Origin of the sequence: Vibrio sp. B1FIG11, assembly GCF_905175335.1 — a bacterium.
GTDB classification, from domain to species: Bacteria; Pseudomonadota; Gammaproteobacteria; order Enterobacterales; family Vibrionaceae; genus Vibrio; species Vibrio campbellii.
The window spans coordinates 692,058-749,313 of sequence record NZ_HG992752.1 but is presented as its reverse complement, the minus strand read 5'-3'; the positions used below and the strand labels follow the sequence as shown (position 1 = coordinate 749,313).

Below are 57,256 nucleotides of genomic sequence, written 5' to 3'. Positions count from 1 at the left end.
CACACTAGCCCTATCATTTTTGCCAATCGTTTGCGTAATAAATGAATCATTTCCAATCTGTTGATTTAATGTTGCACTAAATCACTGTGCAACAAGACTAGCATCACATTTTCATCCTTAAAGGTACCTCTAAGGGGGTAATCTTGTTCTAGATCAATCTCAACCAAGAATGGAGTATGCAAGAGTAAATGACAGATTAAGAAAGATTATTAAAAATAACGACGGAGCAATCCAATATGACAAGTGCATTTTTTATCCCTACCGTAAACCTAATGGGCGCTGGTTGTTTGAAAGACGCAACAGACAGCATCCAATCTCAAGGCTTTAAAAAAGGTTTGATTGTTACGGATAAGATTCTTAACCAAATCGGTGTAGTAAAGCAGGTTCAAGATCTACTGGCAGAACGCGACGTGGAAACCGTTGTATTCGATGGTACTCAACCAAACCCTACTATCAGCAACGTTAATGACGGCTTAGCACTTCTTACTGATAACGAATGTGACTTCGTTATCTCTCTTGGCGGTGGTTCACCACACGACTGTGCGAAAGGTATCGCACTTGTTGCTTCTAACGGCGGCAAAATCGCAGATTACGAAGGCGTAGACCAGTCTGCAAAACCAATGATGCCACTTATCGCAATCAACACGACTGCAGGTACTGCATCTGAAATGACGCGTTTTTGCATCATCACTGACGAAGAGCGTCACATCAAGATGGCTATCGTTGATAAGCACACAACACCGCTTATCTCAGTAAACGATCCAGAGCTAATGCTAGCTAAACCTGCTTCGCTAACTGCGGCAACAGGTATGGATGCCCTAACTCACGCGATTGAAGCTTACGTATCTATCGCGGCAACACCAATCACTGATGCGGTAGCAATCAAAGCGATTGAACTTATCCAAGCGTACCTACGCACAGCAGTGAAAAATGGTGAAGATCTAGAAGCTCGTGAGCAAATGGCATACGCACAGTTCATGGCGGGTATGGCGTTCAACAACGCGTCTCTAGGTTACGTGCACGCAATGGCACACCAGCTAGGTGGTTTCTACGACCTTCCACACGGTGTTTGTAACGCGATTCTTCTGCCTCACGTACAGCGTTACAACGCGCAAGTATGTCCTGAGCGTCTACGTGATGTAGCAAAAGCAATGGGTGTAAACGTAGAAGGCATGTCTGCTGAAGCAGGTGCAGCGGCAGCAATCGACGCTATCGTTACTCTAGCGAAAGATGTGGGTATCCCAGCAGGTATCAAAGAGCTTGGTGCGAAACTAGAAGACATCCCAACGCTAGCAGACAACGCACTCAAAGACGCTTGTGGTTTCACTAACCCTAAACAAGCAACTCACGAAGAAATCTCTAAGATCTTCGAAGAAGCGATGTAATCTCGCTAACTAAGCAATTCTCTATTGCCTTAATTCACTCCCCGATCTCGTATCGGGGATTTTTTACATTCTGATACTACTCATGCTCTGACAAACGTTCTCTTTTAGTGTTAGCTTTTAAGCAATAATACGATTCATATTGGAAGGAACCATGAGAACGATTGCTGCTGCCCTACTCGCTTGTTTATCCTTTTCTGCCAACGCTGCCGAATACCGCGCTAACGAAGTGGCGAATGGATTTCAGATCCCTTGGGGGATCGAGTTCTTAGATAGCCAACGCGTTATCGTCAATGAAAAGAGCGGCACGGTTTCGCTGCTGGATATCACCACAGGCAAACCTCAAAAGCTGTTTAACGTTCCCAATCTGAACGCCAGTGGACAAGCTGGCTTATTGGATGTCGCGCTAGCACCGAATGCCGATAAGCAAAACCCACAACTCTTCTTTACCTACAGCAAGCGCACGAGCAACGGCAATACGGTGGCGTTAGCGACGGCGCAATTGCAAAACAATCAGCTTCTGGGTTGGAAAGATCTCTTTATTGCTGATGCCATCACCGATACAGGTCGCCACTACGGCAGTCGAATTTCATTTATTGACGACAAAGTTTACTTCTCAATTGGTGACCGTGGCGAACGTGATAATGGGCAAGACACTCAAACCCATGCTGGCAGTATTCTTCGTCTCAACCTTGATGGTTCGGTTCCACAAGACAACCCATTCAAACCTTCCGAAGCTCATCCTGAGATATGGAGTTACGGGCACCGCAACCCACAAGGTATGTTTTACGATGAAGCAACAAAACAGCTGTGGTCGATTGAGCATGGACCACGCGGCGGCGATGAAATAAACCTAATCAAGAAAGGCGCGAACTACGGCTGGGCAAAAGTCTCTCATGGCAAAGAATATTGGGGACCATTGGACGTCGGGGAAGCCAAATCGCTTCCCGGAATGGAAGATCCCAAGCTGGTTTACATCCCTTCTATCGCACCCAGTAATATGATTTTGTACCGTGGCGATAAATACCCAGAGCTGGACGGAAAAATCCTCGCCGGTGCATTAAAACTGGCGCACATCAACGTGGTTTCTATTGAGAATGGCAAGCTCACCGAATCAAAAAGATTGATGGAGAATCTTGGTGAGCGAGTAAGAGATATAACCATCAGCCCCGATGGTTATATCTACTTTTCTACCGACAGCGGCAAAATCTTTCGTCTTGAGGAGAAATAGTTTTGTCTGAAGGGATAGCCAAAAAAGCTAGCTCTTTAAACTCACTGCCACTGTTTCATTGTCAAAATCGAGCGTCATGGTCGATCCCAATGGAACGGTGAGCATTGGGTGAGTATGGCAGCTATCAAAGTCATACAAAATCGGTAGTGGTTGACCGTTAAGCACTTCTAGCAACACGTCTATAGATGCTCGTCCTGTGCCTTTATCGTTGAACTTTTCATGCTTGCCAAGAACAACCGCACTGACTTTATCAAACACACCAGAAAGCTTAAGCAACGCAAAAGAGCGTTCGACCGTTTCAATGCCCTGCAAACAATCTTCCACCAGCAAGATATCGCCTTGTTCGATACCCGGCATAAACTCACTTGCCCAGATGCCTGTCATGGTATTGAGGTTGCCACCAATCAAACGCCCAGTGATCTTGCCTTCGCCTTTGAAATGCCAATGGTTTTGCAAGGTTTGCTTTGCGCGGTCTTGCTCGCCCCACTCTATCCAATCATCCGTCCAACCTTGTGGCATTGTGTATTGATGCTCCAAGCCAACTAATGTATTCACTATCGATTCGAACGAAGCGAAGGTCTCGTCCACCAATGGCGGGAATTCCCCCAGAGAGGCCACCAAAGCAGGACCATAGAAAGTAACGATGCCGGTTTGTGCATAAATGCCCATGAGCAGAGCCGTCACATCCGAATAACCAACAATGATCTTGGGATCTTGCTTCAGCGCCTCGTAATCAATGTAAGGTAGCAATGAGTTACTGTTATAACCACCAATGGTAGACATAATACAGCGCACTTCAGGATCACGAATCAGCGCATTCAATTCTTCTACTCGCTCTTGAATAGAACCCGAGCGATATTGGTCAGTTTTACCCGTTAAGCAGCCTGCTTTTAGCTGGTAACCATGTGCTTCCACATACGCTTTGGCGCGCTCAAAACGTTCTGGAGCAAATACCGTGGCAGGAGAAGACGGAGAGAAAAAGCCGATGGTGTCGCCTTTTTGTAATGGTTTAGGAATGATCATGGCTCGTCCTTGTTTTGTGATACATGGTTGATTTATTTTCGTACAATCTAAGCAGAACAATCTAAACTTAACAATAACCTTTTGTTTTTTAAAACGATAGTTCGGTTAAGTTGTACGAGGTCATTATGAATCCATTCCCTTTACAACTCGATAAAATTAAAGCCGTGGTGTTCGATTTAGACAACACCTTGGTGAGTTCTGATATGAACTTCGGTGAACTGCGTCGACAGCTCGGTTGTCCGCAGAGTGAAGATCTATTAGATTTTGTCGAAGCACTTGAGCACCCTCATCATCGAGAGCACGCTCATAACGTAATATTTGATTACGAGATTTCTGATGCTGAGCAGTCCGCCCCCATGCTCGGCTGTCATGAATTGCTCGCTCACTTGCATCAAAATGAAATCAAAACCGCTATCGTGACGCGCAACTGTCAAATCGCCACGCAACGCAAGCTAGAACACAACCAAATCTCAGTGGAACGAGTCATCACTCGCGAGTGTTTCCCGCCCAAGCCAGACCCTTTGTCTCTGCAGGTATTGGCGAAGGAGTGGCGCTTAATGCCAGATGAAGTGCTTTATGTTGGCGATTATCTTTATGACTTACAGGCTGCGTACAACGCGCGGATGCCCTCTTGCCTTGTTCATCACGGTAATCAAGAAACCTTCAATGACTCAGCCTCGTTGGCGCTTAGCGAACTCAGCGATTTGTTGAGCCATTTCCAATCCTTACCACGAACATAAACGGGCACATAAAACACGCAAACAAAAAAAGGGGCACCAACGTGCCCCTTATGACTTATTCCCGATTGTTTCATGCATTCCCAAAGATTGCTTGGGTGATGCGTCGCTTAGCCTTGTAGGTAAGCGTTAAGCATCCACATAAGTTTTTCTTGCTCACGGATGTAGTCACCCATCAATGCCGCTGTACCTTCGTCATCTGCTTCACCCGCGTTTTGTAGAATCTCACGCTGTTTTAGAAGTAGAACGCTAAAGCCTTGAACCAGACCCTGTACACACTCCTCACCAGAAGTCGCGTTTTGATGTTCTTTAATTTCACTTGCTTCCAAGTAGTTGCTGAATGCGTGTGCTGGAGTATGACCCAAGGTTAGAATACGCTCTGCAAGCTCGTCGATTTTTGTTTGTAGATCCGTGTAGATCTCTTCAAATTTTACGTGCAGTTCGAAGAATTGCTGACCTTTGATGTTCCAGTGGTAACCACGTGAGTTCATGTACAACACTTGGTAATGCGCTAGTAGCTGATTGAGTTGTTGAGCTAGTTGTGCTGATTGTTCGCTGTCTAGACCAATTAAGCTTACTTGTTTGTTCATAATCTTGCTCCTAGAAGGATGATACCAATCGTAGTAACAAACGCTTCCCTTACTGGGATTGGTATAAAGTTTAAAAATTCTTTTGCAGTATTTGCTGCCGATGGAGTCATATTACGACTCCGGCTCGGTTAAGAAAATTTGGTTTTAGCTATGATTTAAATAGCCAAATCCAATGAGCAAGTAGACGAACACCGGCGTATCATCTAACAAAAAGCCCAGTATCTTATTGCAAGGTACTGGGCTTTTGCTTTTCTAGAGAAAGTTTATGCGGTCTTGAAAGTTGCCATCTGTTGATTCAGCTCAGTAACTTGTTCTTTTACTTGCAATGACGTCTCTGATGCACGTTGGCTGTTATTCGAAACTTCGTCCACTGATTGTGTAATATCAGACATCAATCCCGTGATCGAATTGGTCGCATGCGATTGCTGCTCTGCCGCTGCCGCAAGTTCTGCCATTTGCTCATTCAAAGAACCGATTTGCTCAGTAGTAGCGAGCAAACGAGTTACCGCTTTTTCAATGTGCTCTGCGCCCTGCTCTGCAAGTGATTGGCTGTGTTCAATTTCCTCAACCACTGAATTAGTCGAACGTTGAATGGCATTGATGATGCCGTTGATTTCTGTCGTCGATTGAGTAGTGCGAGTCGCCAGCATACGCACTTCGTCCGCCACAACCGCAAAGCCTCTACCTTGATCACCTGCACGCGCCGCTTCTATCGCCGCATTCAATGCCAGTAAGTTGGTTTGCTCTGCCAAGCCTTCGATCACTTCAGTAACCCGACCAATGGCTTCGCTCTCTTTGCTTAACTGTGTTACTTGCGTGCTCGCGGTTTCAATGCTGCCGTGCAAGCTTTCCATGGTAACTTTGTTTTGCTCTAAAGCATCACGACCTTGTTCAATCTCGCCTTTTGAATCAGAAAGCTTTTGCACCGATTGGTTGGCTTGATCTAGGGTGTTACGTGCGACTAAAGTGATTTCATCCAATTGGCTTCCCATTTCAACAATGCTGGTCTGTTGCTGCTCTACATTCGATGAGGTGACTTGCGCCGATTCCAATAAAGCCCCCATGCTGGTATCCACTTGGTTCGCTTTCTCACTTACTCCTGCCACAATGCTCGCTAACGATTGGTTCATACGGTTAATCGAATCGGTAAGGTCTGCCAATTCATCTTTCCCCACAACAGTGAGCGGAGGCTGAGAAACGTCTCCTGAAGCGATCGTCTTTGCTCGTTCCGACAAGTTCTTCACTCGGCGCCCAATGGTATTACCCATGTATTTTGAAATCGCTATCGCGGCAAACAAAACCAACGCTGCCGCAATCAACATAGTGGTGAGTACGTTCTTGATCGACTGATTAATACCCTGTCCGCTTTGATCAGCACGACTTTGCTGAGCCAATACAATCGTCTCTAAGCTTTGGTCTAGGGCATCCGCTGCAGGCAACAGTTCGTTCGCCATCAACAAGTTTGATTCGTTCCATTCTGGTGACTGACGTAATGCAATCACCTGCTCTGCTAAAGGAAAGTACAGTTGCTGCATTTCTTTAAACAGTGACCACAGTGATTGGTCGTTATCAGTCAGTCTGTCGAGTTTGCTGTCGATTTCCGCCACAGACTGATTGTGGTACTTAATCAAGTCATGGTATTTGTCCAGATGATCTTGCTGCCCGTACAACAGGAAATCTCGCAGAGCAGACAATGCATTAGCGAGCGAGGTATAGCTGTCGGCGTAGACTTTAAACAGACGCTTTCTGTCTCCACCAAATGGGTTTCCAGACTCTTCGTTGATTAAGCTTTGAAGCTGATCAAGTGCCACTTCTGCAATAGGTGCCGCTTCGTTAATAAAGAGGTTGTGCGCGGGTAAGTTCTCATCACTGTGGCTGAGCTCAATCAGCTTGTTCAGAGAAACTTTTACCGCATCCCACTGGCTTTGAATCGCTTGAAAATCCTGTTCAGAGATCAAAGCCTGCAACGTTGGAAGTGACTCGTCTGTAGATGCCATGATATTGCGTACGTCCTCACTCAGACGTGAGCTAGCCTCTTCATCGCCACCTAGCAACATGTAGGCTCGAATAGAAGACAGCGACGCTTGAACGGACTGTTGGATACCGCGACTGGTGTCTACGGTCGGTAAGTCGGATTTAAGTAGCGAAGAGGCGTATTGCTCTACGGTAGTGACGTTGCGATACGTGAATACCGCTGATGCCATAAAAAGTACGGCTAGCAGCACAAAACTGAGCTGCAACTTCCCTGATATCGTAAGGTTCATCCATAAACTCCTGACAACGATGAGCCCTAAATATAACGAGATTAATAAGAATGTTAAATATATGTATCACAAGTTAAACAAAAAAGAATGTATGCGGGTGCTTATCGTAAAAATTGGGGAACCTATTGGCGATTTATTTTACTGATAAAGAAACAGTTAGCATCAAAAGCTGTACTTTACGTTCGCAAACAATAAAGTCGAAGGCGCTTCGCCAAACAAGCTGCCACTGCTGCCGTTAAAGCTTTGGATCACTGTAAGTAATTGCCAGTCATTAGCGAGGGAGTAGTTACTCGACATACCAAGGAAATAGGAATGGTCATCGTAGTAGCTGGCCGAGAGCGTGACACGATTTAAAGGCGTTAAATCAAAGCTCATATCGGCGTACCATGTATTTCGTGTAAAGCTCAATGTTTTTGCATCGAGAGGAAGGTTCAAATACGCCAATGCGCTCGATGCATCTTGCGGTTCGGAGATAAATAACCACGCTGCGCACCCCATCCAACTGCGTTCTCCGCCAAAGCTGTAATCCGATTCAAAACTGGCAACCGCGGTCTTTTTGGTCGGTTCACCTTCAAATTCTGGATCAATGGGATCAAACCACGTGAGTTCTCCTCGAAAACCCGCATCAAACACATCCGTTGCAAAACCAGCGCCGAGTACGTAATCCATCCGAGCTCGGCCTGCAATAAACTGGTAATCCCATCCCGATTGATTGGCGAAATAACGCAGTGAGGCACTGTTTTGCCCAGATTCACGAGCAGGCGAAAACACCAAATCGACCCCATCGGCAAAACCCAGCTTCCTGCTTAACATGACGGCATCCGTGCCTGCCCGTTCTTCATAGTCAAAATCGTAAATCGAATACGCATTGTAGATATCGTTTGGATTCCATATCGTATTCATCGACCAATTGATACGAAAGCGCCCTAGTTTCGCTCCCCAGTCATCTTGCTGCCAAGTGAGATACAAGCGATCAAGCTGACTGTTGATGACCACATCATCTTCATGCCAGTTTTTGCTTAAATCCATGTAACCAGAATCCAACGCAACCAAATCGGCATAGCCAGGAAAGTCGGTAGAATCGCCCCAGAGTACTCGATTTCGTAGCCCAACATTCACTCGCCAACTAGAAGAAAAACGGTATTCAAAGTTAAGTCGATTGTGTATTAGGTTATCAAACGTATTATCAGCGCCATCAGGAATACTGTAGGTTGCCATGTATTTGATGTAACCATCCAAATCCCATGACTTTTGTGGCTCTAATCCGGGAACCGCAGAAAAGGCGCCACCAGCCTGAAGGCTAAGCAGAGAAAGACTTAACGCCTTGATAAACACTGCACTTGTGTTCGTTCTTGGCAAGTAAGTATGCAATCGGAGAGCGTTGGTACAAATCGCAGACAAATGGGAAACAGCTCTATGCATGCGACCTCTCTGCGCGATTATCGATATTACTGAAATCACGCGCTAAACGACCGTCTTCAAACACGATAATTCGGTGTGCACGTTTTATCACCCGCGGATCGTGGGTCGAGAAGATAAACGTCGTTCCCTCTTGTTCGCTAAGTTGCTCCATAATGTCGAGCAACTCCCCGGTGCTTTTGGCGTCTAGATTGGCAGTAGGTTCGTCGGCCATGACAAAACGAGGCTTTGGTGCTAAAGCACGGGCAACCGCAACACGTTGTTGCTGCCCGCCGGACATCTTACCTGGCACCTTATTCATCTGTTCCGCTAACCCCACTTGCTCAAGTAAGGACGTCGCACGTTCACGGCACTCTCGCTCGGTTTTTCCTTGCAGTTGCATGACGAATTCCACATTCTCAAGCGCGGTTAACACAGGTAACAAGCTGTAGTCTTGGAAGATGAAACCTATATTGTCGCGGCGATAGGCAATCAGCTCTTTTTCTGACATTGATGAAATCATGCAACCGTCGATTTCCACTTTGCCAGAGCTTGGGGCATCAATACCGCCAATCATGTTCAGCAACGTCGTTTTACCCGAACCGGATGGTCCCATGATCGCAACGAACTCCCCCTGCTTAATCTCTAAGTCTACCGACTGCACTGCGTGAACAGGGTAATCACCATCGGCGTTGTAAATCTTAGTTAGGTTTTCTAGTTTGATGGTCATTAGCTTTTCTCCGCCATGGCATCCACAGGTCGATGCTTCAAAATTTGTCGTGCGGGATACAGGGCTGCGATAAGGCTAGCGACAAAAATCGCGACAATAATCATTTGGTATTCCGCTATTGATACCCGTGGATAAAGCAAGGTATCCACGCCATAAGCCCCTAGCCCTTCTGCCATACCAGCCAGCGACAATCCGGTAATACTCAGCACCTTAAGCATAATTGCACTCCCGAGTAACCCAAGCGCACAACCGCTTAATCCGAGGAACAAGGTTTCGAAAACGATCAACAAGCGTATCTTGTGTTTTTGCATCCCGACAGCCATTAACACACCGAACTCTCGCGTGCGCTCAAACACCGACATCAGCATGATATTGATGATGCCAAGGGTCATCGCCAGCACAAACACCACCAGCATCACTTGGTTGGAAACATCCATTGTGCTCATCATGGTCGAGAGCAAAGGTTGGATCTCTTGCCAAGGTCTCACACTGAGCAAGTCTTTACTTTCCGGCGGCAAAATAGAGTGAGTGAACGCCAGTAGCTGCTTGAGCTCAGTATCGTTATTAGAAGTAAGGAGTATCGCGATTTCGTGTGTGCCACTCAGCCCCGCAACCTTTTCAAGATCTGCTTTGCGGACGTAGACATTACCGTCATCAAACCCTGTCGATGGTGTTTTGAATATACCTCGAACACGAAATGCTGCGCCTGCGACTTCCCCATTGATATCAGACAGAGTAAGTACAACTTTGGACCCGACACGTAGCTTTAATCGCTCAGCTATCTTGCTCGATACTAAAATCGGATTTCTACCTTCTTCGCTCAGCCATTCTCCGTCGACAATGTGTTGTGAGAGTGGCGTGATGTTTTGCTCTTGCTCGATATTAACGCCGTTGATGCGAATACCACGTGTGCTGCGCGCCGACGCTATCATGCCATCTGCTAGAAATCGCTCAGAGATCGCTTTCACTTCTCGATTAGCCGATAACACTTTGCCTATCTTATTCGCATCGGGAACCACATCTTTTAGCTCAGGGTTGACCAAGTAGGACTTTTGCTGGATCTGAAAATGACTGGTTTGCCAAGAGATGGCGTTCTTAATCATGCTATCGACCAAGCCATTCATAAACCCCATCATGGCAACCACGCCCATCAAGCCAAATACCATAGCTCCGAGCATGATTGAGGTTCTCAACTTGTTGCGCCACAAGTTACGCCACGCCAACTTAACCAGCATGAGCACCTCCTTTTAACCCTGCCGCAATAGGCATTCGAAGCATACGAATCATTGGGTAAAGTAAACACAACAAGAGAATGAACAGCACGACGGCGATTTGATTGAGCAGTAAGTGTGGGTCGAGCGAAACAGGCACAATAGGTTCAAAACCACTTTCGCGCATAAGCTTGGCAGCATCGCCGGTAATTTCGATTGGATTAAAATAGAAATACCCCAACACAGGAGTACTCACGGTAAGCCCAATGATGATGCCAATGACGGACATAAACAGAGACTCTATCGTGAGCAGAAGGACGAGCTTGGAGCGCAGCATTCCGGTTGCTAACATAACAGCAAACTCACGTTGGCGTTCTAATGTTGTCATCAAGATAGTCGCAAACAAGCCAAAACCAACAATGCCGTAGAGAATATAAATCAAGAAAATACCGCCCACTTTATCTAAGGCGATTTGCTGTGCCATTTCTGGCGACAACTCTTTCCAATCCTTCACAGCGACATTTTTGCCATACTCGGCTTTAAGTTGTTCAACGGTATCAGGTAAGTCTCTTAGACTCTCAGTATTCAAAACCCATGCGGTAACTTGGCCATCCAATGAATACAGGTTTTGCGCAGTATCGAGCGGCATGTACACCAACTGAGAATCAAGCTGCTGCAAAGGAAAATGAAGAATGCCCGAGATTTGATACAAGCCTGCCGCGGTCTGTCCTCGATAACCGGCACCGTACAGCACCAGTTCATCGCCAACCTTGAGTTGCAAATAATTCGCCAAACCACCACCAACTAACACTGATTTTTGCCCTGATTGGATGTAGCTTCCCTCAATCAATTTGTCGCTGATATTGGAGTACCGATCTTCAGCTTCAGGCTCAACGCCTAGTACCATCACACCCTTTGAGCGTTCATCTTTTGCGGCTAAAGCAAAAGACTCTACCCGAGGTAATACCACATCAATATTGGGATTATTTTTCGCCGCCGAAATGAAGGTGTTGGTTTGCGGCAAGACATCATCAATGCTGGAAGAGTCACCAAACTCGGGGTTTTGCAGTTGAATCAGACCCGTATAAAACTTGGCGGCATTTTTGATATTGGACGTATAACTGCCTTCTTGAAACGCTCGCGTAATAAGCGAAAGAAACAGCACCAATGCCAACGCAGACGCCGTCAGTAGTGTCCTGCGTTTTTGTCGCCAGAGGTTTCGCCAAGCCAGTTTCACAAGCATTGATTCGCTTCCTTCCGTTGATGTTTGATTATCCGTTTCTTCTTTTAGCCGCTCATTTATCCAAACTTAGTCGCGCAGCGATTTCATCTGTTGCTGAGAGAAAAAGCTGTCATCGATATCGAAATCAAACTGCGCTTGGTGGGTGATGAGTACGGTTTTGTTGTCTGGCTTATCAAGCGGCTGCATTTCCATTCTGGTCGCTAATTTCCTCCCACCGAGTTCTTCCACGTCATAAGTCGTCATCACGTTCACTCGCTCATCAAACTCATCGTAGAATTCTACTTTGCGCTGTAGGTAGGTCGATTTGGAAATCCACAACGTTACTTTGCTCCAAACCACTGGGGCATCGGGCTTAGCAACGGCGTCTATCACCCAAACCTTTTCGCCATCAAACGTATCCTCGCCTTTCAATTGGTGCTGATAATCGACCACAATAGAAGACTGGTTGATCAAATCATCGTTGGTGAAGTCTGAGCCCATCCACGATTGGCTCAACATAGATGGCGCAATTTTGATGACGCGTTCAATGCTCGGTACCCAATTCCACATTTCTCTTTGTCGTTTTAGAGAAGCACTGCCCTTATCTTTGGCTGGCGCCGTAACCAACACCAAAGACAACTCTGTCCCTTTGGTCCAACTCTTCATGGTCATCGACCGAGTCCAATCAGGACGAATGATCTCCATAGTGGATTCGGTATAACTGGAATCGCCGCGCATTGCTTGATCTGACTTTTGCACGATATCAAAAGCACTTTCAGCCACAGCAGTAAATGAAATGGACCAACACAATAGAGATAACAAAGCAGTACGCATAACCGTCCTCGACACTCAAATCCAACACTATTCGCGTCAGAAATGACAATAAAAACAGGGAGTTCAAATCAGTATAGCAAGGAGAGGATGAAGGTCAGCGAGAGCTCGCTCAAAGTTTTACTGAGCTTTACGAAGTAATGGTTCCACTTTGTTTCTGTTGATGATTTGGAACACCGCGCGATTTTTACCGCTGGCTTTCCCACGATACATAAGTTGATCAGCATCTTGCAGGCTTGGTTGTTCATCAAATTTTGGATAATACGCACAGCCTAAACTGATACTCACGCTAATCGCTTGTCCATCCAAAGTCACCGGTGAGCAATGCACTTGGGTGCAAATTGTACGAGCGAGTACTTCAGCTTCTTCAGCAGAAAGCGAAGCTGTCACCAAAGCGAACTCTTCACCACCAATGCGTGCCAACGTCATTCTTTCATCGATCACGGTTCTCGCCGTATTCGCAACGGCGATAATAGCTTGATCGCCAACCACATGCCCGAATTGGTCATTGATGGATTTGAAGTCATCAATATCAAACACCATCACGGTCAAGTTTCGCCTTACGTTACTTAACGTCGCTAAACGCTCAATCAAATGACGTCGATTATAAAGCTTAGTGAGAGGGTCAGTCAGGGTGAGTTCAAAAAGCTGTTGATTCGCCATAGTGAGTTGCCGCGTGCGCAGAGCCACCGTGCGTTTGAGTGAAAAGATATGGAACATAGCCGCGATAATAAGAGCAAACACAGCAAGGGGCGCCAGATAGGCGGGATAAACCGTTTTAACGTGGATCCAACGACTTAAAATTCGATCTTTGTCGGCTTCCAACACCGTTTCAAATTTCTTGGAGATGGCTTCGATCGACTCTGAGCCCGCCTCTCCCGTCGCGATTCTCAAGCTTTTGCTATAAAGGTGTAATGCAGGCAGGAACGTCACTGCATCTGATGTCGTCGCCATATAGAAATTAGACACTTGAGTATCGACCACAAACAGAAATACCTTTTTGTCGGTAACGGCTTTTAATAATGCATCATTATTCGCAAACTGTTTGATTGCGGCATTGGGATAACGCTTACGAACGAAAGTCTCTTCGTATCCCCCTTTAACTAGCCCCACCTCCATCGCAGACTCCCCAGCCAACACCGAATCAACATCGATGCCTAAAAGGTCGCTGTTCACGTACAGTTGGGTATCAATAGGCATGATCACTGTGCCAAAATTCAGGTACTGGTTGCGCTCTTCGGAAAATATGAGCCCTGCATGAATGTCTGCTCTCCCCTCTTTCACTGCAAGCAAAGAGTCTTCCCAATCAAGCAGAAGAAACTGAACATGAACATCATTTCTAACGGCATACTCACGCCAAAAATCAATTAAGATGCCTTTAGGCTCACCATCTGGTGTGAGATAAGAGAAAGGCTTCCACGCTTTTGAATTAGCGATAACGAGAGTCTCTTTCTGGGTCTCATGACCATACGTCACAGCACTATGCAGCACGCCCACTATTAATAGAGCAATGCTAAACGTGGTGTTTTTCCAAACATAAGTACTATAACGTATGAGAGTCATTCCTACTTCTCGCCACCCTGTCCGAAAGTGTTACCTAAGACTTAAATCGAACTAAAGATATAGCAGAGCTTTTAGATATGGGAAGAGACTCTTATTGATATGAATCTAAATTAATACACTTCATCTGAAAAACGGTACTTTATTGCTAGAAGTATTTATTAATTTGTCGCGAATTATTATGACATTTATATGAATGAAAGTGCGATAGTACCAACCGTTCTCGATGCAAATCCGCGATAAACGAAACAACACCTGACACAGCCCACAAAATCACATCAAAAAAGTAATGATTATTCGCTCGATAAGAATCACTTTGTTAACTTACGCGCAATTTTTTTGTGACCCGAAATTTTCGCTTTCGCCATGCCTTCTCAATATAGAATTAACAAAATCGTCGAAATTGGCGATACCTTGCATCGCAGTGGTTGTGCGCCTTACAAAGTAGAGAAATACACTCAGTACTATGCGCAAAAACATGGCGTGGATGTGATGATTCAAGCCACACCAACCGCGATCAATTATCAGTTTCCTGATGACAACAACGCAGTGGTACTCAAACGCCTGAAACCAGCTTCCATTAACTTGAGTTTGCTGGCCAACACCATCATTCGTATCAATCAACCAAGTAGCGAACCTGTCCCTGAACCTGCGGGATATCCTTCATGGATCATCGCATTGGCAAACATGGGTATTCCACCCGCTTACTTAATGTTGGTTGGCAGTACCCTAGAGGCAGTCGGCTTTGCTTTTATTCTCGGCTTTATGGTCTGGGGATGTCAGCAAGTTTGCCGAGCGAGACGTGCAATTGCGGTTGAGTTTATCGCGGCTTTGTTCACTGGCATTATTGTCGCTTACCTATCCAGCACTGGATTGCCTATTCCAGTATGGGCGCTCTGCATCGCTACGATTGTTTTGTTTGTGCCCGGACTTTCGATCGCTAACTCGCTGGAGTGTCTCGCGTTCAACGATTTAGTTTCAGGAACCAGTTTATTGGGACAATGCGCCCTCACGCTGATCAAACTGTTTGTCGGCATCACCATGGGGCTTAATATCGGTGAAGCCATTTGGGGTCAAGCGCAATCCATCGCCTACACCAATGCAGTTCCTATTTGGATGCACATTAGTGGCTTGTTCATCATTTCAATTAGCCTTGGGGTGATCTTTAATGCCCGCCCTATCGACATTCTACTTGGCTTACCTGTGGCAATGTTGGGAATGTGGGGGCCATTTTATCTTGGTTTTGAAAGTGGCTGGGTTGTGGGCACTTGGGTTACCACTGTACTGATAACCCTATACGGGACTTGGATTGCGAAAAAGATGGAACTGACGGGCTCTATCTACATTGTTCAAGGCATTATCATATTGGTTCCGGGTAGCCGTGTATTGGTCAGTGCGAGCCAATCCGTGTTTGAGCAATCGATTTTGCCGATCCCAAGCATTGGTTTGTCTGCGCTGTTTATGTTCTCGGCGATCGTTGCAGGGCAAATCACAGCCTATTCTATTTACTCACCCAAAATCGAACGCTAAGACAGCGCATCTCCATAACCTTCAGACAAGAAAAAAGCCCTATTCAAAATCCACATTAGTGAGAACTTTGAATAGGGCTCTTTGCCTCTATGCTTCGCTTTCCGATTGAAGCTGCCTTTGCCTTTTTTCGCTTTTACAACTCGAGTTCTAAACAGTTGACTGGTGACAACGGCTTTCAATGCATTGTCTTTAATTTCGCCTCTGCCAAATTCGGTATCTTGAACCAATTCATTCGGCTGAGGATTAGATTTGTTCTTCGCCATAGATCCTCCTTAATGGTCGAACCAGATTGGACAATAATTAGGGAAAATAGTCAAATTTGTATAATAAATTTCATTTTGCCTCCCAAAAACTTCACAACAACGTCATTTATTTGAAAAAACATCAAAAATACACCGTATAAAAAGTGACTAGATACAAATATTTGCCCTTGAGAGGTCGATATATGTTGACTATACCCGTAATTAACCTAGACTCGAACACGGCTAGAAAGAAAGTTCTTTGTTTTCACATTTCGTTGGATTACTCGTAACTCCCCCGTCCTGTGGTACGCAATAGCAATTTATTTTTCCACGCTATAAGCGCCGATTAGGCGAGATTTACACAAAATTAGATATTTAGGAAATAGACATGTCTAACAAAGCTACTGGTACAGTTAAGTGGTTCAACGAAACTAAAGGCTTCGGTTTCATCCAACAAGAAAACGGTCCTGACGTTTTCGCTCACTTCTCTGCAATCCAAGGTGACGGCTTCCGTACGCTTGTTGAAGGTCAGAAAGTAGAATTCGAAATCACTCAAGGTCAAAAAGGTCCACAAGCTGAGAAAATCACTCTAGTTTAATCCTTTTAAGATTTTGATATGATAGCCAGCTTTTAGCTGGCTATTTTTTTGCCCTTCATTTATTGATACTTCCTATGGCTCTAAAACCAACAATTTACAAGTTTCGTATCGCTATCTCCGATATGAACAACGATTACTACGATTCAAAAAACCTGACTATCGCCCTTCATCCCTCTGAAAAGCCACAGCGTATGCTGGCTCGTATTTTCGCGTTCTGCTTGAATGCACAGGATGATCTCGAGTTCACTAAAGGTCTCTCTACAACAGAAGAGCCAGACTTGTGGCGTGTTGAGGACGATCAATCCATCACACATTGGATTGAGATTGGTGAGCCAGAGCCAGATCGCATCAAGAAAGCGACCCGTTTGGCTAAGAATGTGAAAGTCTACACCTACAACACCAAAGCGTCAGTTTGGTGGGACAAGATGGCTGGCAAATTTGGCATGCTTCCTGTCGACGTGGCAAGCCTAGATTACGATGCTATCGATTTGATTTCACAGCACCTTGACCGTGGCACTAGCCTATCTGTTATGATTACCGGCACCTCTATTTTCGTTGATATTAACGAACAACACGTCGAAGTGACGGTGAAGGAACTGCAAAGTAATGACGCCTCTTAATGAACTGATCCAAGAAATGGGGTTCAAAAACATTCCCTTCGTTGACGAGCATAAAGCAGCAAGGCGACGCTGGGTAAAAGAACAAGCCCCATTGTTCATTAGAGTATGTGAAAACAAGCCTGACACAGCCCCTGCGCTGCATTTACTCGGGCTTTTGACTAAGTCTCACATCGAAGCCAGTGCGCTGTATGAGCAGCACGCCACATCCACTCACAAAATGCAGCAAGTATTCAGTGATACGTTGGGCGAAGAGCATGCTGAGAAGTTCACTAACCAGTCTGCCGAAGACTTAGTATTGGTCACGCACTTATGGCTATACACTCAAGGCTACCTGAATATGGATTTCAGCCTTGCTCATGATCACGCAGAGCAAACACAAAATACCCTGCAGCATGAGCTGGTGATCAAACGTATGGACTTAGATGCATTCCGTACAGACCTGATGCAAAGCTTTTATCTCGGTAAAGAAGCGAACCCTGCAAAAGCAAGTGGACTCTTTGGTTGGGTAAAACGTCTTTTTTCCTCATAAAAAACATGGTTTTGTCCAAACCAAACACCTGATAGACTACGTCCTCTCATGCAACGGCTCTTTTCGTTAAACGATTTCGTCACGTCGGTTGTTGCATGAAAGCCAAGGACACTCATCCACTGAACATCAAGGGATCATTATGAAGTTTATCCGTTGGATTTTGGGAAAAATCATTCTACTTCTCAACGCAGTATTCTCACCTCGCGGCGTTAAACGCTCAGCAGAGGCACAGAAAAGCGTTGATGACAAAGCGAAGAACTACGCACTTTACCAATTTGAAGCTTGTCCTTTCTGCGTAAAAGTTCGTCGTGCTATGAAGCGTCAATCTGTAAACATTGAGTTGCGTGATGCGAAAAATGACCCAGTACACCGTGAAGCACTAGAGCAAGGTGGCGGTCGCGTGAAAGTTCCTTGCCTTCGCATTGAAAAAGATGGCGAAACGCAATGGCTTTACGAATCTTCAGACATTGTCGCTTACATTGAAAAAGAATTTGCCTAGTTCCCCCTAAGAACATTGGCGGATGTAAAAGAGGCACCAAACGGTGCCTCTTTTCTTTTATCTCAATGGCTTAAAATGGTGGTTACTGATCGACAATCAGCATCAGTTCCACTCGACGGTTACATGCTTTACCACTCGCCGTTGCGTTACTACACTGCGGTACGTATTCACCAAAGCCTCGAGAGAACACTCTTTGGCGTGGCAAGCTAGTCGCAAGTAGCTGCTTTTCAACTTCACGCGCACGTTTCTCAGACAACGAATCATTGAAGCTCGCCGCCCCCGTGCTGTCCGCATGGCCATCAATCACCACATCGACGTCAGTGCGTCCGGCAAGATAATGCCCAAGGCTCTGTATCCAGTCTTGAGATTGCGCCGATAACCTTGCAGAGCCAGTTTGAAAATGAACTTGCTCCTTCAAACGTATCATAAGATGTTCGCCACTGATGGTTTCATGGGCGATCTGATGTCTATTTAAGAACATCTCCAATGACATCACGCCCTGTGACTTTTTTTCCATTGAGCTCGGTACCTGAGCAACATAACGAGGCGCAGAAGAGTATGACTTCGCATAACCCCACTCTGGATGTCTAAGCTCTGAATTAGTGCGAGGAGCGGTGTCTAACATGTTGCCGCCCGGAACCATATCTGAATTAATGCTAGTGCATCCGGCTAAGAAACCACATGCAACTAAAAACCAATGCTTCATACCGTTACCAACGTAGAATGAATTCTTGTTCACTGTGTCGGCTTAAATTGCCCAAACTTTAGTGCCCATTGCTATTTATCTTCATTTAGCAAGCACCTATCGTGCCAAAGATCCCATATGCACCTTCATTTTTCTAATTCTGCGGCTTTCGGTGAATGACTGCTCTCCTTTGAAGTGGACGAGATTCGTCTTTTTCAAGCATCAGCACCTTTATTTTCTGCGTCATTGCTCTGTTTTGTCTAAACTTTCTTCGATTGTCTCACTTTAGTGTAACAAGCCGTATTAATGGTTTTCGTCGATACCGTTAACCGATAAACTAGCGATAATTCTACTATTTAGAGCTTTACCCATGTTTAAAACTATTTCTAAAGGTGCAGCACTTTTTGCCGCAGTATTTGCCCTAACGGCTTGTGATAACGGCAATAGTCAGCCACAACAAGGCAAACAATACGAAGTGTTGCCAGTCTCTCTTGCAGAGTACAACCTGGCTCCTGTTACTGAGGTGTTTTCTCTGAACTGTGGTCACTGCCGTACCATGGAACAATTTGTGCCAAAAATCGAATCTTTGACAGAACAAAAAGTCGAGAAAATGCACGTAACCTTCAATGAGAATGCACAAATCAGCGCAATCATTTTCTACACAGCAGCAATGCAGGTGAACGGTACGCCTGACAAAGCGTTTATGGAAGAACTATTCGCGGCGGTTCAAATGGGAGCAGAAGCGACTGCTGATGAGCGTCAAGCAGCGGTAGAGAAAGCATTCGAGTCTCGTAATCTAGTGAGCCCTTATCAACTAGACGATGCTCAACAAGCAAAACTGTTTGAATACATCACTAAAGCAGAGCAGATCACGACTCGTGGTCAAATCAACTCAGTGCCTGCCTTCATCGTAAATGGTAAGTACCAAGTGATCACAGGTGGTCATGAAACCGTTGAAGCAATGGCAGACACCATCAACTATCTGCTAAAACAACCAAAATAAGACAAGGAGCTATTGTGTCTAAATTTCTGTTTCCTCTTATTATTTTTGTCCTAGCGGCATTCTTTATCTACCGCACTTGGACGAACCACAAAGTGGCAGACGAAAACTTTTCGAAGAGTCAAGAATTTCTGCTAGAAAATAGCAAGAAAGAAGGCGTGATTACCACTGAGAGCGGTCTGCAATACCTTGTACTTGAAAAAGGTACTGGTGACGTTCACCCAGCTGCAAATAGCAAAGTGAAAGTGCACTACCATGGCACACTGATCGACGGTACGGTTTTCGATAGCTCTGTAGAGCGCGGCGAGCCAATCACGTTCGGTCTAAACCAAGTAATCAAAGGCTGGCAAGAAGGCCTGCAGTACATGGTTGTCGGTGAGAAGATTCGCCTATTCGTACCAAGCACACTTGGCTACGGTAAAAATGGTACGGGCCCTATCCCACCAGCAAGCGTGCTGATCTTTGACGTAGAGCTATTGGACATCCAATAATCCTCAGCAAAAATAAAGAAAAACGCCGCATCAGTTGCGGCGTTTTTTATTGGGTATGATTTTCTGGCCCGAAGTATTACGCTTTCGGATAAAACACTAACTTATTCTCTTCTACCATCACACAATCCATACCCGCGGCGTGCGCAGCTTTCTTGCCTAACTCGGTATCTTCAAACACCACACAATCTTGTGCGCTCAAACCAAGTTGTTCTGCAGCCATAAGGAACGTGTCTGGGAATGGTTTATGGTTTTCAACGTCAGTAGCCGTAACCACCGCATTAAGCTTTTTCAGGATGCCTGCTTTTGCTAGTAGACGCAGTGCGCTATCGCGCTGGCTACCTGTGCCCACGGCAATCTTCTTGTTGCCAAGATGCTCATCCAAAACGGTATTAGTGCATGAGATGATTTCACCGTGTTGCTCCATCTCAGCAAACGTGTCCATTTTGAAGCGAGAAACGGTTTTTGGATCGAGAGACAAACCATGCTGACGATTTACTTCGCCAACAATTTTGAAGCTTGGCATGCCACCTAAGCTGTGTAACCACTCTTGGTTGAAAGGGAAGTCGAAACGATCCGCCGTTGCTTGCCAGGCCGCCAAATGCGCAGGCATGGTATCAATCAAGGTGCCGTCCATGTCGAAAATTAACCCTTTATAGGGGCTTAAATCTATTGTGTTCATGTCAATTCTTCTATTTGTACATCTCTGATGGTAATTTATCAGCCATCATCCCATTCCTTATTGGCATTTAATTATCATGCTCAAAATTTCGAACTCCGTCACAATTCAAGATTGGGAAATCCAATTATTGCCTATCCGGGCTCAAGGAAATGGTGGGCAGAACGTTAATAAGGTATCGTCCGCGATACATTTGCGCTTTGACGTACGTCATTCCACATTGCCGGAATTCTATAAAGAGCGACTTCTCGCCCTTTCAGACAGTCGGATATCCAAAGATGGCGTGATCATCATTAAAGCGCAACAGTTTCGGACACAAGAGCAGAACAAAGAAGACGCACTAAATCGATTACAAGCGTTAATACAATCTGCAAGCCGACAAGAAAAGAAGCGTATTAAAACCAAACCAACTCGCGCTTCGCAACGTCGCAGACTTGATAGTAAAAACAAGCAAGCGACAAAAAAACAGCAACGCCAGAAAGTGCTGTACTAACAAACGTCAGAGCTAGCCATTGGGAGCCTTGTTGGGTTCCTTACTTTAGTCAACTATTCAGGACAAACTCTATGACTATAAGGCACAAGCTCTACTCCCTTGGAGTAATTGCCATTTTAGGTATTGTGACCCTATTGGGTACCTCGTCACACTTCGCGAACCAAAGCCAAGAGCTTAATCACGCGATTAAATTGGTTGGCGATCTCGAAATTCGTCTCCTTAACCTACGTCGCAATGAAAAAGACTTCTTGTTACGCAGCAACATCAAATACCTCGACAAATTCAATGGAAACGTCGATAAATTTGTCGGGACCGAACAAGAATTGTCTGGCATCCTAAACCGTTATGACCTCCCTTCTAGCCTCCAATTTAAACAAGACTTACTTGCCTATCAAAAAGGGTTCCAGAATTTGGTTTCCGCTTACGAGCGCTATGGTTTAAATGCCGACAGCGGTCTATTGGCAAGCTTTGAACAGGCGTTGTTGGAAGCTGAACAGAATGCAAACCACCAGCAACTGATGGCGTTAACCAAGTTCGCACAAGGCGTCAAAGCCGGGCAAATGGACGAAGGTCTGTTACAAGGTTTGTATGTTCCTTCATTAATCGAGAATGCGCGCCAACTTGCTACGCAGAAGCAGACCATTGGTGTGGCATACAACAAAGGTTTACTGGGTGACACTCGTGCCCTATCACACGCAGTTGAAGAGCAGTTTAAGACCTTCTCGTCTGCGTTGAGCCAAGCGGCAGAAGCTCGTGATGCGCAAAACACCATGGTGAAACAAGTCATCACTGCCGTCGTCTTCGTTGTTATCTTCGCCTTGATTCTGCAAATTTCACGCTCAATCAATACCCGTGTTAGCAGCCTACTTGCGACAATCAAAAATATCAGCGAAAGCAACAATATGGGCTTGCGTTCAGAGTTAGCAGGCAAAGATGAATTGGCGGACATCAGCCATCACTTAAACGATCTGTTGGATAAACTTGAGCACTTGATTCACGGCACGCAAGAGAAGTCAGCACAGCTATCAGCAAGCACCGATAATATGCATCGTGAACTTGAGGGCGTGATGGAGCAATTCCACGCTCAAGCCGATCATACTTCATCAATGGCAACTGCAGTTCAGCAAATGGTCGCCACTATTGGTGAAATCTCGGAAAGTACCTCTGTGGCAGTAGAAGGCGTTCACCAAGCTGCAAACAATGCGGAACAAGGTCGTAGCGTTGTTGAAACCACAGTAACGAATGTCGGTCAATTAACCGGTATTCTTTCGAATAGTCAGCAGTCAATCGGATCGCTTAACGAGCACGTTGCAAAGATTGGCGGTGCAGTGAATATCATTCAAGACATTGCAGAGCAAACTAACCTACTCGCGCTAAACGCGGCCATTGAAGCAGCGCGTGCGGGCGAGCAAGGTCGTGGCTTTGCCGTAGTAGCGGATGAAGTACGCGCACTAGCCAGCCGTACTCATCAATCGACAGAAGAAATCACTCGCGTGGTATCAGACATTCAATCGCAAATGTCGATGGTGGTATCAGATATCGATCAGTGTAACGACCAAGGTCAGCAAACTCTTCAAGCATCTGAGAAACTCGATTCAAGCCTTCAGCAGATCATCGCAGACATGCATGCAATTCAAGGTAACTCTGAACGCATCGCTTCTGCTATCGAAGAGCAAGGCATCGTGATGAATCAAGTCAGCGACTCGATTACTGAGCTGAACGTGATTTCTGAAAACAACATGCAATCCGCACAAGAATGTCTGCATGAAGTCGATTCTGTCTCTGCTCAAGCCCATGACATGGACGATGCAGTCGCTGAATTTAAAACCCGTAGCGCGTAAACCAAGTTCGCATATTCGGATTTAAATTAATACTAACAAAAAGCCCGAAGCACTCTCATGCTTCGGGCTTTTCTATTTAAGGTAGCTCAGCGCTTATTCGTCATCTAGAGGAACAAGCTTAGTGCTGCCGCCGTGGATCTTCTCACGTTTTCTCTGAACCAGAGCATAGAAGCCAGGGATCAGGAAGGTACCCGCTAGAAGCACACATAGCAGACCGCCAATTAGGGAAATACCCAATGAGTTCTGACTCACGTGACCCGCGCCAGCAGCGAAGATCAACGGGAAGATACCTAAGATGAACGACCAAGACGTCATGTTCACAGCACGGAAACGAAGCTTACCACCTTGTACTGCGGCACTGTCGATATCCACATCTTTTTCTTCACGCTCTTGCTTGGCGAATTCCACAATTAGGATTGCGTTCTTCGCCGCGAGCGCTATGAGCAGGACGAGACCTATCTGAGCGTACAAGTTAAGCGGCGTTCCGGTTAAGTTCAATGCAAGGAAGGAACCTAACGTTGCCACTGGCACCACTAGGATGATCGCTAGAGGAATACTCCAACTCTCGTACTGCGCCACCATGAACAAGTAGATAAAGATCAATGCCAATGCGAACGCGTAAATCGCTTGGTTACCTGCTAATACTTCTTGGTAAGCCATACCCGTCCACTCGTAAGTGTAACCTTGTGGCAGAACTTCAGCCGCGACACGTTCCATAGCTGCAATCGCGTCACCACTTGAATAACCCGGTGCAGGTTGACCTTGAATGATGGCACTACGGTACATGTTATAACGCCATGCGACATCCGGCTCAAACACCTGTTCGTAGCTCACTAATGTACTCAGTGGCACCATATCGCCGCTCGAAGAACGAACGTGGAAACGCTCAAGATCTTCCATGCTGCTGCGGTGTTCGCTGTCTGCCTGCATGGTCACACGGAAGTTCTTACCAAACATGGTGAAGTCGTTCACGTATAGCGAACCAAGGTTACCTTGCAATGTTTGGAAGATTGACGACAGTGGAATACCTAACTGTTGTGCTTTCTCGCGGTCAATGTCGACATAGTAATGCGGTACGTTTGCACGGAAGGTACTGAAGGTGTACGCGATTTCTGGCGCTTGGTTAGCAGCCTGAATCATTTCACCCATTACCATCGACAAATCCGTACGGCTACGACCTAGCGTGTCTTCCAGCACAAATTCAAAGCCAGAAGCGGCGCCCATACCCGGAACTGCCGGAGGACCCATTGCGAATACCACCGCTTGAGGAAGTTCCATTGCAGCACGACCGTTGATGCGGTTTGCGATAGCGTTAGCAGCGTGTTCACCGTCAAGCGAGTTACGCGTGTCCCAATCATGCAGTTTGATAAACAGAGACGCACCATTTGATGCTGCGGCACCCGTCATGAATGAGTAACCATTCGCAACCGTCACGCCATCAACACCCGGTTCTTGCTCAACCATCTTCATCAGTTCATTGGTCACTTCTTCGGTACGAGAAAGTGACGCAGAATCTGGAAGCTGCACGTTCACCAACAAAATGCCTTTATCTTCTTGAGGTACAAACGCCGTAGACGTTGTTTTCGCGAAGAACGTTACTGCAGAAACCGCCACGAAGAAGAAAGCAATTAGCAACATAGACTTCTTAACCAAGAAGCCCGCAATTTGACCGTAACGCGTAGTTACACGCCCTAGACCACGGTTAAACGCTTGGAACCAGTTTGCTGTGTTGCCACCACCCTGCTTCAGTACCAACGAACATAGTGCTGGAGACAGCGTTAGTGCGTTAATAGACGAGATCACTACCGAGATACAGATCGTCAGTGCGAACTGACGATACATGATGCCAGTAATACCCGGAAGCATGGCTACTGGCAGGAATACCGCCAATAAAACCAAGGTCGAGGTAATGATTGGCCCCGTTACTTCTTTCATCGCCAGCAACGTTGCTTTACGCGGTGAAATGGTTGGGTCTTTCGCCATGGTGGTATCGACGTTTTCTATAACTAGAATAGCGTCATCTACCACGATACCGATGGCGAGGATCAAACCGAACAAGGTTACCGTGTTAATGGTAAAGCCCGTCGCCTGCATGATAGCGAATGTACCGATAAGTGATACTGGAATCGCGACAACCGGAATCAAGGTTGCACGCGCACTACCCAGAAACAGGTAGGTTACTGCGATTACCAGCAAGATAGCTTCAATCAGTGTTTTTACTACGCCCTTGATCGACTCAGCAACGAACACGGTAGTATCGTAACTGGTTTCGTAAGCCATGCCCTCAGGGAAGTTAGTGCTCAAACGTTCAAGCAAGTCCATGACCGCTTTGCCACTTTCCAGTGCGTTTGCGTCCGATTGAAGTGACAGTGCAACGATAGAGGCATCTTGACCACGGAACTTACCGTTACCGTCATAGAACTTCTTGCCAAGCTCAACACGAGCGACGTCTTTTAGGTATACCGTAGAACCATCTGGGTTTGCACGAAGTACTACATCCTCAAACTCGCTCACGCTCTCTAGACGACCTTTGGTCACCAAGTTGAATTGAACTTCTTGAGGGTTGTTGTAAGGCGCAGCACCAATACGACCTGCCGCCACTTGCACGTTCTGCTCTGCCAGTGCCGAGTACACATCGGTTGTTGTGAGATTCAGGTTAGCCATTTTTTCTGGGTCTAACCAAACACGCATCGCGTATTCACCACCACCGATAACGTTAACTTCACTGATGCCTTTAACACGCGCCAGCTGGTCTTTTACGTTCAGGTTGATGTAGTTGATAAGAAACTTGTCGTCATACTTACCGTCTGGTGAGTAGAAGTTGAGAACTATCAACAAGTCAGGAGAACGCTTTTTCACCGTTACGCCTACCATGCGCACTTCTTGAGGCAGTTTTGACTCAATCTGCGATACACGGTTTTGCACGTTAACCTGTGCCATATCTGGGTCAGTACCCACATCGAAGGTGACGTTTAGGCTGTAAGAACCATCGTTAGCACTCTTTGAAGACATGTAAATCATGTTTTCAACGCCGTTCACGGAGGTTTCTATTGGGTCGGCTATCGCCTGCTCCACAACCTCAGCACTTGCACCCGTGTAGAATGCTGTCACGCTCACCGATGGTGGACTGATTTTAGGATATTCTGCAACGGGCAAAATCGCTAATGAGATGGCACCTGCCAACGTCAAGATGATCGAAATAACCAGTGCGAATTTCGGTCTTTGAATAAAGAAACGACTTAACATGGCGCCTCCTACTGTTTGTCTTCAGCAGGTGATTGAATGCGCACTTCTACACCGTTACGTACACGTTGTAGACCTTGTGTAATCACTGTATCGTCCTTGTCCAGACCGTCTTTGATGATGATACCTTGCTCGACTTGAGCACCAAGTTCAACGTTACGGCGCTCCGCAACATTACCTTCAGCCATCACCATGACAAAGTCACCTTCTAGGTCCGTTTGCACTGCGCGTCGAGGAATCACGATAACGTCTTTCGCATTCTTATCGCGAAGATTTACTTTAATGTGCTGACCAGGAAGTAGCTTCTGATCCGGGTTTGGCACCACCGCACGCATCGCGATCGTACCAGTCTGCGTGTTAATACGGTTACCCAAGAAGTCCAATTGACCTAGATGCTCAAAGTACTCGCCGTTTTCCAGTTCAAGCTGAACCTCAACACCACTCGACTCTGCACTACCGTCGCCTTTAATACCATCCATACCAAGATTTAAACGCTCACGCTCACTTACACTGAATGACGTATGCACTGGGTCTAGGCTGACTAATGTGGTCAAAATGCCAGAAGATGGTGAAAGCAGATCACCCGTACTTACTTTGCTGTCACTGATGCGGCCGCTGAATGGGGCTCGAATTTGGGTGTAAGAAAGGTTTACTTCCGCAAGCTTAAGCTGAGCGTTTGCCGCCTCTAGCTCTGCACGAGCACCCAGCAACGTCGCCGTCAACGCATCGAACTCAGATTGGGAAATACTGCCACGTGGCAACAAGTTTTTACCACGTTGGTGGTCGAGTTCTGCTTTTTTAAGCGCCGCTTTTGCTTGAGCTAGCGCCGCTTTTGCACTCGCCACTTGCGCTTCAAAAGATGAAGGCTCAATGGAGTACAACAACTGCCCTTTCTCCACCATCTGACCTTCGTCGAAATGGCGGGCTTCAAGATAGCCGGAGACTTGTGCCGTAATATTCGTATCTTCTACTGCTTCAATGCGACCGATGTAAGACTTGCTCGGTTGGTAGTCGATAATTGTGACATCCTGAGTCACAACAAGAGGAGCTGGCGCCCCCTTCTGGGCATTGCTTGCTTCTCCGCATCCCGCGAGGATAGCTGTTGCCGCCATTAGTGCGACGAGTGGTTTCTTTTGCATGTATATACCGTCTTTATAGAACAGGATTCGTTTGACAATACCCTAACCTTACAGGGTGCTTTGTCCGAAAACTTCAAGAGAAACCGGGGAAAGTGTATCAAAGTGTAAGCCGATGAAACGACTCGCAAACATGGTGATCGGCAGGATAAAATTGTTGCGATCATGTACACGAATCACGCTGAAAATCACTGTGATGTTGTGGTGAAAACATACCGATAAATTAGACAATAATTCATCAGCTTCACGTGAAAATCGACACTTCATAATTACCGCGAGTGTTTTGACTATTTTTTTAAACTGAATGCGTTATCATGCAGACAATTCAAAGCTTTCGACCGAGAGGATGAGTATGATTTCTAAATGGGAGAAACGGTTCTACCAGATGGCTGAACTTGTTGCGTCATGGAGTAAAGATCCATCCACACAAGTTGGCGCGGTAATCACCAAAAATAACCGTATTGTTTCTGTTGGCTTCAACGGCTACCCACACGGCGTATCTGACAGCGTTGATACAGATGAACGCGAACTGAAATACCTAAAAACGCTTCACGCAGAAGAGAACGCAATTTTGTTTTCGAAGCGTGACTTAGATGGTTGTGATATTTGGGTAACCCACTTCCCTTGCCCGAACTGTGCAGCAAAAATCATTCAGACAGGGATTGCAAGAGTAAGCTGCCCTGAACAATCTGAAGATTTCTTATCTCGCTGGGGCGACAAGATTCAAGTGAGCCAAGACATGTTCGACCAAGCGGGTGTGGAAGTAAACTGGCTACCAATCAACGAGATCGAAGAGAAAAGCGTTCGTTAAGACGTTACTCGGCTTTTGTGTAAATGTTCAGACAATCTAAACGTTTTCCAAAACCAACCAAAAAGCCCAGACACATGTCTGGGCTTTTGTTTATCTGAATGGTGAGGTTCACCAACTATAGGATTAACCGTGTTTCTTCGCCGTTAGCTCAGCAATCTTAACGATCACTTGAACAGACTTCTCCATCATCTCTACGGAGATAAACTCATGGATACCGTGGAAGTTATAGCCACCTGTGAAGATGTTCGGACAAGGCAAGCCCATGAACGACAAACGGGCACCGTCTGTACCACCACGAATTGGCTTAATAAGAGGTTCAACATCGCACACTTCCATCGCTTGTTTCGCCAAATCGATAATATGTGGATATGGTTCAACCATTTCACGCATGTTGTAATAGCTGTCAGTGAGCTTCAACTCAACCGAACCGTGCTTCAAGCCTGCGTTCATATCATCGACTAGCTTCTGCATAAAGGCTTTGCGATTTTCCAGACCTTCGCGGTCAAAGTCACGAATGATGTAGCCTAACTCACTACGAGCCACACCAAGTTCACCAGATTTTAGGTGGAAGAAACCTTCGTAGCCTTCTGTGGTTTCTGGCGTTTGATCTTCTGGCATCTGCACTTGGAATTTAGCCGCCAAGTTCATCGCATTAACCAGTTTGCCTTTCGCAGTGCCTGGATGAACACTCACGCCATGGAAAATGACATCCGCACTGGTTGCATTGAAGTTTTCGTATTCCAGCTCGCCTTGAGGGCCACCATCAATGGTGTACGCCCATTCCGCGCCGAACTTCTCAACATCAAACAAGTCAGCGCCACGACCGATCTCTTCATCTGGCGTGAAGCCAATACAAATATCACCGTGTGGGATGTCTGGATTTTCAATCAGCATAGCGACCGCAGAAAGAATCTCAGCAATGCCTGCTTTGTTGTCAGCGCCTAGGAGTGTTGTGCCATCTGTAGTAATCAGATTATGACCATGAAGCTCGTGTAAGTCTGGATACTGCACAGGGGAAAGCACTTCATCGCCCAAACCAAGTGCAATATCACCACCCTGATAGTCTTCGATAAACTGAGGGTTCACATTTTTACCAGACGCATCAGGGGCGGTATCCATGTGCGCGATAAAGCCAATAGCAGGCACATCATAATCAACGTTCGATGGCAGTTTTGCCATTAGGTAGCCGTTATCACTTAATGTCACATTGCTTAAGCCAAGCTCTATCATTTCTTTTTTAAGCAACTGTGCAAACACCAGTTGTCCGCTGCTACTTGGACAAGCTGATTCATGGGGATTAGATTGAGTATCGAACGTGACGTAGCGAAGAAATCTTTCAACTAAATGCTTCATAATTATTCTCATTGTTTTGAGCGAAGGATGCCACGCACAGGGATGTAAGGTGTGCGAGGATCCTATCCAACATGGTTCGACAAGTCATGTTACGCTCATGCCACAATAAGAATTTGCTTTGAATCAGTTTTTCATTAGAAAGTGCTGACAGGCTACATCAGCACTAACATTAAGGGATTGTTTTATCGAGAATTAATTCAATAAGTCTTCAGCAAGTTCACGCCATTCACGGATTTTTCCGTGGAAGTGTCGCCACTGTTTATCACTCATTGTTTGAGAAATATCTAGGGTGAATTGATCCGTTAGAGCGATATTATGATCAATATTCTTGGTTAGTTGATCACTATAATAACTTTCTGGCTCAAATAAGAGTTTCATGAATACCTGCTGGTAAACCACGCTGTTACTTTTATTTTCGAAAAGGTATTCGAGTTCTTGAATTATAGACGAGCGATAGTCACGCCATAGTGGACTATTTATGATCACATCTTGAGAAAGCTGTTTGGCGCGTGCTTTTTGTTGTCTTGATAATTTACCAAGCCATTCTTCCATCCACTCTTCAGTATTCTCTAAGACAACTTCTCGCAGCTCTTGTTCCGTTTTACCTGCGTATTTTTCATCCCGCTCTTTGTAACGTTCTTTTACACTATCGATAAATTCGATTTCTTGTTTGCTGTCGAGCTGCATACTCAGTGAAAACAGGTCTGGTGCCGCTTTGGAAACCAAACGTTGATAGTGGTCGCGCATTTGTTCTCGGTTCGATTGCAAGGCGCCCAACGTAACGCTGTCTTTATTAAGCGCTTCTAATTGTTTTAAGTGATCGATATATAAAGGTAATTCCTCTTCTTTATGCCAATCCGCTAATAATAATATACGCTCTTCCAGCAACGCCTCTTGTTCTCCATCTAGGGAGACATAGTCATCTAAATATTCAATCACTACCCAATCAAGATTACTGTATAGAAATTTTTTAGCACACCCGGCTAACACCAAAATAGATATCAAGATGCATCCATATCGAACCGCTTTATTAGATAAACTTTTTAATTTCATCACCGATCCATATTCCCTTTTTTATTGATTAAGTTCTATACTCAATCTAAATCACTTATTATTGCGGCAAACTTTCGTCAGTCCGGCAAAGTGACATTGCCACTCTTGTAGTATATAGAGTTTAAAATTAACTTTTTTATCACAACTATTCGCAAAAAAGTGAGTTAGTGCGCAATTTTAGGCCAAATCTTGAACGATACAGCGTTCTTTAAATGGCATATAAGTTGCATCAATAACAACTGGATAGTTTATGGAGGCGTAGCATGGCTGCTGCTGAGCAACTTGATACGAGTGTAGAGTACGAAATTCGTTACTTCGAAGAGGGGAAAATCCACAGTATGAATGTCGTCGCAGAAGATAAACGCGCGGCACATCATTACTATTTGGAGTGCGGCAAACACAACAGTGATCTGTACTCAATTCGCCCAGACAAATGAAAAACCGCCCTAACTCGGGCGGTTTTTTGTATCTGGCGTTTTTAGAGTGGGCGTTTAAAGGTTATTTAATTTCGCCAAATCGCTCTAGGTAAAGCACGGTTGCTGCTGTACGAGAAGGCACTTTCAGCTTCTTGAGTAAGCTCTTCATGTGCACTTTAACGGTCGACTCAGAGATGAACAGACGGTCGGCGATCTGCTTGTTTCGGAAGCCACGTGCGACCTCCTGCAAGATCTGCGTTTCACGGTCGGTCAGCGTATCGAACACGTCTTCTTGCCCTTCTCGCTCATTAAGGTATTTAGCTACCGCTTGGCTGTATGCCTTATCCCCTTCGTGCGCTTGTTTCAGCAATTCAACCAATTCATCTGGCTCAGTATCCTTTAACAGGTAACCATCAGCTCCACTTCGCACAATGGCTTCGATGTCGGCAGGGCTATCCGATACCGTCAGGATCACGATACGGGCCTCACAACCGTCTGCGCGCAGCGCTTTCAGCGTATCTAGGCCTGACATGCCTTTCATGTTCAGATCAAGAAGTACCAAATCCAGTTCTAATTCGTGAGCTGTAGCAACCGCATCTGCGCCGCTGCTTGCCTCTGCAACCACTTCAAACTCTGGCTCGAAACTGAGAAGCTGATGAATACCACGTCTCATGAGTGGGTGATCATCCACCAGCATTACTTTACACACTGTCAATGTTTACTTCCTTACTATGTTGGAATTCTAGTCTTACGATACAGCCGCTGTTCGTTGCCGCTTCAATTTGCAAATCTGCATGCAATCTTGTTGCTCGCTCTTGCATGATGCTCATACCGTAATGATTTAATTTTTCGTCTTGCTGCTCAAAGCCTATACCATCATCGGCAACCGTCACTGTGACTTTCCCATCAGAATCAAGACATTGAATCTCGATATTGTTTGCTTGAGCATGCTTGATTGCATTTATCGTCGCCTCTCTAATCAACTGTAGTAGATGGACCTGTTGGTGCGCATCTAATTCTGTTGAAGAAAGCTCATTATTAAGTGAGATATTCGCTGCTGTTTGATCATCAAGCGTCGAAACCATCTCCTGCAGTGCCTGACCAAAGCTGCCTTCTTTTATCGTTAAGCGGAATGTCGTCAAAAGCTCTCTTAACTGGGTGTATGCCGCCGATAATCCAGTATCCAATTCAGCAATCACTTGGTTGGTCTGAGCAATTGCTTTCTCGTCTGGAATATTCTTCACGCTTCTTTTAAGCAGCGATACTTGAATCTTCAAATAAGACAGAGCTTGAGCCAATGAATCATGTAATTCACGCGCGATAGTAGCGCGCTCTTCCATTAGCAGTAGCTGTTCTGCTTGTCTTTGTGCTCGGTTGTAATATACCGCACGAGATAAGATTTGAACAAAGTTATCAATAAGAGACTCATTCGGGCATGGTAGGCCAGCTTTCCAATGCAGATACCCAAGGTGTACACCATCTAGCGTTAGTGTTTTGGTGTGACATTCACTGTCACATTCATGACGACACTCCTCACCCTCGGTCAGTATCCAGTTTGGTTCCCCAATTTGATCAATTTCTAGCTTAACAGCACGAATTCCTTCCAAACTTGCAATATGTTGTAAAATCGCTTGGAAATTTTCTTGATGGATGCGAGAAGCAGTCAACTCTTTCGAAGAATCATACAACACTCTAAGCGATTGGTTTGCGTGTTGCAGCTTACGCGTTTTCTCGTCCACCGCTTGCTCCAAACCTCGATAGAGCTTACCAAGATCGTTCGCCATCCTATTGAAAGTTCTGGTCAAAATGCCCATTTCGTTATCACTTGAAACATTGAGCGAAACGTTAAACGAGCGATTCTGAATTTGCTCACTAGCAAACACCAGCGCACGAAGCGGCCTGACGACTTCTAGCCGAACAAAGTGCACAACGAACATACTCACACACAGTATGCCGCCAAGCCCTAACCCACCAATCCAAGCTAAGTTGATCAGTTTTTGCTCTGAATAGTTCTGTAGCTTAAATACGAAGGCATCAATTTGTTGAACAAAACCAGCGACTAAGATCAGATATTGGTCTCTGTCTTGGCTCTTAAGTACCGATTTCAGTTCATGCCAACGAAGAATCAGTCGGTAGTAGTCTTTTGTAATATCTTCTGGCACTGACCAATGTTGAAGCGCCAGCATTGAATGTGAGTAAATTGACTGCTCAAATAAGTCAATATGTGAAGAATAGTCAACAGATTCACTTTGAATATCATGAGCTAAACGATAGCTCTGCATTCGCATTGAGCCCGCTACGTTTACCGCTTCTGCATCATTAAGGCTCGACGCAAGAGTGAAAATAGCAAAGCCAGTTGTCGCCACTGAAAGAAGCAAAATCAACATCATGGCAGATGCGATTGTGCGTGTTACTGACTTTTTCACATTTTTAAACAACTCTGAACTCCGCTCGTTTGATAACCATGTTTGCCTTTATACAACACGCATTATCTTTCAACTTTATCAATATGTGATCACCTGCGTCGGAATTTATTGATCCAAAACAATATTGCATCCTAATTACCTCCTAAGAGGTATTTATAGATATATGTCAAAAACTACAATTTCGTGTACTTAAATGACAGTTTATTAATGAAATTGTGGACTATGCTTAGTTTGGGTTTCAATTTCCGAGGTGACTAAGTGGTAGACCTTTCTAGAAGAAGACTTTTTGCACGTAAAACGCAACCGGACAATTCGGTACGTCTTCCTTGGTTAGCTAAGCCAACTCAATTCACAGACGATTGCACTCGTTGCGGTAAATGCATCGAGGCGTGCGAAACTAAAATTATAACAAAAAGCGACGGTGGGTTTCCCGCTGTCGATTTTTCTATTGATGAGTGCACCTTTTGTTACCAATGCGCCGAGGTTTGCCCAGAGCCGCTGTTTTTAGCGGAAGCGAAACAGCCTTGGCAGGCAAAAGCGAGCATCAATGATAGCTGTTTAGCAAAACAAAATGTCGAATGCCGAAGCTGTGGGGACATGTGCGACCCGATGGCAATTCAGTTCAAGTTAGAGCTTGGCAAAGTAGCACAACCAAATTTAGACCTTGATGAGTGTAATGGCTGCGGCGCCTGTGTCTCAGTGTGCCCAACTTCATCCATCAATGTGAGCAATATAACAGCCTAGCCGTCAGTGGTCGGCACGAAAGGCGATAAAACGAGAGAGATGTATGTCACTAAACGAAGTGCACATTTCGAGTCTGGTAGTCCATGTTCTGCCTGAACATCTGGCTGAAGTTAAAACCCAGATTGAAGCGTACGAAAACGCAGAGATCTACGGTGACAGTCCAGAAGGCAAAATCGTGGTGGTGCTAGAAACTGAGAACCAAGGTTTCATCACCGACACTATCGATGCGATTAATAATTTACCGAATGTCTTGAGCACAGTACTGGTTTATCACCAAATCGAAACTGGGCTTGAAGAAACGGAAGAAAAAGACACTGGAACACAACATTCCCAAATCGAGGGTGAAGTATGAAAATGACAAGACGTGCGTTTGTGAAAGCAAACGCGGCTGCATCAGCTGCTGCTGTCGCAGGTATTACACTACCAGCTTCTGCAACCAATCTGATTGCAAGCTCTGATCAAACCAAAATCACATGGGACAAAGCGCCTTGTCGTTTCTGTGGTACAGGCTGTTCTGTTCTTGTTGGTACACAAAACGGCAAAGTGGTAGCAACTCAGGGTGACCCTGAAGCACCAGTAAACAAAGGCCTTAACTGTATCAAAGGTTACTTCCTTTCTAAGATCATGTACGGTCAAGACCGCCTAACTCAGCCTCTTCTACGTATGAAAGACGGCAAATACAGCAAAGACGGCGACTTCGCTCCTGTATCTTGGGATACCGCTTTCGACATCATGACTGAAAAATGGAAAGCGTCTTTAGAGAAAAAAGGCCCTACAAGCATCGGTATGTTTGGTTCTGGTCAATGGACAGTAATGGAAGGTTATGCCGCAGCCAAAATGATGAAAGCAGGCTTCCGTTCAAACAACATCGACCCGAACGCGCGCCACTGTATGGCGTCTGCGGTAGTAGGCTTCATGCGTGCATTTGGTATCGATGAACCAATGGGCTGTTACGATGACTTCGAGAACGCAGATGCCTTCGTTCTTTGGGGTTCAAACATGGCAGAAATGCACCCAGTTCTTTGGACTCGTATTACTGACCGTCGTCTAAGTCACCCTCACGTAAAAGTGAACGTGCTTTCGACTTACTATCACCGTTCATTTGAGTTGGCAGACCACGGCTACATTTTCAATCCTCAGTCTGACCTTGCGATTGCTAACTTTATCGCAAACTACATCATCGAAAACGATGCAGTAAACTGGGACTTCGTGAACAAGCACACCAACTTCACTCAAGCAGACACGGACATCGGCTACGGTCTACGCGATGATGATCCGTTACAAAAAGCGGCGAAGAACCCGAACTCTGGCAAGCTAACTTCTATCTCTTTCGAAGAGTACAAGAAGTCAGTTGCACCATACACAGTAGAGAAAGCGTCTGAAATCTCTGGTGTAGAGAAAGAAAAACTAATCGAGCTTGCGAAGCAATACGCGGATCCTAACACGAAAGTAATGTCTCTATGGACGATGGGTATGAACCAACATACTCGTGGTGTATGGATGAACAACTTGGTTTACAACATCCACCTACTAACCGGTAAGATTGCGACTCCGGGTAACAGCCCATTCTCACTAACAGGTCAGCCATCAGCATGTGGTACGGCTCGTGAGGTTGGTACATTTGCTCACCGTCTACCAGCTGACATGGTGGTTGCTAACCCTAAACACCGTAAGATCGCAGAAGACATCTGGAAGCTACCAGAAGGTACTATCCCACCGAAACCGGGCTTCCACGCAGTACTTCAAGACCGTATGCTGCATGATGGCGTTCTGAACTGTTACTGGGTTCAATGTAACAACAACATGCAAGCAGGTCCGAACATTAACTCTGAGCGTCTTCCAGGTTACCGTAACCCAGACAACTTCATCGTTGTTTCAGACCCATACCCAACAGCAACCGCGCAGGCGGCTGACCTTGTTCTTCCGACCGCAATGTGGATTGAGAAAGAAGGTGCTTACGGTAACGCAGAGCGTCGTACTCAAGCTTGGTATCAACAAGTAGAAACCATCGGTGATGCAAAATCTGACCTATGGCAGGTAATGGAATTCTCGAAACGCTTCAAGATGGAAGAAGTGTGGCCAGAAGAGCTACTTGCAAAAGCACCAGAGTACCGCGGCAAGACTATGTACGACATGCTGTTCAAAAACGGTCAAGTCGACAAGTTCCCTATCGAAGAAGCGCGTGAGATGAACGATGACGCTCACCACTTCGGCTACTACGTACAGAAAGGTCTGTTCGAAGAGTACGCGACGTTTGGTCGTGGTCACGGTCACGATTTGGCACCATACGATGTTTACCACACAGTACGTGGTCTACGTTGGCCGGTTGTTGATGGCAAAGAAACACAATGGCGCTTTAAAGAAGGCTCTGACCCATATGCGAAAGCTGGTTCAGGTTGGGACTTCTACGGCAATGCTGATGGTAAAGCGAAGATCATCTCTGCACCATACGAAGCGCCACCAGAAGTGCCAAACGAAGAGTTCGACCTATGGCTATGTACAGGTCGTGTTCTTGAGCACTGGCACACAGGTACTATGACTCGTCGTGTACCAGAGCTTTACAAAGCGGTGCCTGACGCGGTGGTTTACATGCACCCTGCGGATGCGAAGAAACGTAACGTACGCCGTGGTGAAGAAGTTCTGATTGCAAACAAACGTGGTGAAGTTCGCGTTCGCGTTGAAACTCGCGGCCGTAACCGTCCACCTGAAGGCTTGGTATTCGTACCGTTCTTTGATGCCCGTATTTTGATTAACAAGTTGATCCTTGATGCGACTGACCCTCTGTCTAAACAGACAGACTTTAAGAAGTGTCCAGTCAAAATCACGAAAATTGCTTAACCGTCAAATAACGAATGCAAGGGCCGTCTACTCGGCGGCCTAAAAAGAATTTAAGCCATAAGGCGGAGATGAAATGATGAAAAAATACCTTATCGCACTTTTATCTGTAGGTGCTTTATTGACAGGCGTTGCACAAGCAGAACTGGATAACCCAGGCGGCACAGGCGGTCTAGACTCGCTACGTGGCAGCGCGCAACTTGAAGACACGCGTCCTGCAGATGATTTTAAAGACTTTCCAAAAGACCAAATCGTTGCAGACAGCTATGTATATCAGCCGCCACTGATCCCACATAGCATCCGTAACTACGAAGTGTCTTTGAACGCAAACAAATGTCTAGCATGTCACAGCTGGAAAAATGCTAAAGACGCAGGCGCTACCAAAATCAGTGTAACGCACTACGTTAACCGTGAAGACGCGGTATTGGCAGATATGTCACCACGTCGTTACTTCTGTTTGCAATGTCACGTTCCACAAACCGATGGTAAACCATTAGTGGAAAACGAGTTTAAGGCAGTCGATTCGCTTCAGTAATTGAAACGCGAGTACTAAGAGGTTACTTATGAAAATACTTAAAGCGTTTTGGAAGAGACTGTCGAGCCCAAGCAAAGCTGCCGCTGGTGTAGTTTTGTTCTTAGGCTTTGCTGGTGGTCTTCTGTTTTGGGGCGCATTCAACACGGGTATGGAAGCGACCAACACAGAAGAGTTCTGTTCTGGCTGTCACGCTCCTATCGTCGCTGAAATTCAAGAAACGATTCACTACTCGAACCGCTCTGGTGTTCGTGCAATCTGTTCAGACTGTCACGTACCACATGAATGGACCGATAAAATCGTTCGTAAAGTTCAAGCATCTAAAGAGCTGTTTGCCCACTTCGTAACGAAGACCATCGATACGCCAGAGAAGTTCCAAGCACGTCGTGAGCACCTTGCCGAACGTGAGTGGGCGCGCATGAAGAAAAACGACTCTCTTGAATGTCGGAACTGTCATCAGTTCGATTACATGGACTACTCTCAGCAAGGTAAACGTGCCTCAGCACAGCACTCTACAGCGTTGGCGTCAGGCGACAAAACCTGTGTAGATTGTCACAAAGGTATCGCACATAAACTGCCTGACATGCACGGCGTTGAAGGCTGGCAATAAGGAGAAATACAGACAATGAGTAATCTTGAATCCTTTATCTGGCACTTCCTTGGATACAGTGCAATGCCAGTCATTATTCTTTCCGGCTTTGTCGGAGTAGCAGCAATCTCTCTATGGCTACTCTCACTAGGTAAGGATAAAGAGGTCTAAACCACCTCAAACCAGTCGACATTTTTGCCTATTTTGTTGACGGAAAACGCCAAGCATTTGCTTGGCGTTTTTTCTTTGTATCCTAAACAACCCTCGTCACTAGCAGGCTCTAAAAGCCCCCTCCTCTGCCCCACATTCAGAAACCCTCAAGACTACTACTGTCTCCTTTACTGCTTTAGCCTGAAACGTTAGAAACAAAAAAGGCGACCATTATAGTAGGCCGCCAAATGAGACTGCTGTGAGGAGCAGTTTAGGACTCTTTAATAGGCAAAACTTGCTTTACGTATTGACCAGGTGCTTCATCAATCACAGGGTTCTGCTCAGAACCCACTGGGAAAGGCTCAACTTGCTCTTCTGGGTTGAATTGCAACAGCCATTGATGCCAATGCGTCCACCAAGAGCCTTCCTGATGATTCGCGTTGTTAAACCACTCATCTGCCGAGTCATCAAGGTTGTCGTTTAGCCAATAGCCGTATTTGTTTTTTGCAGGGTGATTGACGATACCAGCAATGTGCCCTGATTCACCCAAAACAAAGGTCTTGTTGCCACCTGTGTTTAGAGCGCCGCGATATGTACCCTGCCACAACGCGATATGGTCTTCTTTGGTCGACACAAAGTAGCTTGGGATCTTAATCTTATTCAAGTCGATCCACACGCCACCGATCTTCACGCCCTTGTCTTGGACTAGCTTGTTCTCTAGATAGAGTTCACGCAATAAGAAGTTATGAGAAGCGGCACTCACGTTCGTACTGTCGCTGTTCCAGTAAAGCAGATCAAAATCAACCGGGCTATTACCTTTCAAGTAATTATCGACATAGTAGTTCCAGTACAGACTGTTTTCGCGGAGTAAGCTAAATGTCACACTTAACGAACGACCGTCCATGTAACCTTTCGCATTATTCTGCGTTTCAATGGCACTAATAATCGTGTCGTTGATGTACGCCCCAACCTCACCCGGTTGAGAGAAATCGAGTAACGTTGTAAAGAAGCTCGCAGACTTGATACGCTTCTTCATGCGCTTAGCAGCGTAGTACGCCACCGTGCTCGCCAGAACCGTACCACCGATGCAGTAACCCGCCGCGTTGATTTGCTCTTGACCTGTGATGTCTTCAATTGCAGTCACAGCTTTAGCGACGCCTTCCGTCACGTAGTCACCAAACTCAACCTGAGCTTGCTCTTTACCTGGGTTGCGCCACGACATCATAAATACGCTATGGCCTTGCTCTAATAGCCAACGAACCATGGAGTTCTTCGCCGTTAGGTCAAGGATGTAGTATTTATTAATAAAAGGCGGAACGATAAGCAACGGTGTCGCATTCACTTTCTCTGTCAAAGGACGGTACTGAATCAACTCAAATAGTTCGTTTTGGAAAACTACATCGCCAGCAGTCGTTGCCACGTCATCACCGACACGAAACGCATTGTTGTTGGTCATGCGCACTTTGAGAATATCCGCACTCGACTCGACATCTTCTTTTAACTTCTCTAAGCCCGTCAGGAGGTTCTCACCATTTTGCTCAAGAGTGAGTTTTAGCAGCTCAGGGTTAGTCGCAATGAAGTTTGATGGGGAAAGTGCGTTGATGGCTTGACGAGAGAAGAAGGTAATACGCTCTTTGGTTTTCTCATCCAACCCTTCGATTGAGTCGAGTGTGTCTAGGTAGGTTTTGCTAAATAACAAATAAGATTGTTTGATAAAGCTGTACATGGCTTCTTGCTGCCAAGCGTCGTTTGAGAAACGCTTATCACCCTTCTCTGCTTCAATAATCTGTGTTTGATTGCCTGCGAGAGCGACATTCTGCCAAATTTGAAGCTGCTGTTCCCACCACTCTGCTTGCAATTTCAAGATGGCAGCAGGTTGGTTCGCCGCTTGTTCGAACAGTTTAGCAGTATCCTCGAAGTTCACTTCTTGCATAGCCTTATTCAAAGGAGAATTCACGACTGCCTTGTTCACTTCGAAATCATGCCACCACTGTTGATTGGTTTCCTGAAGTTTTACAAGATAGTCCGAAAAGAAGTGTTGAAACATAGTCTTACTCCTATATTCGGAAAAAACAACGCCGCCCAAGAATGCGGGCGGCGATAAGTGGACGTATTACGCAGGAGTAACAGTCTTTAGGTTTTCCGAAGTCATTTGCTCAACGTCTTCTTTGAATTCTTTCGCGATAGCTTGCAGCTTGTTGCTGTCATCCATCATCTGCTGAGAAAGCTTAGTAAGAACGGTAAGTTGTTGGCTGTTGAAAGCGGTTAAAGAAGTCACGTCTTTGATTTCTGACGCCGCTTTCATTTGATTTAGGCCAACTTCACTGTATGTACGGATTGCGTTCAATTGTAGCTCAGTAAGAACTTCTACGTTCTTTGTCACTAGCTTGTTGAACTTCAAGTATGGTTCTAGATTCTTTTCAGTTTGATCGCTAAAAGTTTTGAAGAAATCAGTGTACATGGTTTATCTCCTAGAGAAAGAATTAAAAATTTCCGTTTAAATAACTATTTAACTGCTTTTACAACCACAGCCGTGCCCATACCGCCGCCCACACAAAGTGAAGCAACACCGTATTGACCGTCTTGTTTGTGAAGTTCGTGTACTAGCGTAACCAGAATACGGTTACCCGACGCACCGAGTGGGTGACCCAATGCGATAGCGCCACCATTAAAGTTGGCCTTATCTTGAATTGAGCTCACTGGTACTTGGTTGGTTTCTGCCAGTTTATAAATCACACCTAGCGCTTGTGCAGCAAAGGCTTCATTCAATTCATAAACATCAATATCGCTGGTATTCAGCTCGGCTTTTTGCAGCGCCTTGTTGACTGATTCCACAGGACCAAGACCCATAACCTTAGGATCTAAACCTGATTGAGCGTAGCTCACCACTTCAGCAATTGGCGTCAGACCATGCGCTTGAACCGCGCTTTCTGATGCTAAAATGATGGCACTTGCACCGTCGTTAATGCCTGACGCATTGCCTGCAGTTACCGTACCTTCACGGTCAAACGCAGGGCGTAGCTTGCTTAAACCTTCTAGTGTCGCGTTTGCTTTTGGGTATTCATCCGTATCAAATACGACGGTTTCGCGACGTTGCTTGACTTCTACAGGAACAATTTCGTCTTTGAATTTACCTGCTTCAATCGCTGCCACCGCTTTTTGTTGGCTTGAGAGTGCATATTCGTCTTGTTGTTGACGCGATAAACCCACTTCCTTAGCCACATTTTCTGCCGTTACGCCCATATGGTATTGGTTGTAAACGTCCGTCAAACCGTCAGCAATAAGGAGATCTTTCAACTCCATGTTGCCCATTTTGTTACCGTCGCGCACAACGCTTGGCACGATGAATGGGATTTGCGACATTACCTCAACGCCCGCTGCTACAACGACTTCTGCATCGCCACTGCGAATATGAGAAACGCCATCCATGACGGTTTTCATACCACTGCCGCAAACCATGTTGACGCCATATGCAGGGACTGACTCTGGAATACCAGCAAACAACGCTGCTTGGCGCCCAACACCCATGCCTTGGCCCGCAGCAATCACGTTACCAACGATCACTTCATCAACCTTATCGGCAGAAAGTGATGCAGCCTCAAGCGCGCCTTTAATCGCGACCGCAGCAAGATTACCTGCTGAGGTATTTTTTAGACTTCCACCAAATGCGCCAATTGGGGTACGTTTCGCAGCAACAATAAATACTTTTTCCATCATCAATACTCCTTAGTGCATGTATAGGCCGCCATTCACCGACAATGTTTCGCCGGTGATGTACGCGCCTGCATCACTTACTAAAAAGCTCACTGATGCAGCAATTTCTTCTGGCGTCGCCAGACGCTTCATTGGAATTTGACTCGTGATCGACTCAAGCACTTCTGGTTTCATCTGTTCAACCATTGGAGTGCCTGTGTATCCTGGGGCAATAACATTTACTGTGACGCCTGAGCGTGCGCCCTCGTAGGCTAATGCTTTGGAGAATCCAATCATGCCAGCTTTTGCTGCCGAGTAGTTTGCTTGCCCAAACTGCCCTTTCAGACCATTCACAGAAGAGATATTGATGATGCGACCACCACCTTTTTCACACATGGCTGCGAAAAGTGGCTGCGTCACATTGAACAAGCTATTTAAGTTGGTATTGATCACGTCGTTCCAAGCTTGAGCAGTCATCTTTTTGAACACGCCATCACGTGTGATACCTGCGTTGTTGATAACGACGTCTATTGTCCCTTCTTCCTCGAGGATAAGTGCCAATTTCTCAGCACACTGAGCGGTGTCGGTCACGTCTAATTCAAAAAGGCGAACCTGATCTTTGGTAAACCCTTTTTCATTAAACCATTCCAAAGCACACTCATATTTACCAGTAAAATACGTTGCAATAACGCGGTAACCATCATTCACTAGTTGAGAGGAAATTGCAGAACCAATTCCGCCTTTTGATCCAGTGATCAAAGCGACTTTCTTCATTAAAAAGACTCCATTCTTAACGGCATTAAAAAAGCGAATTAAGACACTGGCGAAATTCTTCGCCAACTGACGTGTTAATATATTCTTGTGGCAACAAATCCTCTGCCGCCTTTATTTTTAAGTTAACCTAGAATTGTTACATTTCAAATAAAAAACCAAATCATTTGCATAAGATTGATTTAGATCTCACTCAGAATGAAATGTTATAAAAACGTTAATCCAGGTTAAGTTATTGATATAAAAGAACTTTAAATAAAAACAGATTACTAAATTAAAATGTAAACCATCATATATTCAATCACTTAGGTGATTTTTCATCTACGTTACATTTGCAAGTAGTTTAAGATCATCTTTCTTTTTTCAACTAATAAATCTCAATCAAATCATTAGATAAATATCTTCAAAGCTTACACTACCAAATGTTAAATATATCATTTACTTACCTACAAAATACTTAAAAACAGCGAGTTCAACTTTGACCTTTACTGATAAAAAAGAAATCTATTTAATTAACAATTAATACCAAAAATATGATTCGATTTTATAAATAGAAACACAGAGACTTATCTATTCTTGCCATTATTTGGTGCAAAGGCGCACTAATATGTCGCACGCATTTAATTGCTATTTAGATTTTATTAAATAGCTGAATGTTAGCCCTATGCTACCCATGACTATTTTCTTTAAAGGTGGCATTGAACGTCACTTTGCACTATCTTTGAGCCCTAACTCCTAAATTACATAATCATCAATATTCATGAATACCGCTTTGCTAACCATGTTCATCCCTACCTTCTTCTTTGTTTCGATCACGCCAGGGATGTGTATGACCCTTGCTCTCACGTTAGGAATGAGTATTGGGTATCGCCGAACCCTATGGATGATGGCTGGTGAACTGGTTGGCGTGGCACTGGTGTCTGTCTCTGCGGTATTGGGCATCGCTGCAATAATGCTGAATTATCCTTGGTTATTCACCGCCCTTAAATTAATTGGTGGTGGCTACCTTCTCTATTTAGGCATCGAAATGTGGCGCTCACGTGGCAAACTCGCCATCAACGTTGAGAATGTTGATGTCCCGACCAGTGGCAACTGGGATTTGGTTTTACAGGGCTTTGTCACCGCAATCGCCAACCCTAAAGGTTGGGCGTTTATGATTTCCCTTCTGCCACCTTTTATCAATCAAAATGCCGCTCTTGCGCCTCAGCTGATCGTACTTGTTTCGATTATTCTGATGTTCGAGTTCATTTGTATGTCGCTTTACGCCACAGGTGGCAAAGGCTTGAAGCGTTTACTGGGGCAATCAAAAAACGTCCGCTTGATGAACCGTATTGCTGGCACCTTGATGATGGGTGTGGGTGTTTGGCTGTTGATGAGTTAAGGAAAGCGTTTTCGATAGAAAGTCCGAGTTATGAAGAAAATTTTAGATAAGATCAAACAGGCCATCGGTGAGGTATTGGATTTCCATGCTCGAGTATGGGTAGTAAATGTCTACGCCGGTGAACACAAAGGAGAGTCTTATGTGGTCAATGAGGACAGCTTCTCTGAGCCGTTACAGTGGATGAAAAAGAAAGGCTACAAAGATTCCATGCTCACCAAAGTAGAATCAATGAAGCGCTCCCAGGTTATTGAGTTTGATTTGGGCTCAGTCAAACATCGACTAATGAGAGTAAAATAACGCCCTCTTCTACTTCGTTTCTCGTTTCTCGTTTCTCTAGATAGAAAAGCGCCACTCAAATTGAGTGGCGCAAGCACTTTTACCTTACACACCAAGTATTATGGTGCAGTGTCGATCTCTACTGGTAGGTAGTGTTTTGGTTCTAGCTTCAACCATTCAGGAAGCACCGTACCAATCGAGATAGATGACCACGTACCAGATAGTACGCCGATAAACATTGCAGTCGAGAAGCCAGCCAAAGCTGAGCCGCCCATAATCCACAGCGCGCCAACGGTGATCAGAGTAGTACCTGACGTCACCATAGTACGTGAGAATGTCGCCAGTACTGCTTCGTCGTTGATTTGCTCTGTTTTCCAGTTTTGCTTAGCCACCAGCAGTTCACGAATACGGTCTGCGATGATGATCGAGTCATTCAACGAGTAGCCAAGAATTGCCAGAATCGCCGCAAACACCGTTAGGTTGAACTCCATTTGAGTGATGGCAAAGAAGCCGAGAACCAAGATAACGTCGTGTGCCAGAGCAAACAGCGAACCACTTGCCAAACGCCACTCAAAGCGGAAACACAAGTAACCAAGAATCGTCAGTACTGAAATCAATAGCGCTAAACCGCCTTGATCAAACAGATCTTGACCTACTTGAGCACCAACGATGCTGTTACTTACCACATCAACTTGGTGTGAGATTGGTTTAAGCACATCTGCTACGCTCGGTAGTGTTTGCCCTTCTGCAGGAGCAGAGTAACGAATCACCCAACGGCCATCTTCACCTGAACGCGTGACTGATGTTGATTCACCAAGCTTTGGTTGAAGTGCGTTAAGCAGGTCATGGTTAGTCAATTGTTTATCGACTTTCACTTCAGTAACCATACCACCAGTGAAGTCTAGACCTAGGTTAAGCCCTTTCATTCCCAGAGCAACAAGAGCAATAATCGTTAGAACTGCCGATACAGCAGTCGTGAAGTAACGAATCTTACGGATATTTTGTTTTAGTATTTCGACCATGATTAAACCCTCACATCACGACGGCCATCGCGGCCCCAAATTAAATTGATCATTGCACGAGAAGCGAATACGCCTGTAAACATACTGGTCATCAGACCCAAGCCTAGCGTTAACGCGAAGCCTTGGATTGGACCGTTACCAATCGCGTATAGAATCACAGCAGTGATCATGGTGGTGATGTTGGCATCAAGAATGGTTGCGAATGCACTGTCAAAACCGAGGTCGATCGCTTGAGCGAAGCTGCGGCCTTCACGCATTTTGTCTTTGATACGTTCGAAGATGATTACGTTGGTATCCACCGCCATACCGACAGTCAGAACCAAACCAGCAATACCAGGGAGCGTTAGCACGGCACCAGGAAGCAGTGCGATTAGACCAAGCAAGCAAAGCATGTTTGCACACAAAGCCACGTTCGCAACCCAACCAAGACGACGGTACCAAAGCGCCATAAATGTCAGGGTTAGACCCATACCTAGTGCTAGAGCAGCAAAACCGTTTTGGATGTTTTCTGCACCTAGAGATGCACCAATTGTACGTTCTTCAACGATCGTCACTGGCGCTGTTAGAGAGCCCGCACGCAGAAGCAGCGCAAGCTGTTGTGCTTCATCCATGCTACCCGCACCTGTGATGCGGAATTGGCTACCAAGTTGAGACTGGATAGTTGCAACACTGATGACGCGCTCACTACGCTCTGTCATACCACGTTCGTCCGTTTTGTACTCGCGGTATACGGTCGCCATTGGTTTGCCGATGTGTGTTGCAGAGAAGTCACTCATCTTCTTGCCACCCGCGTGGTCTAGAGAGATGTTTACTTCTGACATACCCATTTTGTCGACGCCAGCACGTGCGTTTACGATGTGCTCACCCGTTAGTACTGGGCGCTTAGTCAGGATTACAGTACGACCGTCGTTGTCTTTCAATACAAGGTCTTGGCTACTACGAGCTTGACCTGCGTCTTTTACTTCATAGAACGCAAGACTGGCTGTTGCACCGATAACATTTTTCGCTTGCGCTGGATCTTGAACACCTGGAAGCTCAATACGGATGCTCTCTTTGCCTTGGCGTTGAACCAATGCTTCTGTAATGCCCAGCTCTTCGATACGACCACGCATGATCTTTAAGTTTTGTTGAAGTGTTGTGGTTTGGAATTCTTGGATATTCTGTTCACTTGGTTGAAGCTCAAAACCGCGATCTGAGCCAGTCATTGTCCAACCAGGGTAGTTTTGACGAATGAATTGGCTTGCCGCTTTGAGACCCGCTTCGTTCTCGCTGTTTACTGCGATGTGGTTGTGCGCCTCTGCACGAACTTGAACACCGCGAATACGCTCTTCACGCAGATTTGCTTTGATCTCATCAACCAATGCATCACGTTGTTCCTCGAACGCTTTGTTCACGTCTACGTTTAGTAGGAATTGCACGCCACCACGAAGGTCAAGACCAAGTTTGATCGGGCTAAAGCCCATTTCGTTCAACCATTCAGGAGCAACAGAAACGTAAGAGAACGTAATGCTGTCTTCTTTGTCTAGCTGCTCGTTAAGCAATGCGCGTGCTTTACTTTGCGCGTCTTCACCATCAAAAACGATGGTGGTTTTTCCGTCTTTCTCAATGATCTTAGACGCAGGAATATGATGCGTTTTCAACAGTTGGTCTAGCTGGACCACTGACATCGCACTGTTGCTTTGGTCAGCAAACGTGACCTGAATAGAAGGCTGCTCACCAAACCAGGTTGGGATCGCGCTCAAGGTTAAAATAATAACGGTCGTAATAAGTACGACGTATTTCCATGCTGAGTAATGATTCAGCACTTTTCTGTTCTTTTGTGGTTTTGGTGTTTTCTTCATGTAAACATCATCCCTTCACTGAGCAGTGAAGCTTTAAATAATTAAATTCAAGACACGACAAAACGCTTACCTGAACGATATGCAGGTACAGAATGCCCAGAGCTTTAGTGGCCCTGTTGAAGAGTTATCGTGTTAAGAACGCACAAGATGTGCAGAGTGATGGTGCCTACGCAGAAAATTGACTATTAAGCGCGACATACATGGCGTTGGTTTCTTTCCAGCCGGAAAGACGATGGTCGCTAACGAAGTGATTAAATACAGATTGGTTTTGACGCCAACTGATGTCTATTAGGCTATAAGCGTAGCCAGCATCAGCATAAAATGGCGCATTTAAATCGCCAATGAAATCAATGTGTTCGTCTTCGATATTCTCACGCAGGTGCGATGTCCAACGTTGAGAATTAAAGATAGCAAGAGAGTCTTGGAAAGCATGGCTTTCAGAAACTGGAGACTGGGGGCTTTCTTCTGTGAATTCCGCAAAATCTACAGGTGAACTTGATGTAGAGCTGGTTGCCGTAAATGGCTGCAACTTGGAGAAGTGAGGCAAATAGGATTTCTGTTCTGCTTGTGCAGCCGACGCCTGCAGTGGCGACAAAGCCATTGCAAGAAGCAACAAAAGCAGTTTTCTAACGTAAATCCAAGGCATGATAGCTCACTTAAAACAAAACGAGCCGAGTTCTTCAACTCAGCTCGGTGATAGTATTCCTATTGCTTATACTTAACAACTAAAAAGTTATAAATCTCTGTTTTCAACCATGGAAAGCAATTGCCATAGGGGCTGACGCGATATTCATCGGTAAAATATTTCGCCTTTATCGACATCCAAATAGATTTTGTTTTCTTGCTCTAGCCCGCCACAGTAGATGAAGTACACATTACGCGTCTTGTATGTCACTGAGCGAACCCAGCCGCCCAATTCTTCAAAATCACTTGGGTCACATGTCTCGTCATCCAGTAACTGCTGGGTTTTGTTTCGAAACATATCGAGGTGCGTTTTTAAATCGTCTGATTTTTGTAAGTAACCATCTAGAATTTCTAAACGCTCATGTTCTTTGATAACAGGTTCCGCATCAGACAACCCTTTTGAATCGACCCATTCTGCTGTTTCTTCCCCACCCTCTTCATACACAATGTAATCCGATAATCGGAACCAGCCATCGACCTTTTCCAGTACCGAGACCTTCTCTCCTTTGTACAGTGAGTCAACGACTAACGCTTGGTGTTCAGGCTTGTTATAAACATCAATACGTCGCTCTATTACGTAGTATTCCTTGATCTCGGGTGCAGGAGCCTCTAGGTCCATGATTGGTTTCGGCTTCTCTGCTGGCTCATTCGGCTTTTCTGGTTCTTGCTTTTGTTCAGCAACGGGCTCTTCTTTCTGCATAAAGAAAAAGTAATACCCAGCTCCAGCCCCACCAAATAAGAGCAGAATAACCAGTGCTATCAGGGCCTTCTTCATGTTCTATTCCTTTTTGTTCCTTACACAGCATTACTTAAGCAATAAGTATCGCCATAGTAACTATAATGACAGAAGGTGCATAACAGATGCGTCAACTAACCAACGTGAAGAGAATGATGAATAAGTTCAAATGGATATTGCTACTATTCCCACTTCCTGCTTACGCAAGCATTCAGTGTGATCACGCATCTTGGAATGACAATCTTACCCAATTCAACCGTTTAGAGTCCAACTACAATCAGTATGTTGAGACATTCAATGCACTCTTAACCGAGCACAAGCAACGACAGTTACTCTCACAGACCTTCTCACCCCATGAGCTGACGCTCTTATGGCGCGCGCAAACCAACCAACGCGCTTTCCATAATCAACTCGAAGCGTCAATGCAGTACCAAAGAGAACTCACTGACAAAGCCAACACATTAGCAAAACTCAGCAAAGAATCGACATGGATGGCCAACGGCTGGGAAAAACTCGCCGATAAGTGTGAGATTTCGGATGAAAAAGCGAATCAAATTAGCGCAGAGTGGTATCAAATCAACGCCTCCCAGCTTGCTAAAGACTATACGCAACTAGCAACACAATATTTGGGTTTAGCGCAGCTGTACGCTAAAGAAGCCAGCGCGTTGAAATACGCTCAAAATGTACCTCAATAACCCTATTCATATTGGGATTGTTCCCGTTAATGAAATTGAGCAATTAATAGGCAAACAGGTCAATTTATAGAGAGGTACGTCACAATAATGCTTTACTTGCGACCAGTTTTTGGGTAATTTACCCATTAACAAAATTTAATATAAAGTCACATTTGGCTGGAGATGATACTAAACCAATGGTTATCAATCGATTAAGTAACAGGGATTGTCCTAATGCTACCAAAGCCAAGTTTTTGTCAGTAGTTAGGCACGTTAAAGAGTTCGGTTCAATCAGTGATTTGGACCTATGTAAAATCTTCGGAGAGACAATTTGGAGCGATGGGAGGGAGTACCATTCAGCCGCGTTCTCATTTAAGGTTGATAGACACACAGGTAACTGTGAGATCTCAAAATACAAATACCAATAAGGCTTAAAAGAATATTTCAAACGGAGACAGGAAACTGGCTCCGTTTTTTATTGCGCGCTATTTGATCAGCTTAGGCATCACCACCGTGAAATCATGGTCGGAATACCCCTCAATGAGATAACTCCGCTCACTCAACAGCTTACAATAACGCAGTATTCCCTCTTTGTTGTGGGACTCCAACATCCTCATACTTGGCAATTTAGCCTCATCCAACAAGTTAAAAGCACAAGCCAAATTTGCCGCATGATACATTTTGTCAATCATCTCGACCGTATGGTTCGGGTTCGTTGATTGGTAGTTCAGCGAGCCTGACGCAACCACATAGTCTACTCTAGGCAAGATAAGTTTAGAAAAGTCACCACGCATAAACTGATTTTCTGTTTGGAAGAGACGTCTGCGTGAATCAGCAATAAACCGCCTCTGCTGATCGATACCAACATAAAAGCTCGGTCGATGCCCTGCTTGTTCAATGAACGCCAGCAAATCTCCGTAGCCACAGCCAACGTCAAGAATGCTCGCTCCGTCCAAATGCAAGTCACGACAAAGAGCTTCAAAGCGCGTGATTTGGCTAAAGGTGTCTTGCCAACCTAAGGTTCGAGCTTTGTCGGCACCGAACTGCTTGTGTCTTTTTCGGTGGTAATGAGCGATGCGTAATCTATCGAGCCATTTCATAATGCCTTGCTACCTGAGCGTAAGAGTGATCTGTAAACCGTCGTAGTTATGAGTAAACCGGTAGGTTACCGTTGCCTTTAACTTGGCGGATGGCCAGATGAGTATGGATGTCTTTGACGTTTTCAAGCCTTTGCAACTTGCGCGTGAAGGCTTCGTAACCCGTGAGATCTTTGCTCACAACTTCTAGCAGATAGTCATACGCTCCGGAAACAACATGGCATGAAATGACTTCTTCCATATCGCTGATCGCTTGCTCAAAGTCATCAATCGATATTGCCTGATGATTATTGAGGCTAACTTCGACAAACACCGTCATTGCGATTCCAGCTCGCTCCCGAGAAATCATCGCTCGATAGCCACTGATCACCCCTTCTTGTTCGAGGCGTTTGATCCTTCTCGCACAGGGAGAAGCAGAAAGCCCCACCTTATCCGCGAGCTCACTGGTTGTCATCGTCGCGTCTTGTTGTATCAAATCCAATAACAGTCGATCAATTTTATCCATTCCGCCTTCCTTGCCAAATTTCACCACATATTATCCATACCAAGATGAAATTCACTAAGTTTAAGTTTTATTCGGTCATATTTTGCCACCATTGAGCGTCACTTTCATTCAATAATTAACACATCATTTACAAACACTCGGAATGCCTTATGGCACTTGGATACGCTGCAATCATTACAACGCTTTTTCTTTGGTCAGGTTTTTTTCTCTCTCTGCGCGGAGGCGCGATATCCGATCTTCAGCCTGCAGACATTGCTTTAGCACGCTTTCTTATTCCTGCCGTGGTATTACTGCCATTTGTGCTCAAGTCCATGAACAAAATACGCGTGGTGCCAAGTAAGTATTTGCTCGGCATCATTGCAGGCAGTGGGCTGCCTTATCTTCTGATTGCAGGTACTGCGATGCACTATGCGCCTGTTTCTCATGGCAGTGCTTTAATTCCAGGGACGTTACCGCTATTTGTCTCTGCTATCGCTGTCTTGTGTTATCAGCAACCATTGAGTCAACATCGCATTATTGGCTTATCAGCCGTATTACTTGGCATTCTGGTGTTTTTATTGTCCAACTTAGGGGCCGAATACAACTGGCTACAACTTAAGGGACACAGCTTATTTTTGGTTGGCAGCCTGATGTGGGCAATCTTTACGATTAGTGCGCGCGTGGCGAACTTAAACGCCTATGTTTGCGCAGGTTTTGTATCGGTCATTTCTTTTGCCATGCTCGTTATCGCCGTGGGGTTTGGTTGGCTTGATAGCTACCTTGCGACAACGCCTATCAAGCAATGGCCATGGAATGAATTAGTTGGTCACCTAATGCTGCAAGGGGTTGGCGCTGGTCTGATTGCCTCTTTCACCTTTCTTTATGCCGTTAGAACGATAGGAGCGGAAGCCAGTGCTGCATTTGGGTCATTAACGCCCGTATTGGCAACTTTATTAGCGATTCCAGTCTTTAACGAACAACCTGATACACTCACTTGGTGTGCGTTGCTGCTTGTCACCTGTGGCAGTATCATCGCGAGTAATGTCTTAATGAAACAAGATCCTAGCCAAAATTATCGGCCCCCTGTTCACAGATAAGAACAAAAATGCATAACTTTTCATCTCGCCTATTGAAAGCAAAAACAGCGATTTGATAACCTACTGCGATAAGAATTTAAAACGTCAGAAGTTATGCCTTCAACTCACACTAATGATGAACTGCATAAGTTCCTAAAAACCGGAATGCGAGTCTCGATTAACTTCGAGTTTGGTCCGGAAGAAAAGTACATTTATGCTGCAACGTATCTGGGTTTAAAAGAAAACGCGTATATTATTCTCGATATACCCACTCGCTTACTCGAAGAGCAAGCACTAAGAAAGCTCAACAATGTGGACGTTGTTATTCGCGGAGTGTCCGATACCGACCTCGGGCACGTTGTTGCGTTTAAAACCAGTGTATTGATGAACTTGCTGCGCCCTTCCCCACTGCTGTTTGTGAGGATTCCAGCCACTTTTGCTACGAAGCCAGTAAGAGGGCATATCGATGCGGAAAACCGCTGCTCTGTGGCCAATATCAAAAAGCTTCAAAAAGGTTGGATTGTCGGCGTAAAGTTCGCTGAACCGCTCAACATGACCGACGATCTCAAGAACGAGCTCTGGGAGCACTCCTTCTCGGCTAGCACGATTTAGCAATAAGCCTTAATAGGCATGAGTTTGCACAAAATAAAAAGGGAGCATTGCGCTCCCTTCTTCACTTTTATTATTTAACTTCAGGCTCTAACTTATCACTGCCATTTAACCGTTAGGTTCTTTCTACCAAGAAACGTTGTTTGAAATCGACAAACGCCTCATGTAACGCATTCTCTTTAATTGGCTTCAGCATGACATAGTTTGCACCTGCCGCCATAAACGCATCACTGGTTTCTTTCGCGGTGTCTGCTGTACACGCGTAAATTGGCGTTCCAAGCCTCAAGTTCTGGCGAATCTCGTGCGTTGTCTCTATACCACCAAGGTGAGGCAATTGATTATCCATGAGGATCAGATCGTAAGTGGTATCAGAGAGGAGCTCCATCGCTTCCAACCCATCCTTCGCCCAATCCACCTGCATTTTATACTTCTTGCAGAAAGCCTGAAGGATAAACGCATTGGTATGGTTATCTTCCACCAGTAGCACTTTTAAACTTTCATCAAACAAAGCTTCCGGCTTGATACGTTGACTGACCTCCAGAGGCCTTAAGACACGCTCACGATCTTTTACTGGAAGTGTTATGACAAATGTTGTTCCCACCCCCTTGCTACTGCGGACCTGAACATCACCTTCTAACATATCGACTAGGTTCTTAACGATGGTCAAACCTAGGCCGCTACCGCCATATTCGCGAGTGGTTGTCGCTTCTTCTTGCACAAAAGGTTCGAACATTTGGTCGAGCTTATCGCTTTCAATACCGATGCCAGTATCAGTCAGTTCCACAACTAACACGCTGTTCTCCGCACCATAGAATTGTTCCAGTTCTGCGTGCAGTCGAATCGAGCCAGTCGGCGTGAACTTGACGGCATTGCTCACCAAGTTAAATAGAATCTGATTCAGGCGGACTTGATCGGTGAAGATTTCAACATTCGGGTCAAGCTCATTCTCGATGACCAACTCCACCCCCTTATTTGTGCAAATCGGACGATAAATATTTTCCAGTGTACGCATGGTATCGGTGAAAGAGAATGGGTGTTTCTGAATATTAAACTTGCCCTGCTCTATCTTTGAAAAATCGAGAATATCGTTCAGTACTGCAAGCAAGTGCTCGCCACTGTGGCACAGGACGTCGATTTGATTCTTCTGCTCTTGTGTATCGACAGAATCTTTCAATAATTGTGCGACACCTAAAATGCCGTTGATTGGCGTACGAATTTCATGGCTCATTTTAGCAAGGAAGTCTGCACGCGCTTGCGCCGATTTTTCCGCTTCCCTACGCGCAATGTTACTCTGCTTCTCGGCTTCGATGAGTGTTGTAATGTCTTGGCCTTGCACAATAATGCCACTGATATCCCCATCAACACGAATTGGCGACAAATTCCATCGGTAGATCTTATTACCAATAGGCACGTTCACCCCAGTCAGCGTCGCACCTTGAGCCGCCATTTTAAGGTGTGGGGTCAATTTCTCTTTAAAGCCTTGGAAGACCGGATGCATGATTTCATGATCGTCTTCGATCACTAATTCTTTGCGCGCGGCAGGGTTCATCTGAATCAGGACACTCTCTTCAGACCAAACCATGATGGGTGATAAGGCAAAATTAAACAGATCTCGGAACGACTTCTTCTGCGCTTCAAGCTCTTCGAATGTACTTTCAAGGGTTGAACCGATGTGATCAAACTCTTCAATATCCGAACCGCCAAATCGTTCAAACCCTTTTTCCTCACGAGCAGAGCGGGTGTAAGACATCAAAGATTCTAACTGCGCCGAAACTTTACTCTCAATCCATTCCCTACTCATTAAGGCAATCATGATCATTCCGATGATCGATGCAAGCATGGCTAGAATATGTTGGATTTGTAATGTCACCACACTCTGATTGTCTTGTACCGTTAACAAGCAAAGCTCGGTAGTCACTGCATTTACCACAATTGGCGTTTCTATTACCAACAGCTTATCGAGTCTTTTGTCTGAGCTTTTACGCTGCAGTACATCAGCAACGTTATAAGGCTCATCACCAATCAAAGAGTTTGCTAAAGGCACACTATTAGCGACCAGCACCACATTGTCGACGTTACTTTCACTCTTGAGCTTTTCCATCAAAGCGAAGTTGTTGTCTAAGACGACGGCATTAAATGAGAAACCAAGCACCTCTCCTGTTGACGGGTCTAGGATCGGCACACGGCGCACGAGCATATGTCTAGAACCAATAGAGGTCATGACATTAATGTAATACCAGTTGTTACTGAAACTGACCCGATTGGCAAGGCTATCAAGGATAAGGTCGTTTACGCCGTAGAAATGCGCATTTCCATCGTCCCAAATGATGCCTTTGTGGTCCGTTAGAAAACGGAATTCTGGTGTGTGCGACGGATCGCTTTGGTCGATACTGAGGAAGAAAAAGTTGAGCGCATCCGTGTCGCGATCAGCGTAAAAATCACGAATGACCTCGCTCTTGGAATTACTGTCATGATGTATTTGGATCGCCGCAAAGTGGCTATCAAATATATTGTGGATCAGTGCAGAGGTTTGCTGTTTGGTCCGGTCTACTTCTTGCCAAATGATTTGCTTGGAGAAGTAATAGCTCTGAATGAAAATCCCCAGAATAATTGGGGCAAGAACTAAAATGATGATCTTTGTTATGAGCGTCGCCAGCGAGCGACGCTTTTTAATGTTTGATCGCGTTGTTATCATCAATTATCTGAATATCTAAATGCGCGCTTTTTCAGCGCTTCGATTCTCTCCGGTGAATCTGCCTTTGTTACGATTTCAAAGTCACCTGAGTATACGGTCGGAACTGGTTTATCTTCCAAGTCCCACTTAATCGCTTCTGCCATGGCTATGCCAGTGTCATCATTCATACGCATGACGGTGATGTCTAAATCACCCTTCTGGATAGCGTCTAACTCAGCAGAGCCTCCACCCCAGCCATTGATCATAATATCTTCACGTCCCAACTCAGCCAGTGCGTCTACTGCACCCAATGCTACGTCGGTCGAACATGCATAGATAAAATCAACATCTGGGTGTTTTGCTAAACTCGCTTTCGCAGCATCATAGCCGGATTGCTTGGTTGCCTTCGTGTAATACGCTGATTGTAGCTCAAAGTTATTATCACGGTTTACTTGGTGAATAAAAGTATCACCTCTCACATCGCTAATATAACCTTCAGAAAAGTAGAGCACACTGTAATATGTGTGTTTTGGGAAGAACTTTCCGAATTCTGTTGCTAATTCACGACTGCCTTCTGCGTGGTCAAATCCGACATATAAAAACGGTTGATGTTTGTCCCACTCACGGACTGGTGTAGTGATATTTTGCAAGATCAATTTGGTGTTCGTTGAGTCCAAAACGTGCTCAACAAATTTACGGTGTCTTGTCGTATCAAGCGTGAAAATCAAGTAATCCGATTTACTCTTGAGCGCTTCCATTAGTGACAAGCTTTGTTGCTTGATATCAGCATTTGGACGAGTAAACACTTGGTTCAGTTGGTAGTTAATATTCAACTTATCCAAACGTTTTTCGAATGCTGCAATATTTCTTACCCAGTAATCTGAAACTTGCTGCCCTGGGTAAACCACTGATATTTTAAGCGGACGTTTTGTCGGTTTAGACAGTGGGACCGGCTGTTCTCGTACTGCTTCTGATAAAGCATTGGTGAGATTTCGTTGCTCGGGAAATTCGTCCAAAAACTCTTGATAACCCCAGTACCCATTCAAAACTTGTGTTGCTTGAGACGCTGGAGAAAAACCGACCATAGAAATCAGGGAAAATAGTAACGCTTTCTTCATCTATTGCTCTTTTAGTTTTTATCGAGCATGGATCTGCTCTTATTTTTGCCTAGCCGAGTCATCCTTTACCCTAATCAATTCATCTTCCATAAATTGCCCGTTTCTATATAAATTTTCTTGATACAAAGCCGAACGGGCATCAACGTATTATGTGGTACAACTGCTCGAAATGATACCCACAACTATTAATAATTCGCCCACACGCGTCAAAAATAAACCGCCATTTAAAGGCGGTTTATTTTTTGTCATTTTGGGTATTCATTCGAGGAAAAAATACGGAACGAGTCGCTCAAGTTTGCACTTTTTGACTGCCGATACCTCTATATTTGGCTGGCAATACATTGCACTTATGACTATTACACCTAAGCCTTACCAATAAACGAATTGGCGTGCCCCAACTCATTTACGCGAGTAAAAAACGAGTGATTGGTCTTCACCAACTTGAATCG

The 57,256-nt window shown here is 45.3% G+C and carries 57 protein-coding genes (1 of these 57 running past the window's edge); 26 read left to right on the top strand and 31 right to left on the bottom strand.

The window, feature by feature from the left end:
• Positions 1-236: 236 nt before the first annotated feature.
• Together yiaY and KHO06_RS20235 are read left to right on the top strand one after the other, a co-directional pair.
• Positions 237-1,385, top strand: coding sequence for an L-threonine dehydrogenase (gene yiaY / locus KHO06_RS20240; RefSeq protein ID WP_005433442.1), 1,149 nt, complete (start codon positions 237-239; stop codon positions 1,383-1,385).
• A 151-nt stretch (positions 1,386-1,536) separates the two neighbouring features.
• Positions 1,537-2,613, top strand: coding sequence for a PQQ-dependent sugar dehydrogenase (locus KHO06_RS20235; RefSeq protein ID WP_212583245.1), 1,077 nt, complete (start codon positions 1,537-1,539; stop codon positions 2,611-2,613).
• A 27-nt stretch (positions 2,614-2,640) separates the two neighbouring features.
• Here KHO06_RS20235 and KHO06_RS20230 read toward each other — a convergent pair whose 3' ends face one another.
• Positions 2,641-3,636 (bottom strand): S66 peptidase family protein, encoded by a 996-nt coding sequence (locus KHO06_RS20230; protein ID WP_212583244.1) that lies wholly within the window; start codon positions 3,634-3,636, stop codon positions 2,641-2,643.
• 125 nt (positions 3,637-3,761) lie between these two features.
• Between KHO06_RS20230 and KHO06_RS20225 the strand changes: the two genes are divergently transcribed.
• On the top strand, positions 3,762-4,376 hold the full coding sequence (locus KHO06_RS20225) for an HAD family hydrolase (RefSeq protein ID WP_038889010.1): 615 nt from the start codon (positions 3,762-3,764) through the stop codon (positions 4,374-4,376).
• A gap of 107 nt (positions 4,377-4,483) precedes the next feature.
• Here KHO06_RS20225 and KHO06_RS20220 read toward each other — a convergent pair whose 3' ends face one another.
• From KHO06_RS20220 to KHO06_RS20185, 8 genes are all read right to left on the bottom strand, one after another.
• Positions 4,484-4,963, bottom strand: a complete 480-nt coding sequence (locus KHO06_RS20220; protein WP_005433302.1) for a Dps family protein — start codon at positions 4,961-4,963, stop codon at positions 4,484-4,486.
• 263 nt (positions 4,964-5,226) lie between these two features.
• Positions 5,227-7,227 (bottom strand): methyl-accepting chemotaxis protein, encoded by a 2,001-nt coding sequence (locus tag KHO06_RS20215; RefSeq protein WP_212583243.1) that lies wholly within the window; start codon positions 7,225-7,227, stop codon positions 5,227-5,229.
• A gap of 162 nt (positions 7,228-7,389) precedes the next feature.
• Entirely contained in the window at positions 7,390-8,649 is a 1,260-nt protein-coding gene (locus KHO06_RS20210) for a hypothetical protein (RefSeq protein WP_244858451.1), read from the bottom strand.
• The gene (locus tag KHO06_RS20205) at positions 8,642-9,355 is read right to left on the bottom strand and encodes an ABC transporter ATP-binding protein (protein WP_212583242.1); all 714 of its coding nucleotides are present in this window, start codon (positions 9,353-9,355) and stop codon (positions 8,642-8,644) included. The genes KHO06_RS20210 and KHO06_RS20205 overlap by 8 nt, the downstream gene beginning before the upstream one ends.
• Positions 9,355-10,590, bottom strand: a complete 1,236-nt coding sequence (locus KHO06_RS20200; RefSeq protein ID WP_212583241.1) for an FtsX-like permease family protein — start codon at positions 10,588-10,590, stop codon at positions 9,355-9,357. Before KHO06_RS20200 ends, KHO06_RS20205 begins: the two co-directional genes overlap by 1 nt.
• Positions 10,580-11,809 (bottom strand): FtsX-like permease family protein, encoded by a 1,230-nt coding sequence (locus tag KHO06_RS20195; protein ID WP_212583240.1) that lies wholly within the window; start codon positions 11,807-11,809, stop codon positions 10,580-10,582. Before KHO06_RS20195 ends, KHO06_RS20200 begins: the two co-directional genes overlap by 11 nt.
• A 66-nt stretch (positions 11,810-11,875) precedes the next feature.
• Positions 11,876-12,622 (bottom strand): outer membrane lipoprotein-sorting protein, encoded by a 747-nt coding sequence (locus KHO06_RS20190; RefSeq protein ID WP_212583239.1) that lies wholly within the window; start codon positions 12,620-12,622, stop codon positions 11,876-11,878.
• Positions 12,623-12,739: 117 nt separating this feature from the next.
• Positions 12,740-14,182, bottom strand: a complete 1,443-nt coding sequence (locus tag KHO06_RS20185; RefSeq protein ID WP_212583238.1) for a sensor domain-containing diguanylate cyclase — start codon at positions 14,180-14,182, stop codon at positions 12,740-12,742.
• Between the two features lie 363 nt (positions 14,183-14,545).
• Here KHO06_RS20185 and KHO06_RS20180 point away from each other — a divergent pair, with 363 nt between their 5' ends.
• Positions 14,546-15,709, top strand: coding sequence for a threonine/serine exporter family protein (locus KHO06_RS20180; protein ID WP_212583237.1), 1,164 nt, complete (start codon positions 14,546-14,548; stop codon positions 15,707-15,709).
• On the opposite strand, the gene KHO06_RS20175 is transcribed toward KHO06_RS20180, so the two are convergent.
• Positions 15,706-15,972 (bottom strand): ribosome alternative rescue factor ArfA, encoded by a 267-nt coding sequence (locus KHO06_RS20175; protein WP_038889018.1) that lies wholly within the window; start codon positions 15,970-15,972, stop codon positions 15,706-15,708. The two genes, KHO06_RS20180 and KHO06_RS20175, sit on opposite strands and share 4 nt — an antisense overlap.
• Positions 15,973-16,339: 367 nt before the next feature.
• Between KHO06_RS20175 and KHO06_RS20170 the strand changes: the two genes are divergently transcribed.
• From KHO06_RS20170 to KHO06_RS20155, 4 genes are all read left to right on the top strand, one after another.
• Positions 16,340-16,549: a cold-shock protein gene (locus tag KHO06_RS20170; protein ID WP_005433440.1), complete on the top strand. Its 210-nt coding sequence runs from the start codon at positions 16,340-16,342 to the stop codon at positions 16,547-16,549.
• Positions 16,550-16,623: 74 nt separating this feature from the next.
• Positions 16,624-17,169, top strand: a complete 546-nt coding sequence (locus KHO06_RS20165; protein WP_005433408.1) for a YaeQ family protein — start codon at positions 16,624-16,626, stop codon at positions 17,167-17,169.
• Complete coding sequence (locus KHO06_RS20160) at positions 17,156-17,698, top strand: hypothetical protein (protein WP_043883601.1); 543 nt, start codon at positions 17,156-17,158, stop codon at positions 17,696-17,698. Before KHO06_RS20165 ends, KHO06_RS20160 begins: the two co-directional genes overlap by 14 nt.
• A gap of 139 nt (positions 17,699-17,837) precedes the next feature.
• Complete coding sequence (locus tag KHO06_RS20155; protein WP_017819296.1) at positions 17,838-18,197, top strand: glutaredoxin; 360 nt, start codon at positions 17,838-17,840, stop codon at positions 18,195-18,197.
• Positions 18,198-18,279: 82 nt separating this feature from the next.
• On the opposite strand, the gene KHO06_RS20150 is transcribed toward KHO06_RS20155, so the two are convergent.
• Positions 18,280-18,903: an OmpA family protein gene (locus KHO06_RS20150; RefSeq protein ID WP_045373775.1), complete on the bottom strand. Its 624-nt coding sequence runs from the start codon at positions 18,901-18,903 to the stop codon at positions 18,280-18,282.
• A 349-nt stretch (positions 18,904-19,252) separates the two neighbouring features.
• Between KHO06_RS20150 and KHO06_RS20145 the strand changes: the two genes are divergently transcribed.
• Both KHO06_RS20145 and KHO06_RS20140 read left to right on the top strand, forming a co-directional pair.
• Positions 19,253-19,885, top strand: coding sequence for a thiol:disulfide interchange protein DsbA/DsbL (locus KHO06_RS20145; RefSeq protein ID WP_212583236.1), 633 nt, complete (start codon positions 19,253-19,255; stop codon positions 19,883-19,885).
• A gap of 14 nt (positions 19,886-19,899) precedes the next feature.
• Entirely contained in the window at positions 19,900-20,373 is a 474-nt protein-coding gene (locus tag KHO06_RS20140; protein ID WP_212583235.1) for an FKBP-type peptidyl-prolyl cis-trans isomerase, read from the top strand.
• Between the two features lie 76 nt (positions 20,374-20,449).
• Here KHO06_RS20140 and KHO06_RS20135 read toward each other — a convergent pair whose 3' ends face one another.
• The gene (locus KHO06_RS20135; RefSeq protein WP_038889022.1) at positions 20,450-21,052 is read right to left on the bottom strand and encodes a beta-phosphoglucomutase family hydrolase; all 603 of its coding nucleotides are present in this window, start codon (positions 21,050-21,052) and stop codon (positions 20,450-20,452) included.
• 76 nt (positions 21,053-21,128) lie between these two features.
• Between KHO06_RS20135 and arfB the strand changes: the two genes are divergently transcribed.
• Positions 21,129-21,542: an alternative ribosome rescue aminoacyl-tRNA hydrolase ArfB gene (gene arfB, locus KHO06_RS20130; RefSeq protein WP_005433335.1), complete on the top strand. Its 414-nt coding sequence runs from the start codon at positions 21,129-21,131 to the stop codon at positions 21,540-21,542.
• Positions 21,543-21,613: 71 nt separating this feature from the next.
• Complete coding sequence (locus KHO06_RS20125) at positions 21,614-23,383, top strand: methyl-accepting chemotaxis protein (protein ID WP_005433410.1); 1,770 nt, start codon at positions 21,614-21,616, stop codon at positions 23,381-23,383.
• 93 nt (positions 23,384-23,476) lie between these two features.
• Here the strand turns inward: KHO06_RS20125 and vmeZ are convergent, their stop codons facing one another.
• Complete coding sequence (vmeZ, locus tag KHO06_RS20120) at positions 23,477-26,629, bottom strand: multidrug efflux RND transporter permease subunit VmeZ (protein ID WP_212583234.1); 3,153 nt, start codon at positions 26,627-26,629, stop codon at positions 23,477-23,479.
• 8 nt (positions 26,630-26,637) lie between these two features.
• Entirely contained in the window at positions 26,638-27,765 is a 1,128-nt protein-coding gene (vmeY, locus tag KHO06_RS20115) for a multidrug efflux RND transporter periplasmic adaptor subunit VmeY (protein WP_038889025.1), read from the bottom strand.
• A gap of 349 nt (positions 27,766-28,114) precedes the next feature.
• Between vmeY and KHO06_RS20110 the strand changes: the two genes are divergently transcribed.
• A complete protein-coding gene (locus tag KHO06_RS20110) occupies positions 28,115-28,573 on the top strand; it encodes a cytidine/deoxycytidylate deaminase family protein (protein ID WP_005433321.1) in 459 nt (152 codons plus the stop codon).
• 123 nt (positions 28,574-28,696) lie between these two features.
• On the opposite strand, the gene pepT is transcribed toward KHO06_RS20110, so the two are convergent.
• On the bottom strand, positions 28,697-29,926 hold the full coding sequence (pepT, locus tag KHO06_RS20105) for a peptidase T (protein ID WP_038889027.1): 1,230 nt from the start codon (positions 29,924-29,926) through the stop codon (positions 28,697-28,699).
• Between the two features lie 192 nt (positions 29,927-30,118).
• A complete protein-coding gene (locus KHO06_RS20100) occupies positions 30,119-30,979 on the bottom strand; it encodes a DUF6279 family lipoprotein (RefSeq protein ID WP_047477798.1) in 861 nt (286 codons plus the stop codon).
• Between the two features lie 263 nt (positions 30,980-31,242).
• Here KHO06_RS20100 and KHO06_RS20095 point away from each other — a divergent pair, with 263 nt between their 5' ends.
• On the top strand, positions 31,243-31,416 hold the full coding sequence (locus tag KHO06_RS20095; RefSeq protein ID WP_010643585.1) for a hypothetical protein: 174 nt from the start codon (positions 31,243-31,245) through the stop codon (positions 31,414-31,416).
• A gap of 61 nt (positions 31,417-31,477) precedes the next feature.
• On the opposite strand, the gene KHO06_RS20090 is transcribed toward KHO06_RS20095, so the two are convergent.
• A complete protein-coding gene (locus KHO06_RS20090) occupies positions 31,478-32,110 on the bottom strand; it encodes a response regulator (RefSeq protein WP_005433412.1) in 633 nt (210 codons plus the stop codon).
• Positions 32,097-33,833, bottom strand: coding sequence for a nitrate/nitrite two-component system sensor histidine kinase NarQ (gene narQ / locus KHO06_RS20085; protein ID WP_047477803.1), 1,737 nt, complete (start codon positions 33,831-33,833; stop codon positions 32,097-32,099). The genes KHO06_RS20090 and narQ overlap by 14 nt, the downstream gene beginning before the upstream one ends.
• A 246-nt stretch (positions 33,834-34,079) precedes the next feature.
• On the opposite strand from narQ, the gene napF reads away from it, so the two are divergent.
• The 6 genes from napF to KHO06_RS20055 all read left to right on the top strand — a co-directional run bounded on the left by napF (position 34,080) and on the right by KHO06_RS20055 (position 38,692).
• Complete coding sequence (napF, locus tag KHO06_RS20080) at positions 34,080-34,565, top strand: ferredoxin-type protein NapF (protein ID WP_212583233.1); 486 nt, start codon at positions 34,080-34,082, stop codon at positions 34,563-34,565.
• Between the two features lie 43 nt (positions 34,566-34,608).
• Positions 34,609-34,917: a chaperone NapD gene (locus KHO06_RS20075; RefSeq protein ID WP_005433349.1), complete on the top strand. Its 309-nt coding sequence runs from the start codon at positions 34,609-34,611 to the stop codon at positions 34,915-34,917.
• Positions 34,914-37,403 carry a periplasmic nitrate reductase subunit alpha gene (gene napA / locus KHO06_RS20070; RefSeq protein ID WP_212583232.1) on the top strand — a complete coding sequence of 830 codons (2,490 nt, stop codon included), beginning with the start codon at positions 34,914-34,916 and terminating at the stop codon, positions 37,401-37,403. The genes KHO06_RS20075 and napA overlap by 4 nt, the downstream gene beginning before the upstream one ends.
• A 76-nt stretch (positions 37,404-37,479) precedes the next feature.
• Positions 37,480-37,935 carry a nitrate reductase cytochrome c-type subunit gene (locus KHO06_RS20065; RefSeq protein ID WP_005537128.1) on the top strand — a complete coding sequence of 152 codons (456 nt, stop codon included), beginning with the start codon at positions 37,480-37,482 and terminating at the stop codon, positions 37,933-37,935.
• Between the two features lie 28 nt (positions 37,936-37,963).
• Positions 37,964-38,542 carry a NapC/NirT family cytochrome c gene (locus tag KHO06_RS20060; protein WP_005433285.1) on the top strand — a complete coding sequence of 193 codons (579 nt, stop codon included), beginning with the start codon at positions 37,964-37,966 and terminating at the stop codon, positions 38,540-38,542.
• A 15-nt stretch (positions 38,543-38,557) separates the two neighbouring features.
• Positions 38,558-38,692 carry a TIGR02808 family protein gene (locus KHO06_RS20055; protein WP_005433365.1) on the top strand — a complete coding sequence of 45 codons (135 nt, stop codon included), beginning with the start codon at positions 38,558-38,560 and terminating at the stop codon, positions 38,690-38,692.
• A gap of 250 nt (positions 38,693-38,942) precedes the next feature.
• On the opposite strand, the gene phaC is transcribed toward KHO06_RS20055, so the two are convergent.
• The 4 genes from phaC to KHO06_RS20035 form a co-directional block, all read right to left on the bottom strand.
• On the bottom strand, positions 38,943-40,718 hold the full coding sequence (gene phaC / locus KHO06_RS20050) for a class I poly(R)-hydroxyalkanoic acid synthase (protein WP_005433486.1): 1,776 nt from the start codon (positions 40,716-40,718) through the stop codon (positions 38,943-38,945).
• 66 nt (positions 40,719-40,784) lie between these two features.
• Positions 40,785-41,132: a phasin family protein gene (locus KHO06_RS20045; RefSeq protein ID WP_005433494.1), complete on the bottom strand. Its 348-nt coding sequence runs from the start codon at positions 41,130-41,132 to the stop codon at positions 40,785-40,787.
• 44 nt (positions 41,133-41,176) lie between these two features.
• The gene (locus KHO06_RS20040; protein WP_212583409.1) at positions 41,177-42,385 is read right to left on the bottom strand and encodes an acetyl-CoA C-acetyltransferase; all 1,209 of its coding nucleotides are present in this window, start codon (positions 42,383-42,385) and stop codon (positions 41,177-41,179) included.
• Between the two features lie 12 nt (positions 42,386-42,397).
• Entirely contained in the window at positions 42,398-43,138 is a 741-nt protein-coding gene (locus KHO06_RS20035; RefSeq protein WP_005433356.1) for an SDR family oxidoreductase, read from the bottom strand.
• A gap of 757 nt (positions 43,139-43,895) precedes the next feature.
• Between KHO06_RS20035 and KHO06_RS20030 the strand changes: the two genes are divergently transcribed.
• Together KHO06_RS20030 and KHO06_RS20025 are read left to right on the top strand one after the other, a co-directional pair.
• The gene (locus KHO06_RS20030; protein WP_038889034.1) at positions 43,896-44,516 is read left to right on the top strand and encodes a LysE family translocator; all 621 of its coding nucleotides are present in this window, start codon (positions 43,896-43,898) and stop codon (positions 44,514-44,516) included.
• A gap of 30 nt (positions 44,517-44,546) precedes the next feature.
• Positions 44,547-44,813 (top strand): hypothetical protein, encoded by a 267-nt coding sequence (locus tag KHO06_RS20025; RefSeq protein ID WP_045382045.1) that lies wholly within the window; start codon positions 44,547-44,549, stop codon positions 44,811-44,813.
• 98 nt (positions 44,814-44,911) lie between these two features.
• On the opposite strand, the gene secF is transcribed toward KHO06_RS20025, so the two are convergent.
• The 4 genes from secF to KHO06_RS20005 all read right to left on the bottom strand — a co-directional run bounded on the left by secF (position 44,912) and on the right by KHO06_RS20005 (position 49,114).
• Positions 44,912-45,814, bottom strand: a complete 903-nt coding sequence (secF, locus tag KHO06_RS20020) for a protein translocase subunit SecF (protein ID WP_081233994.1) — start codon at positions 45,812-45,814, stop codon at positions 44,912-44,914.
• Between the two features lie 2 nt (positions 45,815-45,816).
• The gene (secD, locus tag KHO06_RS20015) at positions 45,817-47,655 is read right to left on the bottom strand and encodes a protein translocase subunit SecD (protein ID WP_005433497.1); all 1,839 of its coding nucleotides are present in this window, start codon (positions 47,653-47,655) and stop codon (positions 45,817-45,819) included.
• A gap of 166 nt (positions 47,656-47,821) precedes the next feature.
• The gene (locus KHO06_RS20010; protein ID WP_212583231.1) at positions 47,822-48,301 is read right to left on the bottom strand and encodes a hypothetical protein; all 480 of its coding nucleotides are present in this window, start codon (positions 48,299-48,301) and stop codon (positions 47,822-47,824) included.
• Positions 48,302-48,445: 144 nt separating this feature from the next.
• Complete coding sequence (locus tag KHO06_RS20005) at positions 48,446-49,114, bottom strand: SH3 domain-containing protein (protein ID WP_212583230.1); 669 nt, start codon at positions 49,112-49,114, stop codon at positions 48,446-48,448.
• 86 nt (positions 49,115-49,200) lie between these two features.
• On the opposite strand from KHO06_RS20005, the gene KHO06_RS20000 reads away from it, so the two are divergent.
• Both KHO06_RS20000 and KHO06_RS26830 read left to right on the top strand, forming a co-directional pair.
• Positions 49,201-49,770, top strand: coding sequence for an ATPase (locus tag KHO06_RS20000; RefSeq protein ID WP_244858450.1), 570 nt, complete (start codon positions 49,201-49,203; stop codon positions 49,768-49,770).
• Positions 49,771-49,946: 176 nt separating this feature from the next.
• Complete coding sequence (locus tag KHO06_RS26830; protein WP_077201883.1) at positions 49,947-50,177, top strand: hypothetical protein; 231 nt, start codon at positions 49,947-49,949, stop codon at positions 50,175-50,177.
• Positions 50,178-50,234: 57 nt separating this feature from the next.
• On the opposite strand, the gene KHO06_RS19995 is transcribed toward KHO06_RS26830, so the two are convergent.
• Both KHO06_RS19995 and KHO06_RS19990 read right to left on the bottom strand, forming a co-directional pair.
• Positions 50,235-50,849, bottom strand: coding sequence for a class I SAM-dependent methyltransferase (locus KHO06_RS19995; RefSeq protein WP_122020748.1), 615 nt, complete (start codon positions 50,847-50,849; stop codon positions 50,235-50,237).
• Positions 50,850-50,895: 46 nt separating this feature from the next.
• Positions 50,896-51,351, bottom strand: coding sequence for an Lrp/AsnC family transcriptional regulator (locus tag KHO06_RS19990; RefSeq protein WP_005433465.1), 456 nt, complete (start codon positions 51,349-51,351; stop codon positions 50,896-50,898).
• A gap of 149 nt (positions 51,352-51,500) precedes the next feature.
• On the opposite strand from KHO06_RS19990, the gene KHO06_RS19985 reads away from it, so the two are divergent.
• Both KHO06_RS19985 and KHO06_RS19980 read left to right on the top strand, forming a co-directional pair.
• Entirely contained in the window at positions 51,501-52,427 is a 927-nt protein-coding gene (locus tag KHO06_RS19985) for a DMT family transporter (protein WP_212583229.1), read from the top strand.
• 93 nt (positions 52,428-52,520) lie between these two features.
• A complete protein-coding gene (locus KHO06_RS19980) occupies positions 52,521-53,018 on the top strand; it encodes a flagellar brake domain-containing protein (RefSeq protein WP_212583228.1) in 498 nt (165 codons plus the stop codon).
• A gap of 112 nt (positions 53,019-53,130) precedes the next feature.
• Here the strand turns inward: KHO06_RS19980 and luxQ are convergent, their stop codons facing one another.
• The 3 genes from luxQ to KHO06_RS19965 form a co-directional block, all read right to left on the bottom strand.
• Positions 53,131-55,710, bottom strand: coding sequence for a quorum-sensing autoinducer 2 sensor kinase/phosphatase LuxQ (luxQ, locus tag KHO06_RS19975; protein WP_212583227.1), 2,580 nt, complete (start codon positions 55,708-55,710; stop codon positions 53,131-53,133).
• Complete coding sequence (locus KHO06_RS19970) at positions 55,710-56,807, bottom strand: autoinducer 2-binding periplasmic protein LuxP (RefSeq protein WP_038889042.1); 1,098 nt, start codon at positions 56,805-56,807, stop codon at positions 55,710-55,712. Before KHO06_RS19970 ends, luxQ begins: the two co-directional genes overlap by 1 nt.
• Positions 56,808-57,206: 399 nt before the next feature.
• Positions 57,207-57,256: the final stretch of a GIY-YIG nuclease family protein gene (locus tag KHO06_RS19965; RefSeq protein ID WP_005433435.1), read on the bottom strand. It continues 265 nt past the right edge of the window; 50 of the gene's 315 nt are visible here — the last part of the coding sequence; its start codon lies off the right edge, out of view; its stop codon occupies positions 57,207-57,209.

What these genes read in the sequence shown, in the direction of transcription:
- KHO06_RS20165 (WP_005433408.1), top strand. Translation starts at nt 16,624, where the DNA reads ATGGCTCTAAAACCAACAATTTACAAGTTTCGTATCGCTATCTCCGAT.
- secF (WP_081233994.1), bottom strand. Translation starts at nt 45,814, where the DNA reads ATGGTCGAAATACTAAAACAAAATATCCGTAAGATTCGTTACTTCACG.
- KHO06_RS19980 (WP_212583228.1), top strand. Translation starts at nt 52,521, where the DNA reads ATGCCTTCAACTCACACTAATGATGAACTGCATAAGTTCCTAAAAACC.
- vmeY (WP_038889025.1), bottom strand. Translation starts at nt 27,765, where the DNA reads ATGCAAAAGAAACCACTCGTCGCACTAATGGCGGCAACAGCTATCCTC.
- KHO06_RS20025 (WP_045382045.1), top strand. Translation starts at nt 44,547, where the DNA reads ATGAAGAAAATTTTAGATAAGATCAAACAGGCCATCGGTGAGGTATTG.
- KHO06_RS20055 (WP_005433365.1), top strand. Translation starts at nt 38,558, where the DNA reads ATGAGTAATCTTGAATCCTTTATCTGGCACTTCCTTGGATACAGTGCA.
- KHO06_RS20160 (WP_043883601.1), top strand. Translation starts at nt 17,156, where the DNA reads ATGACGCCTCTTAATGAACTGATCCAAGAAATGGGGTTCAAAAACATT.
- KHO06_RS20145 (WP_212583236.1), top strand. Translation starts at nt 19,253, where the DNA reads ATGTTTAAAACTATTTCTAAAGGTGCAGCACTTTTTGCCGCAGTATTT.
- KHO06_RS19990 (WP_005433465.1), bottom strand. Translation starts at nt 51,351, where the DNA reads ATGGATAAAATTGATCGACTGTTATTGGATTTGATACAACAAGACGCG.
- yiaY (WP_005433442.1), top strand. Translation starts at nt 237, where the DNA reads ATGACAAGTGCATTTTTTATCCCTACCGTAAACCTAATGGGCGCTGGT.
- KHO06_RS20045 (WP_005433494.1), bottom strand. Translation starts at nt 41,132, where the DNA reads ATGTACACTGATTTCTTCAAAACTTTTAGCGATCAAACTGAAAAGAAT.
- KHO06_RS20060 (WP_005433285.1), top strand. Translation starts at nt 37,964, where the DNA reads ATGAAAATACTTAAAGCGTTTTGGAAGAGACTGTCGAGCCCAAGCAAA.
- KHO06_RS20210 (WP_244858451.1), bottom strand. Translation starts at nt 8,649, where the DNA reads ATGCATAGAGCTGTTTCCCATTTGTCTGCGATTTGTACCAACGCTCTC.
- KHO06_RS19995 (WP_122020748.1), bottom strand. Translation starts at nt 50,849, where the DNA reads ATGAAATGGCTCGATAGATTACGCATCGCTCATTACCACCGAAAAAGA.
- KHO06_RS20135 (WP_038889022.1), bottom strand. Translation starts at nt 21,052, where the DNA reads ATGAACACAATAGATTTAAGCCCCTATAAAGGGTTAATTTTCGACATG.
- phaC (WP_005433486.1), bottom strand. Translation starts at nt 40,718, where the DNA reads ATGTTTCAACACTTCTTTTCGGACTATCTTGTAAAACTTCAGGAAACC.
- KHO06_RS20005 (WP_212583230.1), bottom strand. Translation starts at nt 49,114, where the DNA reads ATGAAGAAGGCCCTGATAGCACTGGTTATTCTGCTCTTATTTGGTGGG.
- KHO06_RS19985 (WP_212583229.1), top strand. Translation starts at nt 51,501, where the DNA reads ATGGCACTTGGATACGCTGCAATCATTACAACGCTTTTTCTTTGGTCA.
- luxQ (WP_212583227.1), bottom strand. Translation starts at nt 55,710, where the DNA reads ATGATAACAACGCGATCAAACATTAAAAAGCGTCGCTCGCTGGCGACG.
- KHO06_RS20215 (WP_212583243.1), bottom strand. Translation starts at nt 7,227, where the DNA reads ATGAACCTTACGATATCAGGGAAGTTGCAGCTCAGTTTTGTGCTGCTA.
- KHO06_RS20190 (WP_212583239.1), bottom strand. Translation starts at nt 12,622, where the DNA reads ATGCGTACTGCTTTGTTATCTCTATTGTGTTGGTCCATTTCATTTACT.
- KHO06_RS20040 (WP_212583409.1), bottom strand. Translation starts at nt 42,385, where the DNA reads ATGGAAAAAGTATTTATTGTTGCTGCGAAACGTACCCCAATTGGCGCA.
- KHO06_RS20155 (WP_017819296.1), top strand. Translation starts at nt 17,838, where the DNA reads ATGAAGTTTATCCGTTGGATTTTGGGAAAAATCATTCTACTTCTCAAC.
- KHO06_RS20195 (WP_212583240.1), bottom strand. Translation starts at nt 11,809, where the DNA reads ATGCTTGTGAAACTGGCTTGGCGAAACCTCTGGCGACAAAAACGCAGG.
- secD (WP_005433497.1), bottom strand. Translation starts at nt 47,655, where the DNA reads ATGAAGAAAACACCAAAACCACAAAAGAACAGAAAAGTGCTGAATCAT.
- KHO06_RS19970 (WP_038889042.1), bottom strand. Translation starts at nt 56,807, where the DNA reads ATGAAGAAAGCGTTACTATTTTCCCTGATTTCTATGGTCGGTTTTTCT.
- KHO06_RS20200 (WP_212583241.1), bottom strand. Translation starts at nt 10,590, where the DNA reads ATGCTGGTTAAGTTGGCGTGGCGTAACTTGTGGCGCAACAAGTTGAGA.
- pepT (WP_038889027.1), bottom strand. Translation starts at nt 29,926, where the DNA reads ATGAAGCATTTAGTTGAAAGATTTCTTCGCTACGTCACGTTCGATACT.
- KHO06_RS20170 (WP_005433440.1), top strand. Translation starts at nt 16,340, where the DNA reads ATGTCTAACAAAGCTACTGGTACAGTTAAGTGGTTCAACGAAACTAAA.
- KHO06_RS20205 (WP_212583242.1), bottom strand. Translation starts at nt 9,355, where the DNA reads ATGACCATCAAACTAGAAAACCTAACTAAGATTTACAACGCCGATGGT.
- KHO06_RS20230 (WP_212583244.1), bottom strand. Translation starts at nt 3,636, where the DNA reads ATGATCATTCCTAAACCATTACAAAAAGGCGACACCATCGGCTTTTTC.
- KHO06_RS20225 (WP_038889010.1), top strand. Translation starts at nt 3,762, where the DNA reads ATGAATCCATTCCCTTTACAACTCGATAAAATTAAAGCCGTGGTGTTC.
- vmeZ (WP_212583234.1), bottom strand. Translation starts at nt 26,629, where the DNA reads ATGTTAAGTCGTTTCTTTATTCAAAGACCGAAATTCGCACTGGTTATT.
- KHO06_RS20180 (WP_212583237.1), top strand. Translation starts at nt 14,546, where the DNA reads ATGCCTTCTCAATATAGAATTAACAAAATCGTCGAAATTGGCGATACC.
- KHO06_RS20185 (WP_212583238.1), bottom strand. Translation starts at nt 14,182, where the DNA reads ATGACTCTCATACGTTATAGTACTTATGTTTGGAAAAACACCACGTTT.
- KHO06_RS20065 (WP_005537128.1), top strand. Translation starts at nt 37,480, where the DNA reads ATGAAAAAATACCTTATCGCACTTTTATCTGTAGGTGCTTTATTGACA.
- KHO06_RS20030 (WP_038889034.1), top strand. Translation starts at nt 43,896, where the DNA reads ATGAATACCGCTTTGCTAACCATGTTCATCCCTACCTTCTTCTTTGTT.
- KHO06_RS20110 (WP_005433321.1), top strand. Translation starts at nt 28,115, where the DNA reads ATGATTTCTAAATGGGAGAAACGGTTCTACCAGATGGCTGAACTTGTT.
- KHO06_RS20220 (WP_005433302.1), bottom strand. Translation starts at nt 4,963, where the DNA reads ATGAACAAACAAGTAAGCTTAATTGGTCTAGACAGCGAACAATCAGCA.
- KHO06_RS20175 (WP_038889018.1), bottom strand. Translation starts at nt 15,972, where the DNA reads ATGGCGAAGAACAAATCTAATCCTCAGCCGAATGAATTGGTTCAAGAT.
- KHO06_RS20235 (WP_212583245.1), top strand. Translation starts at nt 1,537, where the DNA reads ATGAGAACGATTGCTGCTGCCCTACTCGCTTGTTTATCCTTTTCTGCC.
- arfB (WP_005433335.1), top strand. Translation starts at nt 21,129, where the DNA reads ATGCTCAAAATTTCGAACTCCGTCACAATTCAAGATTGGGAAATCCAA.
- KHO06_RS20000 (WP_244858450.1), top strand. Translation starts at nt 49,201, where the DNA reads ATGCGTCAACTAACCAACGTGAAGAGAATGATGAATAAGTTCAAATGG.
- napA (WP_212583232.1), top strand. Translation starts at nt 34,914, where the DNA reads ATGAAAATGACAAGACGTGCGTTTGTGAAAGCAAACGCGGCTGCATCA.
- KHO06_RS20010 (WP_212583231.1), bottom strand. Translation starts at nt 48,301, where the DNA reads ATGCCTTGGATTTACGTTAGAAAACTGCTTTTGTTGCTTCTTGCAATG.
- KHO06_RS20075 (WP_005433349.1), top strand. Translation starts at nt 34,609, where the DNA reads ATGTCACTAAACGAAGTGCACATTTCGAGTCTGGTAGTCCATGTTCTG.
- KHO06_RS20125 (WP_005433410.1), top strand. Translation starts at nt 21,614, where the DNA reads ATGACTATAAGGCACAAGCTCTACTCCCTTGGAGTAATTGCCATTTTA.
- KHO06_RS20035 (WP_005433356.1), bottom strand. Translation starts at nt 43,138, where the DNA reads ATGAAGAAAGTCGCTTTGATCACTGGATCAAAAGGCGGAATTGGTTCT.
- KHO06_RS20100 (WP_047477798.1), bottom strand. Translation starts at nt 30,979, where the DNA reads ATGAAATTAAAAAGTTTATCTAATAAAGCGGTTCGATATGGATGCATC.
- KHO06_RS20095 (WP_010643585.1), top strand. Translation starts at nt 31,243, where the DNA reads ATGGCTGCTGCTGAGCAACTTGATACGAGTGTAGAGTACGAAATTCGT.
- KHO06_RS26830 (WP_077201883.1), top strand. Translation starts at nt 49,947, where the DNA reads ATGGTTATCAATCGATTAAGTAACAGGGATTGTCCTAATGCTACCAAA.
- KHO06_RS20150 (WP_045373775.1), bottom strand. Translation starts at nt 18,903, where the DNA reads ATGAAGCATTGGTTTTTAGTTGCATGTGGTTTCTTAGCCGGATGCACT.